Raw genomic sequence first — 57,671 nt, 5'->3', positions numbered from 1 at the left:
TTCGAATTCTATCTGACTGCGGCTGTGCTTTATTACATCGCCAATCTTGTCATGGAGGCGATGCTGCGACGTATTGAAAGAAAAGTGGAGGTGACGCGATGAGCGCATCCTTAGCAATGGTTGAAGTCAAGGCTGCGCGCAAAGCCTATGGCGCGCTTGAAGTCCTCAAAGGGATCGATCTGTCGGTGACGCGTGGCCAGATTATTGCGATCATCGGTCCGAGTGGCTCCGGCAAAAGCACCTTGTTGCGATCGATCAATCACCTTGAGACGCTGAATGGCGGGGAGGTCTGGCTCGACGGTACGCAGGTCAACCAGCCCCTCAAGGGGCAGGCTTTTGAAAAGCACATCAATGCGGTGCGCCAGCAGATGGGAATGGTGTTTCAGCACTTCAACCTGTTTCCGCATCTCACTGTGATGGACAATATTACGCTCGGTCCGATCAGGCTGAAAAACATGCGCAAGGCGGAGGCGCGTGCGCTGGCACTGGAATTGTTGGAGAAAGTCGGCCTCGCAAGCAAGGCGGATGTCTATCCGTCGCGTCTTTCCGGCGGCCAGAAGCAGCGTGTGGCGATTGCCAGAGCGCTTGCGATGCAGCCCAAGGTGATGTTGTTCGATGAAGCGACATCGGCGCTTGATCCGGAACTGGTCGATGAGGTCAATCTGGTGATGAAACAGCTGGCGGCGGAACATATGACCATGTTGATCGTCACCCACGAGATGCGGTTTGCAGGCGAGGTGGCCGATCGGATCCTGTTCATGGATGGTGGAGTGGTGGTTGAAGAAGGGGCTCCCAGTGCATTGTTGCGCAATCCGCAGCAGGAGCGCACACGCAGTTTCCTCAAAAACTATCTGTCGCAATGACGGTGTCGCCGCGGTTACGTTCGGGCGCTGGCGGATTGGTATCCGCCCTCGCTGTGGGAGCCCGCTTGTGAAGCCGCGGCTTCTGCTTTTTTCCTCTTACGCCTGCGCTCGCGGCATTCAGCCAAGTAAATTCTAAGTTTAGCCCTGCGTTCGGCTGGATTTTCCAGAACCTAGGATTCTTTGCTCTGCCGAGCTGGCTGATCAGGCCGGAATCGTATCGCGAGATCGTTGATTGGCTGACGCCGAACACGGCATCGTGAAGTTGTTTGATGAAGGCTTCGAGCGGGCTGCCCTGTTTCCTCCAAGGGAAACTTTCAAGCAGTTTTGGACTAAAGCAGATGGCCCAACAATGGACTGAATGATCAAGGTCAACGCCAAGTCCGCAATCATTTCCTTCAGATTGCGAAGGCTGATGGTCGATGACAAGGAACGCCGTTTAAAGCGTTGGGCAGATGAGCATTGATTGCTTTAGCCCTCATCGCGAGTAGCCTGCTCGCAGCCGCTGATTACACAGTCCAGCATGCCCTTTCAACACAGTTTCGCGTTGGCGTCATGACGGTGAGCATCGGTGGTATCTATTTCATCTCATTACGCGCAAAAGAGCGGGGAAGGTGAACATGAAACGATCGGCGCATGTAAAACGCGAAGGACTTGAGCCTGTTCAGTCCAGGTCTTGTTTTCTAGCCTGGCAATGATTCCAGGCAGTTGCGTTCAGTATGACTGAAAGCGCCGTCATTTGGCACCGCCGGTTAAAGGGTGGATAGAGGGCGATTCAGATTTTATAATCGGGTGGTGTAGGCTGGCCCTTGGCAATCAGTGGCAGGAAGGCGTTTAGTGTGACTGTTGACGCGGAACGGAATGAATTAGCCTCCCGCTACCATCGCTTTGCAGTTCGTGAGGCTTGCGGGCGTTCTCCGCTATACGAGCACCTCGCCATGAGCATATCGGAAGACGCAGAGGTCCTTGGCCTGATCTCGGCCTTGCCTCAACCAAAGCAGCAGCCCAACCTACTTCTTGCCGTTTATCGACACCTCTTCGGTGTTCCGTCGAATTACAGCGAGTTCAAGCGCGTTTTGCTCAAGCGCTTTGATGCGGTTCGCTCGATCATTCTCAGGCGCTCGACGCAGACCAACGAACCGGGACGCTGCGCTTTGCTTCTGCCGGTTTTAGCGAAGCTACCGCAGCCTCTGGCGCTTTTGGAGGTTGGCGCGTCTGCTGGACTTTGCCTCTTTCCGGATCGCTACGGATATGAATATCCCTCACGGAGCCTTCGGCCCTGGGGGGAAGACAATTCGTATCCCGTGTTCCCATGCAAGGCTGCCGCAAATATTCAACTTCCTGAAACGCTGCCGCAGATCGTTTGGCGGGCCGGGCTCGATCTGAATCCGCTTGACGCTGGCGATAAAGACGAGGCTGCTTGGCTCGAAACACTTATTTGGCCCGAACAGGTAGAGCGCCGTCACCGGCTTCGTCTGGCACTCGGTATTGTGGCAGCGGAGCGGCCGACGATCGTAAAGGGTGATCTGCTGGGACCTGAATTCGCAGCCCTTTGCCTTCAAGCTCCGCAGGATGCCACGCTGGTAGTCTTCCATACCGCCGTTCTCGCCTACGTTTCAAACAACGGCGACCGGATGGGATTTGCCGACCAGGTTTCCGCGCTATCAGATATATGGATCTGCAATGAGGCACCGGGCGTTATGCCGCATTTTGGCTTTTCCTCAGCTGACGCCCCCTCGCCAGGTGCCTTCTTGCTGTCGGTGAATAATCAACCGACGGCATGGACCGACCCACACGGTGCTTGGATTGAGACGATTACGACTGCGAAATCGATCTCCGAAGGGGCTGTCCGCCGTGATTGACGAGGGAATGACCCTCTGAGCTGCCTTTTGGGATGGCGTCGCCCCCTGCCACTGGAGCGTAAAACACTGACAGACTGAGCCACTCTGTGCAAATCTGTAATCGTAAGTTGAAGCGAAGGGAGAGTTGTGCCGACGAACCTATCGCTCGCTCCTTCCATGAGGGACGAATTGGGGCTCAGGCCAGAACGGGGCGCTGCTCGGACGCACGTGACCGTGGGCGCGATCTGATCCAAAATGATCAGATGCGTAGCGACAGATTGCAGCGATCCAGCGCTTTGTCGTCTCAATCGATCAGGCCAAATGCGTTCTCGATCGCTCATTCCGGGAACCAATTGATAAACCCTACTACTATTGCACGATCTCCGATGCTAACAACTGTCAAGGTTCATCAGTTGTGAATATGATATGGCTCTGAAATCGGCGACCCTTAAAGATGTGGCGGCACTAGCGAATGTGTCGCGTGCCACTGCTGCCCGTGCACTCAACAGTTACGGCTATGTTGGTGATGAAACCGCGCAGAAAGTTCACGCTGCTGCGGAGAAACTTGGATATCGAGGCAACCGACTTGCTCAGGCTCTGCGCAACGGGCAGTTGCCAATTATTGGCTGCGTTCTTGGCGATATACAAAATCCGTTCTTTGCAAAGATTGCCCATGATGTCGAAGTGCTGGCGCGAGAAGAAGGACATAATCTCATCATTGCGAGCAGTGAAGAACAGCTGGATCAGGAGAAATCACTGCTCGCCAGTTTGCAGTCTTTAAGCATTCGCGGCTTCATCATAGCGCCGACATCAGCCGAAGACAGTTCGCATCTGCAACGTCTGATCGATGAACATGTACCGCTGGTTTTGATTGACCGCGCAGCGCAGGGAATTGAGTGCGACAGTGTTGTTGTCGACAATGAAGGTGGTGCGCGCAAGGCCATCGAATATCTGATCGAAATGGGGCATCGAGACATTGCGCTTTTGCAGGACGATGCGCGCATATTTACCTCACGCGAGCGTTTGAATGGTTACAGGACTGCGTTGCTCGCCCATGATATCGAACCCAATGAAAAATTGATCTGTGTCGCGCAGTCGACGGTTGAGCATGCTGTGGATGCAACCATCCGCCTTTTCAGTCAAAAAAGGCCGCCAACGGCTCTTTTTACTGTCGATAGCTTGATGACGCAGGGGGCGCTGTTAGCATTCCGCTCGATGGGAATATCGATTCCCCACGATGTGTCCCTGATCGGTTTTGATGATTTCAATCTGGCAACTTTTACCGATCCACAGATCACTGTCGTTGCTCAACCAGTGTCGGAAATAGGCCGCGCTGCGGGCCGACTTTTGCTTGAGAAAATAGCAGGAAAGAAACGCCCCCCAGAGAAAATCAGCTTTGAAACCAAGCTGATAGTCCGAGGTTCTGTTCGCGGTCGTTGAAGCGACGAGACGTGCAGTTTTGCCTGCAAAAAAAAATCCTAAAGCCTACTTGCCATCAGAAAATTCCTGTGCGCTAAATAGTTGTGAGATCGATCTCACATTGTCGCAACGAGTTTCAGGCGCAAAACCGGTTCGGGCTTTTCTCGCGGTTTCAACGGCGCAAACGGGAAGGTAGTAATGCTCAACTTCGATAAAGACCGCTTTGTGAAAATTCAGGGCGGCGCGGTCGCGATTGCAGAAGATGTACGCGCTCTGATGCGCAGGCTGCTTGACGACGGCCTGGAGCGCATTTTCTTCATGGGGACGGGCGGCGTACAGTTTCTGACCCAGCCGGCAATCGAGATCGCCCGCAACGCAACTGTCTTTCCGGTTCAGGCGGCATTTTCTGCTCAGGTTGTTTTGGAATCGCCCGCTGGGCTGGACGACAAGGCACTTGTGATCCTTCCGTCCCTCTCCGGGACGACCAAGGAAAGTGTGCAGCTTCTGTCATTCCTGAAGAACAAGGGTGTCAAAACGCTATCGCTTACCGGACACAAAGATACGCCGCTTGGCCTTGATGCCGACTACAACTTCACCAATTTTGCGGAGGACGACACATCCTCGGAATCCTTTTACCTGCAGACCCTGTTGATCGTGCTTGCATTGCTGGCTGAACGCGGCGAGTTTCCAGACTTCGACGAAATTGTCTCCGAGTTGAAGCAACTCCCGGAACTTCTGGTTTCGGTTAAGGAGAACTTTGAAAAAGGCGCAGCAGCACTCGCGCAGCAGATCAAGGACGAGAAATATCACATTTTTACCGGCGCCGGCACCGCTTGGCCCGAGGCTCACTATTACGGCATGTGCATTCTTGAAGAAATGCAATGGATCCGTACCCGCCCGGTTCATGCATCCGATTTCTTCCACGGTACGCTGGAACTGGTTGAGCCAGGGGTCAGCCTGTTCATCTTCAAGGGAGAGGATGCATGCCGTCCATTGACGGAGCGGGTTGAACACTTCGCAAAGCGCTACACAGATAAGGTTCATATTCTGGATGCCGCTTCGGCCAGTCTCCCCGGCATCTCCGAAAGGACACGCAGCCTGATCTCTCCAATCATCTTGGCGACCATGCTGGAGCGTTTGAGTGCGCATCTGGAAGTTTTGCGCGACCACCCCCTGACCACAAGGCGGTACTACAAGCGCGTCGAGTACTAACAGCTTTCCCCGGTCCGGCTCTGCCGGATCGGGCTTCCGCATTCTGACGAAACAAAGAACAAGAGCAAAAAGAGAGGAACTTCGAAATGAAATGCAGAATGTTTTTGAGCACAACAAGCCTTGTTTCACTGATGATGTGTGGGTGGTTGTCTGGCCCTATGAATGCAGCGGCGGCGGGCGACGCCATTGTAGCTGAACCTGATGCTACCGTCGAATATTCTGGTACGTTGAGCATTCTGACGAAGTTCGGCCTCCAGCAGCTTTCGCCCTATTTTGTCAATGCGGCCAAGGAATATGAGAAGCTTCATCCCGGCGTTAAAGTCGAGCTTATTCAGGAAAGCGACGATAGCGTGAAGGGGAAGACCAAGGCCCTGGTTGCCTCTAACTCCCTGCCGGATATCTATTTCACCTGGACTGGGAGCTGGGGCGAAAATTTTGTGCGAGGCAATCGCGCTGTTGATCTGACAAAGATTATTGGTCCCGACACGCCATGGGGCAAACAGCTTGCCCATGCTGCGGTCGATGCATTCCAATATAATGGAAAATTATACGGAATTCCGCTTTATCTGGACGCAAAGTTCATGGGCTATAACAAGGTGCTTTTTGCCAAAGCCGGTCTGGCGGAACCGAAGAGTTTCGATGAGTTGATCAGTGCGTGTGCAGCGCTGCGCAAGTCTGGGGTAACGCCGATTTCGTTCGGCAACAAGGAAGGCTGGCCTGCTGTGCATTTTGCCGGACAGTTGCTTGCCTATAACGTGCCAAAAGTGACACTTGAAAAAGATTTCAACCCCAAGACCGCTGAATATTCGGATGCAGGCTATGTTGAAAGCCTGACACAATTGAAGAAAATTATCGATGATTGTTCGGACGGCGCAGGCACCAATGGTTCATCCTATGCTTCTGCATTGCAGCAATTCAGCAATGCCAAATCCGCAATGTACTATCAAGAAATTATCGAGTTCGATCAAAGCACTGCGGATGGCGCGTTGAAGAAGGAAGATTTTGGCTTCTTCAAACTGCCCGCATCAAAAGACGCAAAGGGTGATGTCAAATCAATCGAAGGTGCCCCGGAAGGCTACATGATCAATTCAGCCTCGAAGAATATTCCGCTGGCTGTGGATTTCATGAAGTTTATCACCTCACCCGAAAACGGGAAGATTTTGTCGGCACCACCTTATGGGCAGCCAAGCGCGACTGTTGGCGGATATTCGTCTGAAAGCATGAACCCGTCTGTCGTTGAAGGTCTCAAAGTTATTGCGGATTCATCCTATCTGATGCCGTGGCTTGATACCGCCAATCCACCGCGCGTTGCATCTGTCTGGCTTTCAGGTCTGCAAGCCCTGATCGGTGGCTCCATGACACCGGAACAGGTCATGGAAAAGGTAAAGCAGGCTGCAGCCTCTTCCCGATAAGGATGGTAATGGCCGATGACTGTCATGAAGCATGAAAATGGAGGGGAGGCTGCCAAAAACGGCTTCCCCCTGCCGGACGGGTCTCAATACGACAAGTCCGGTTTGCTGGCGAAGTTACTTTCTTTCCGCTGGGTTCTGATCGCATTCGTTTTGATCCTGTGGTTTGTCTACTATCCAATCATCGATAATTTTATCGTCAGTACGACAAATCAGGATATCTTCACCGGTGAAACTGCCTTTGTCGGTCTGGATAATTATCGGCGTCTGCAAGACGATCCGGTCATCTGGACGGCAATCTTCAACAATACGCTTTATGCGGTCATTTCGGTGGTGTTTCAGGTGTTGGGTGCATTCGTACTCGCGGCGATCATTGAGGGTCTGCAGCATGAGACATGGCGCAGATTCTGGCGCGCTGTTTATTTCATACCATCAGCAATTTCGATCACTGTAACGGGGCTGCTTTTCTACTTTATCTATCAACCCGATATCGGCCTGTTGGATTCCGCTTTTACCCATCTTGGACTTGCCAGCTGGTCTCGCTCATGGCTGGGGGAAGAGCAGACTGCGATCTACGCAATTATCGCCATGAGCCAGTGGCAAGGTTTTGGCTATTCGACGCTTTTGTTTGCCATAGCGATCCAGAAAATCCCTCGTGAGCTTTATGATGCAGCGACCATGGACGGCGCCGGTATGTGGCGTCGGCTGTGGAACATAACATTTCCGCTGACGCGCGAAATGACCGGTCTTATGGTTATTGTGACGATCACCGGAGCGTTTCAGGTCTTCAACGAGGTCATGGTCATGACAGGTGGCGGCCCTAACAACGCCAGCCAGGTACTGGGTACATGGCTCTATCAACAGGGCTTTATTGAAAATGACTTTGGTTATGGCGCTGCAATCGCATCGGTGATTTTTATCATCACGCTGCTGACCGGCTTTGGACAGCTCTGGTATACCAGAAAACGGAGGGTGGAACTATGAGTGAGGCCTCCTATCAGCCGCGCGAGCTGCAACCCATGAATTTTGTGCAGGGGCTTGTGCGTGTCTGCCTGTTCACTTTTCTGATCAGCCTTGGGGTCGTGGTCATCTATCCGCTGTTGTGGATGGCCCTGAACGGTTTCAAAACCAACTCCGAGATATTTGGTGAACCCTTTGCCCTACCGACGGGCTTTACGCTCGACAATTACATCTCAGCCTGGAACCAGGGCATCAGGAATTATATTGCAACGAGCATCATCGTCACGTTGGTTTCAGCGGTCTGCACGGTTCTGATCAGCGCGTGGACCGCCTTCGGCCTGACGCGATCCAAACTGCCTGGCAAGCCGTTCTTTGTCGGTCTGGTGCTTGGCGGATTGATGTTGAGCCCAACAGTTGCGGTCATTCCACTGGTGCGGATCATGCAAAATCTTGGTCTCTATAACACCTATTGGGCTCTGATCATTCTCTATACCGCGTTCCGCATCCCGTTCACCACCTTCCTTATTCGCGCCTATATGCTTGGTCTTCCGCGCGATCTGGACGAAGCAGCCGTTATGGACGGAGCGAGTGAAGGCCAGATCTTCTGGCGTGTGACCTTGCCTCTGTGCAAACCGATCCTCGTCTCCTGTGTCATCCTGCATGTTCTGTTTGCCTGGAATGAATATCTCTTCGCCATGATCTTCACCAGTGGCGCGGATGTGCAGACATTGCCCGTTGGCCTCACTTCAATCATGGCAAAACATGGAACCAATTATGCCATTGTCTTTGCAGCAATGACCCTTTCGGCACTTCCGATCCTGATCGTCTTCTTCGCGGCCCAGCGCTTCTTCATTCGTGGGCTCGCGGAAGGAATCGGCAAATAGGGTGGTGGAAAATGTTACAACGTGAACAGTTGATTGGTGCCAATTTTTCGTTTCAGCACTATCCGTTTCAATGGGGTGTCAAGCAGCTTCGGCTCATGGGCTTTCAACGCATGGAACTATGGGGAATAGCCCCTCATCTTGATCTGTTTCATTCTGACCGCGCTCGGCTTTCGGAGATCCGGTCGGTTCTGGAGGATAACGGGATCAGCGTGCATTGCTTCACCCCGGAACAGGTTCTTTACCCAGTCAATATCGCCTCAAGCAACGACGCTTATCGTGGAAAGAGTGTTGAATGTTTCCTGCGAGCAGCCGATTTATGCGCCGAACTGGGTGCCAAATACCTCTTCTTGACACCTGGACGGGGTTATGAATGCGAGTGCCGCGAACGCGCATGGAACCACGCCCTGCAATCCTTGGATAAAATTACCGCACATGCGGCCAAACTGGGGCTTCGATGTCTGCTTGAACCCTTGCAGCGTACCGAAAGCAACATCGTCAATGATGTCGCCGATCTTGAACGGCTCTGGAAGGAACTGAATGCGGATCATGTCGATCTGGTACTCGACTTGGTCGCCATGGCAACGGCTGGAGATACGGTTGGTGGGTATTTTTCGCGATTTGGCAAACGTCTTGCCCATGTTCATGTCGTCGATGGGACCCCAGCGGGGCATTTGGCATGGGGAGATGGAAATCTACCACTCGACGCTTACCTTGCCGAAATCACACAGCATTCATTTCAGGGCACCTTGACCTTCGAGCCTTTTGGAAACGGTTCATATGCACTGGACCCGGCGGCGGTCTGGCGGCAATGCCTTGACGCGATTTCCCCTCATTTTGATAGTGCGGAATGATGATGAAGAAGCCAAATATCAATCTTGTCGCTGTCGGTGACAATTGCCTTGACGCCTATCTGGACAAGGGAGTGGTCACGGTCGGTGGAAATGCCCTTAATGTCGCTGTGCAGTGGAAAAGACTTGGGGTCGGTGCTCGTTATATGGGCGCGATGGCCCCCGACATGGAAGCGGAGATCATGCTTAATGTGATCGAAAAAGCCGGACTTCTGCCAAGCGATATTGAAACTATTGAGGGCAATTCTGCTGTCACGCTTTTGACCGATAAGAACGGCGAACGGCAGTTCCTGTTTGAATCTCTGGGTGTTGGCGAAAACTACATTCCAGACCAACAGCGTTATCAATCATTGCTTTCCTGCGATTGGGCCCATCTTGGTACCAATTCCAGTGAAAAGCTGGTCCGTAGGCTCGTTGTGGACGGTGCCAGGTTCAGTGTGGATGTCTCGACCCGGCATTTTGACCTGGCACTGGAAGGCGTCCCTCTGGTCTTTGCATCAGGTCCCGATGATCCCCAGGAACCGGTTGAGCCATTGATTGCAAAATTCAAGCAGGCCGGAGCCCAACAAGTCGTTATTACCTGCGGCAAACGCGGTTCATTCTATGACAATGGACGTCAGTCATTTTCTGCAGGCTCGGTACCCGTGCAGGTGGTCGATACCTGTGGAGCTGGTGATAGCTTTATCGCTTCATTTCTGGTGGCACTTTTCTTCGAGCAGTGTTCTGAAGAACAAGCCCTTCAAAAGGCTGCTGTCAGAGCGTCTGAAACCTGCACGCACCCAGGCGGCTTTCCCCAACCCTTGCAGGCGATCCCGCAATGGTTGCTCGATAAATACCAGGATGTGATTGCCACAGCGCAGAGGGACTGACCATGAACTCGATCACAATGAGAGCACCTGTTGTTGCGGCGACGAGGGATCGCTCTTTCTGGCTGCAAAGTATTGGTGCCGATCCCGTCACAGCGCCTTTATCGGGCCAGCACCAATGCGATATCGCAATCGTTGGCGGGGGATATGCCGGGCTTTGGACAGCGCTGCGGCTACGAGAGCAAGATCCAAAGGCGCGCATCACAATCCTGGAAGCGGATTTTTGCGGTTCTGGCGCATCCGGACGCAATGGCGGGCAAGTCCACAGCTGGTTTGCTGAAATCGATATGTTGCGCGATCTTGTCGGCGACGAAGATGCAAGGATGCTTTGTCACGCAACCTGCGATGCGATTGAGGAGCTGAAGGTGCTGCAAGATAGCGGCATCATCGACATGGATCTGCGCCTTGATGGCTGGCTTTGGACCGCAAGTTCGCTCGCACAGGAACGGGCATGGGACAAGGCCCTGGAGATTTGCCGAAAATCCGCGTTCAACCCGTTTAAAACACTCAATGCGCATGACATTGAAAGGCGCACTGGCTCCAGCGCATCCTATGTCGGCATTGTCGAAGAGCGGGCAGGGACGGTTCAACCCGCAAAGCTTGCCCTTGGCCTTCGCAAGCTTGCGATGGCAAAGGGGATTGTCATTCATGAAAGAAGCCCTGTTTTGGAGATGGTTTTAGGTGAAAGGCCTGAACTTAAAACACCGGACGGAACATTGACGGCCAACAAGGTTGCTTTAACGGTCAATGCTTGGGCTTCCGCGATACCTGAACTTCATCCCTATCTGTATGTGGTCAGCAGCCAACTTATCGTAACAGCGCCTGCTGCAAACATACTGGAGCGCATCGGATGGACCGATGGTGCGTCGATCTGTGATGCGCAGCATCACGTGCTCTATTATCAGCGCACGACCTCCGATCAGGTTGTATTTGGACGGGGAACGGGTGGAATTTCCTTTAATGATCGGATCGACGCGCGGTTTAATCGCGGCGGCGACGGTGGTGCAGACAACATACGTGAACTTCACCGGGTATATCCTCAGCTAAAGGATGTGCCTGTCCTTCATGACTGGAGCGGTCCGATTGACTGCACCGCGCAGCATCTGCCGGTGTTTGATCATCTCAGAAGTCATCCGAATGTTTTCTATGCGTTGGGGTTTAATGGGACCGGTATTGCCCAGACGCCTGTCGCAGGTCGGATTCTGGCAAGCCTGATCCTGGGGCGCGTGGATAAATGGAGCGGTTGTGGTTTGGTAGGCATCAAAAATCGCACCAAGCTTCCTCCCGAACCGGTGCGTTATCTGGGCGCCAAAATTGTCCGTGCAGCTATTCGAAGAAAGAACGATACCGAAATCCTCAACCGTGTCCCAGGCCCGATAACGCGGCTTCTGGCAAGTCTGGCTCCGTGAGCCAACCAACCCACGCGGAACAAAACTACAAGGAACGGGAACAATGGCCGACCTGTCACTGAAGAATATACGTAAATCCTATTCCAATCTGGAAGTACTCCATGGAATTGACCTTGATATCTCATCGGGTGAGTTCGTTGTTTTCGTCGGGCCGTCGGGTTGTGGAAAGTCCACGCTGTTGCGCTCAATTGCTGGTCTTGAGACAATAACGTCAGGTGATCTCGTCATCGCCGGTGAGCGGATGAACAATGTTGCTCCGTCGAAACGGGGTATCTCAATGGTGTTCCAGTCCTATGCGCTTTATCCGCATATGACTGTTTATGAGAATATGGCTTTCGGTCTGCGTATCGCCGGTATGGCAAAGGCTGAGATAGACAAACGGGTCAAGAAAGCCGGCGAGATTCTTCAGCTGAGCGGCTATCTGCAACGCTTGCCGAAGGCGCTTTCAGGTGGGCAGAGGCAACGTGTTGCGATTGGACGGGCGATTGTCAGAAACCCGCGCGTGTTTTTGTTTGATGAGCCTTTGTCCAATCTTGATGCAGCTCTGCGTGTGGCCACACGCATCGAGCTTGCAAAACTCAAGCAAAGCATGCCCGATGTCACAATGATCTATGTGACCCATGATCAGGTGGAAGCCATGACGTTGGCGGATCGGATCGTTGTGTTCAAAGACGGCAATATCGAGCAGATTGGCACGCCAGTGGAGCTTTACAAAAAGCCAGCCAATCTTTTCGTTGCCCAGTTTATTGGTTCCCCGGCCATGAACATACTCGCGGGCACCATATCGGAGGCCTCGGGACGCCATTACAGCTGCCATCTTGACTGCGGGACGAAACTGGCTCTTGAAGCGGGTGAGGGAACGTTCGCAAAAAAGGATCGAGTTAGCGTTGGAATTCGTCCAGAAAATACCAGGATTGCCCGCAACGAAACTGAGGGGCCTGTCTTTTCTGGTACAGTGGATCTTGTAGAGCATCTGGGCGAAGCCCAGATCCTCTATATGGATATTGCCGGATCTCATGGCAAATATCTGATCAAGACAGCGGAAGACACTGATTTTAGGAGATCAGATACGTTATCTTTCTCGGCGTCGACGAAGGATATACATGTTTTCTCGCAAGAAGGGGCAGCCGTTCCAGCCCAAATCGTGTGAATCTTGAAGCATCAAAGTTGCGCGGTCAGCTCGAAGATGCACGCAATTATGCAGTGCTGAAGCTAAGCGAGAGATGTCAGGTGAATAAGATTGTCTGGCATTGTTGATTGCCGCTGAGAACGATGGGATGGGAGTGCGGAGGAAACCAGTAAAAAACTCAACATGGTTGGCTCATGCCACGACAGCAACACCCCCTGACTTCCCCGCCAATCGATGCTCAAATAAAAAGGGTTCTCCCGACGACAGACGGAAACATCATGCAGTTTTGCACGTTAAGGGTTCAGCAGAAACAGGATCCTTAGCGATGAAATATAGCCAGGAGCGTGTCTTACCAGAAAGTGTGAGTTCTGATCGTGGTCGGGATGCCAAATCGCCTGGCGAAATACCGGTTAGGGGCCTTCGCGACGTCTTTTGGCGCGTCATTGAAGCTATCACGGCAGATCGGGTTACACTGATTGCTGCAGGTGTGACCTACTACCTTCTACTATCTCTGTTTCCGGCGCTGGCTGCACTTGTTGCTCTTTACGGCTTCGTCGCCGACCCCTCAACAATTATGGGACACGTTGGCTTCCTGGCAAGTGTCTTTCCACCTGGATCGTTCGACCTCATACTCAATCAGTTGACTGCTCTTACACTGCAAAAGGCTTCCACGCTGAGTTTTGCGTTCTTTGCCGGCCTCGTTGTAGCGATCTGGAGTGCCAACAGTGGCATGAAGGCGATATTCGATGCTATGAACGTTGCATATCGGGAAAAGGAGAAACGGAGCTTTGTACGCCTGAACCTCTTATCTCTGACATTTACATTCGGTGGGCTTATTATCGCCATCGTTCTTATCGCGGCCATCGGAGTGCTTCCAGCCGTTTTGTCATATCTTTGGCTGGATCGATGGCAGGAGCTCCTGGCGCGGTTCGCGCGCTGGCCTCTCGTTCTTGTCCTGGTCGGCTGTGGTATCGCCTTAATCTACCGCTTTGGTCCGAGCCGCGCACAGGCAAAATTCAGGTGGTTAAACTGGGGCGTGGTACTTAGCACACTGCTCTGGATGTCCGCATCAATCCTGTTCTCATTTTATATTGAAAATTTCGCGAATTACAACGCGACCTACGGCACGCTTGGCGCACTCATCGGCATGATGGTGTGGGTCTGGATCTCAGTAATCATATTGATTGTCGGTGCTGAACTTAACGCAGAGCTGGAGCACCAAACCGCTTGTGACTCTACCACGGGGTCGCCGCAGCCTATGGGAAACCGCGGTGCGTTCGTGGCCGACACCTTGGGCAAGACCGTCGATTAAGTTTTCCAGAATTAGGATATCTCCGGCTTTTTCGCTTGGCTTAGAAATGCCACGCCGACTGATAGCACGGAGCACGCGACCGCGTATCCTCACTTTCAGAAATGAACTAAAATGTTCTGCTGTATGGAAGAAACGGACCTCACCGTGAGCCGCCGGATCCCGTGCCGCAACGGCGTTATAAGTTTGTGCCAAAACCTTATAACGCCGTTCCGGAAGGCTGTCATTATAAGCTGTTGGCAGAAATAGCGGATGGGTCGATAGGAATGCTGATAACAGTCGAAGTATGGATGTTCGCCTGGTTCGACGACTGTATCGTTGTGACGCCTTTGCCCCGCTTTGGGCGGGCTGTTCACGCGAAAGTTCAATCTCTTCTGAAGCCTAACAAGGGATGTAACAGCCGTTTCGTCATTGGAGAGCGATAATCTCATGGAATCATCTCTGGCAATGAGCGAAAATTGTGCTGTTATCAATTGGATCGCTGTTACAGCGGAATTTTCGCGTAGCCTTTCGAGAGAATTGGCCCGGTCGGACGTCCGATTGGCGAGCCTCCGGCGGGCTCTAATGTAAGTTCGTAAAGCTGTTCACCGCGCGGTTTTGGCAGGTCTGGTCCCTTTAACTGCGTTGATTGCCCACCTTCAAGTAAGCCCAGCGACACCGGTCCCATCTCCTGAGAAGGAAGGGTCCAGACCTGAATGGCTTTTCCTGCTGGTATTGTGACATGGTTTAATAATCGCACACGCGCATTTTCATTGCCAAAATCTTCGACGATTGCCTGCACGCTTCCGGCATCATCCAGCAAAACAGCGATTACAATTGGATCGACAGTTCTGTTCAACGACCACCCCAGGCCGATTGCAAGAAGGATCGAAGCTGCTGCGGCGGAAAGCGCAGCAACTCGCCACCGATTGACACTGTTCCTGTTATCATTGGCGCTCCTGACGAATGTGGTCGATACGGCGGGATCATCGGAGAGCCGGCTTTGAACCGCGCGCCAGACGCGTTCCTCCACGTGCATCGGGGTGACTGAACTATCGAGTGGCAGAAAGCGTTCCCTGCTGCTCGCAACCGCTCTTTTCAGGGCTTCGTTGTTGGCAATTTCATCTTCCACTTGAGCCGTCTCATCAGCGTCAAGCAGACCCAATACATATTCGTCGGCCAGTTCTTCAATATTATCGAATGATCTTATCATGCCATGCATGCCCGCAATGCGCTCAACCCTCGCCGTATCCAGGATTTAGCGGTCCCCAGAGGTATCTGCAGGCGACCCGCTATTTCACCATGCGAATAACCGCCGACATAGGCCATCAAAATTCCGTCCCGCTTGTCCTTATCGAGCGATTGAAGACAATCGCGCAATTGGCTTTTTTGATCGAGGCGATGCCAGGCGTTCAGAATCTCATTGGAATGCTCGGCTTCGACCAAGGTTTCTACATTTTCGACCGTGTGTTCGCGATTGCCATCGCGCAATGCATTCAATGCTCGATTTCTGACAATCGCATAAATCCATCCCTTGGCAGAGCCTTGATCCGGGGCATATTGATGGGCATGAGTCCAGATCCGAATGAGTGCTTCTTGTAAGACCTCTTCTGCAAGCTCGCGGCGCCGAAGGATGCGGTGGGCAATTGCCAGCAAGCGGCCCGCTTCCTGATCAAATATGGCGCGCAGCCCGGAGCGGTCGCGACGCACGCAGGCAGCAATAGCATTTGCCAGTTCATCCTTTTGCACGCCCATGCGATCTGTCTCCTCATCCGATAGCTAACTTAACCGCAATGCCTATCGACAGGAAACAGGCAAAGACATGCATTGAAAATTTATTTTCTCTCGCTGCATCCAAACCACAAGTCTCGCGTGTCTTAAAATGTGAGACGCTGGAACCCACGCGTAAAACAGCGGCTTCAAACCGGGAAACAAAGGAGATTAATGATGCGTATCACTCAGTTGGCACTGGCCACATCTACAATGCTTGGGGTTTCGATTGTTCACGCTATGGCTGCACCGGCGATTGGCCTTGTCGGCGACAAGACGCTTGTCATGTTTGACACAGAGGATGGCAAGGTCACAAAGACGATGGATGTGGCCGACGTTGAAAAGCTGCTTGGCATTGATTTTCGACCTGCCGACAAGACCGTTATCGGTGTTACCGAGGATCATCGGATTGTCGCCATTAACATCGAGAGTGGTACGGTAAACGAAGTATCGAAGATGAACGAGATGCTGCCACTCACGCAAGGGCAGGCGGTCATTGTCGATTTCAATCCAATGGCTGACCGTCTTCGTTTCATGACTGGGACAACTAATCATCGTGTTCATCCGGATACGGGTGCGGTGACGGTCGATGGCAAGCTTGCTTTCGAAAAGGGCGATGTCGCCGAAGGTTCTGAAGGTAAAATCGCTGCCGCAGCTTACACCAATTCCATCGGCAAGCCTGAAAAGACTGCCATGTTCAATATTGATGCTGGCAACAAGACACTGGTTCAGCAAACAAAGCCCAATGACGGGACTTTGAAGACGATCGGCAAGCTGGACATAAGTGAGAGCCCTGAAACCTATGCCTTTGACATTCAGGGAATGGCGGAAGGCCGCAACACCGCTTACCTTGTTGGTGATAATACGATCTACACAGTTGATCTTGACACAGGTGCCGCCACGAAGGTCGGAACGATCGAGAAGCTCGATGGCCATTTGCGCGATATAGCTATTCTTCCGGCTTCTTAAATGACGAACGGGGCCGGTTTTCGATCGGCCCTTTTCTCAGTCCTTTGTTTGATAATCTGCGATTAAACTGAGATCGACATTTGGAGGGTAAGAACACAGTTTCGTCCCTCCATGACAATGGCAGGATCGCATCCGTTGCGTGTTCATTCCTCTCCTCGAAAGCTTGGCTTCCATCACATCACCGACCGGGTAAGAACCCGGTCGGTAAATCGAGTAAATTCAAAGGCAATTACATTTTAGGCAAAAGCACTTTGTCGATGACATGGATCACACCGTTGGACTGCTTCACGTCTGCGATCGTCACGTGGGCGACGGTTCCATTCTCGTCGGTGAGGGTGAGCTTTCCCATCTTTTCCCTGGCTGTTAAGACACAGCCGCCCACAGTCTTGATGGCGTGTGATCCATTGTCGTCCTTAATCATCTTGGAGATATTTTTCGACATGGCATCAGCGGCAACAACGTGACAGGTCAGGACTTTCGTCAGCTTCTCCTTGTTCTCCGGCTTTAGAAGGCCATCCACTGTGCCTTTTGGTAGGGCAGCGAAGGCTTTGTCCGTGGGTGCGAAAACGGTGAACGGTCCTTTGCCTTTCAGAGTGTCGACAAGACCAGCCGCTTTGACAGCTGCGACGAGTGTGGTGTGGTCCTTCGAGTTCATCGCGTTGTCAACGATTGTCTTATTGTCATACATTGCCGCCCCACCAACTGTTGGATTCTCGGCCAATGCAACTGTGGCGCAGGCGGAGAGAATTGCAGCAGCAGTGAGTGCTTTTCCAGAAAAACGCATCATTTCATTTTCCTCCCATGATCCGGATCGATTCCGGTTTCCCCTGTTCGGGGGCATGTTAGTTAACGAAATTTCCGCTGCGCCAGATCACTTTGGCAGAGTATTTTTTCAAGCCGGACTTGGTTGCGCAAGCATCGACTCGGTTTGACCCGAAAACAAGCTGGTTCGCATGCTGTGCGGCGCGAGAAGGGCCGCTGTGCCAATTCGTCCGCAACGAAGCCGTCAATGTTGGCGATTGCTGTGAGGGCGTGCACCATCAGATCATCATGCCTGTTGGAGCGGTCGAGGGCCGAGCGAAACTTGCGAAGGCCGGCTGGAGTTTGTTTTTCGGCGTTCATCGATCGTGCAACGCCTGGGGCATCGCCGCTAGACCAGAGCGTAGCTCAGCGACGAATATTTTTCTGGGCAGAGATCAGTGATCTCGTAAATGCTTTAGTCTAGATTACGTTCACGTTCTCGGCTTTGGACTTGCCCGTTTTGCGGTCCTGTCCGATATCATAGCTGACTTTTTGTCCGTCGTGGAGTGCGCTGCCATAAGCAACTGCCGAGATGTGAACAAATACATCAGCGCCACCATTTTCAGGTGTAATGAAGCCGAAGCCTTTTTCGTTGTTGAAAAATTTAACTGTACCGGTCGCCATTATTTCCTCATCTGTCGTTGTTGATGGGATCTGTCTAGCTTGCTCTGCTGATGCCCGCAACAGGAAACCGAATTTCAGTTCCTCCACTCATGTTTGTAGGCCGTTCAGGCGTAAAGTTGAACGGATCCCGCATGAAACTGCACATCTATGGATGGTTTCATGGGTTCAGGACGCGCCTGTAAACCCCTTATGCCCTTAAAGTGTGTTGGACAGGCCTATACGCCTCTGCAAAACGATCACGCAGGGTCGATCAAACCAAACGACGCAGAAAACGCATAGCTCGTCTGATCGACTGGCATGCATCGCTCGCAAAGCATCAACTTCCTCCTCTCCTGAGACCGCTTTCTCATCCGCTACTCTAGGCAACGCATGAACCTAAAATTACAGGCTGCGGGATCCCTCGAGCTCAAGCGCGCGTGTCTGCGTTTTCCATACCGCATGAACTGCAGCAAGGGGAACGGTTCTTGTTGCGTGGACGGTCACCTCTCTTTGGCTTCCAATGATAGCACTAAGGCATCTCTGAAGCCGCGAGTGAGGAAACCGTCCATGGAGTCGAATCCTTATGCCGGCAAGTAAATTTCCCGAACGCGGGAGTCTCCTGCCAGTCTTTCGGCAGGACCAGATACGTGGATCTGACCATGCTCGAAGGCATAGACATAATCGGCAATTTCGAGAGAGAGATCCACGTTTTGTTCGACTAGAACAATCGATACCCCTGCCTCAGCCAGCTTGATAATAATCTCAAAGATCTGGTGAATGATGATCGGTGCTAACCCCAGTGATGGTTCATCCAGAAGTAACAATTCTGGGTTGCCCATCATCGATCTTGCAATGGCCACCATCTGCTGTTGCCCACCGGACAATCGACCAGCTTGACTTTTACGGCGCTCCGCGAGCACTGGAAACAACGTATAGACATGGTCAAACAATTCAGCTTCGGTCTTGCCGCGCTCTTCCAAAAAGCCCGCCATCAGGTTCTCTTCGATGGTGAGGTGCTGGAAGACCGCGCGCCCCTCTGGACAATGGCCAAGGCCGCGTTTCGCGATCTGATAAGGCTTCATCCGGTCGATACGCTCGCTTTTGAAGCTGATTTGCCCAGAGGTGATCGGACAAACGCCGCTAATTGAGCGTAGAAGCGTGCTTTTGCCAGCCCCATTCGGACCAATCAGCGAAACGATTTCTCCTGCATAGAGCTCAAGATTGATGCCATGCAAGACTTTCACCCGACCGTAACCGGACTCGATTTGCTCGATTGCGAGCAGCGGTTTCGATGTCACTGATTGCACCTGGCTGGCCAAGATAAGCCTCCTGAACTTGCTGATTGTTACGGATGTCGACGGGCGACCCATGCGCCAGAACACTACCGCGGTTCATCACATAGATTTCATCCGATATGGACATGATGAGTTTCATGTCATGCTCAATGAGCACGACGGCGATGTCGCCCGATTTCAGGTCGACAATGTGATGCTTGAGTTCTTCTGTTTCGCCGTGATTAAGTCCTGCGGCAGGTTCATCCAGGAGGATGGCATGCGGATCATTGACCATCGCACGGGCAAGTTCGACAAGCTTTTGCTGCCCATAGGCGAGCGATCCGGCAAGCCTTTGCGCATGATGCGAAATGCCAAGTTTTTTTAGGATGGCGTGGCACTTTTCCCGTCGATGCGTTTCGGCACTCCTTCCCGGAAGGGCATCTGCGATCAGCGCCGAAATAGTAGGGGGAACAAGGGCTACTTCCAGGTTCTGCATGACGGTCATTCCATCGAAAAGACGGATATTCTGGTATGTCCGACCCAGTCCTGCATGGGCAACTGCGTGTTTTGGAAGCCTTTGTAATTCGACACCGTTAAGAACGATCCGTCCTGACGTCACTTGATAGGACCCTGCTGCCATATTAACCAGCGTTGATTTACCCGCACCATTCGGGCCGATTATCGAGGTGATTTTCCCTGGCTTCATGGAAAGCGAAGCATCATCGACCGCCTTATGTGCCCCGAAGGCTTTGGTGACATGTTCGAAAGTTAGCATCAACGCCCTCCCAGTTTTGCGGCGAGCCATGACGGACCATATTGGCGGCTTATAATGCCCATAGGTCGTAGCAGGATAACACAGACGAGCGCGATGCCGAACACGAGTTGCCGATAGTCCGCATAGTCACGCATGAGTTCGGGAATTAGCACCAGGATGGCTGCGCCGAGGATTGCGCCGAATGGATTGCCGAGGCCGCCGACCACCAACACGAGAACAATGGTGAGAGACTCCCAGAAAGTAAAGCTTTCAGGGCTGACGAAACGTTGCATGGATGCGAAGACAACGCCGCAGATTCCTCCGATCACCGCACTGGTTGCAAAGGCTACAAGCTTGACCTTCGTTGTGTTGATACCGCAGCCACGGGCGGCGTCCTGATCCTCACGGACTGCTGACAAAGCAATACCAAGTGCGCTCTGCTGCAACTTCCAAACAAAAAGGAAGGTGATGATCAACAGGCCGATAAGCAGATAGAGGAAATCGAGTGGGGATGAGATCGTCCAGCCAAGAAGTTTCGGCTCGTCGATACGTGCGATTCCCTGTGGTCCGTTTGTCAACCAGTTCAGATTATTCATGAGAACGCGAATGATTTCACCGAAGCCAAGGGTGACAATCGCCAAATAGTCGCCACGCAGTCGTAGCACGGGGATACCAAGGAGGATGCCAGCGATACCTGCCAGAACTGCACCAATGACCAAAATAATTGGAAAGGGCAGGTGTAGCCCCAACTGATCGGAGGCCAAAAGCGCATAGGTATAGGCGCCAATTGCGTAAAAGGCGACGTAACCGAGATCCAGTAGTCCAGCATAACCCACAACGATGTTCAGACCCATTGCCAGAACGGCGTAGAGAAGGATCGTGTCAAGCACGCGCAACGGATAGGTCGGCAGGAACTCCCCCAGAAGGATGAGTGCGAGGGGGATTATTGCAAGCAATAACAGGGTTCGCCCCCAGGCGTTGCTTGTTGGTACGGGAGCGCTATCTGCGCTTTTGGGAGGGGCTTTAGAAATCACTTTTGTACACCATCGTTTCTTCACTGACCTTGGCGCCCAGTAATCCGGACGGACGGAACAGAAGGATGAGAACAAGAACGGAGAAGGCGAAAATATCACGATATTCCGTGCCGATGACGCCACCGGTCAGACCGGGTAAAAGAGCTGTTGCGAAGGTTTCAATGAAGCCAAGCAAGATGCCGCCTAGCATTGCTCCGGGAATAGAGCCGATGCCGCCGAGAATGGCTGCGGTGAAGGCTTTCATGCCGATCACAAAGCCCATTGTGAAGGTCGCAACACCGTAATATGACGCATAAAGAAGACCTGCGACGGCACCGAGGCCCGGTCCGATAAAGAAGATCACCGAGATCGGAATATTCGGATTGATACCGATGAGCGAAGCGGTGTTGGCATTTTCCGCAACCGCTCGAATGCGGATACCCATACGGCTGCGATTGACAAACAATTCCAGTGCAACCATCAGGATAAGTGCGATTGCAAGGATCGTAATCTGTTTCCATGTAATGATGATGCCGCCGATTTCGACCACACCGCTTGGTAGCATTGACGGATAGATTATCGGACGACGCCCTGCGATAAGCATGACGACATTTTGAATAATAATAGCCATGCCAAGCGCTGAAAGCATTGGGGCGAGGCGCGATTTATTGCGCAACGGTCTATATGCTGCGACTTCAATTGACATGCCCAGAATGCCGATGACGACGAAGGCGAGAATGCCCACAATGACGGCTGCACCTGGGAAACCGGAAATCCCTAGCGAACCACTGAGAAAGACAGCGACGAATGCGCCTGACATGAACATTTCGCTATGCGCGAAATTGATCAAGCGTAAGACCCCGTAAACCATCGTGTAGCCCAGCGCGATGAGGGCATAGATTGATCCGACTGTCAGCGCATTGACAGTCTGCTGAAGAAGGAAAGAAGACATCTGTGAAGCCTCGATTGCCGAGGAGCGCTTAGGAAGAAGCACAGCACAGCTATGCTCCAGGGGATCCAAGCGCACCGTTTCCAAGTTGGGACAGCAAGCCTCCAGCTGCCGCGAGAGGCTTGTTTGCGCCAGATCAGCGTTACTTCACGAGGGCGAATTTGCCGCCATCAACCTTGTACAGGAAGATGAAAGGGTTGGTGAGTTCACCATCTGGTTTGAAGGATACGGTTCCAACCATGGTTTTAAGATCGGTTTTCGCGATTTCTTCTGCAATTGCCTTGCGTGTTAGCGGCGCGGGCAGCTTCTTCATGGCTTCCAGGATCACTGACGCTTCAACAAAGCCATAGGCTGAGTATGGTCCTGCGTCTTCACCGAAAGCATCCCGATAGGATTTCGCGAAGGCTTCGAGTTCGGGTGATGAGTCGTAAGGAGGAGCCTGGAACGAAACGATCGCACCTTCGGCATTCTCAGCGCCAGCGCCATTGATGAAATCAGAAGAGAACGCGGAATCTGCACCAAAAATAGTCGACTTGATGCCAAATTCGCGTGCTTGTTTGACGAACAGGCCAACGGCAGGCATCACGCCACCAAAATAGATGACATCTGGATTTTCTGAGCGAATGCTGGTGAGTAGAGCAGAGAAATCAACGTCGGTCTGTGTAACACCTGAGAAGGAGGTTACATTGCCGCCGTCTTTTGTGAATGTGTCGCGGAATACTTCGGCAACCCCCTGACCAAATGCCTGTTTGTCATGGATGATGGCGGCTGATTTGGCTTTCAGTGTGTTGATTGCATAGTCAGCAGGGGCCGAGCCTTGAGAAAGGTCGTTGGCGATCGGGCGGAAGAGATTCTTGTAACCCGATTGCGTGACTTTCGGGTTCGAAGCATTGGTCACCTGTGGAAGGTCGCAGCGATGGTAGACATCGGACGACGGAATGGTCACACCGCTATTGAAATTTGCAACCACACCAAGCATTGCGGCATTGTCGCAATGTTTTTGTGCAATCAGTGTGCCTTGCTTTGGGTCGCCATTATCGTCGTCGCGCTGCAGGACGACCTTTTCACCATTGATCCCACCCGCGTCATTCACCTGACGCACGGCGATTTCCATGCCGTTCATCCAAGTCACGCCGAAGATTGACTCGGCATTGGTTAACGGACCGGCTGCGCCGATGATGATATCCGCATGGGCAGCACTCGTCAGACCCGCAACGGCGATCGACGCTGCGAGAAACTTTCTATAAGCTTTCATCGTAACCCTCTTTTGTTTTTTTCTAGCCTTCATGGGCCGGTATTATTTTTATTTTTGCGGATTGACCGTCATCCGCCGACGCCTTTTTGCTTTCGGGCAATTGCCTTAAGCGGTTTGCTGTTCCCGTTGATCTGATCTGCTTTCGATCAAGGATTTCATAAGATTGTTGGCAACGCGCTGGATATGCTTGCGCAATGTTTCGACCGCTCGTTCGGCGTCTTTCAGCTTCGCATAAGCCAGAATGGCGCGATGGTCGGAGAGTTCGAGCTCGACGTCCTGGGCGACTGCGATTTGAAGGTTGATATAACGGTTGGCATTATCGTGGACGCTTTTGAGCAGCTTCAGTGCGACCGTGCGACCGCTCGGCGCATAAAGCGTTTCATGAAATTGCCAGTTCAAGTCACCCCAGTTTTCAACGTTGCCTTCCGTGAGCGTTTCGTCAGTCAACTGTTCTGCACGACGTAAATCGGCTTCGGAAAGACGCGGTATCGCCATTTCGAACAGCCATGTTTCGAGATGAATTCGGATGTCAAAAAGTTCCTGAATCTCCGCCAGTGACAGGGCTTTAACGACGGTTCCCTTGTGCAGTTCAGACTGGACAAAGCCTTCTGCCTCCAGCTGTCGGATGGCTTCGCGAATGGGAATACGCGAAACTCCGAGCTCGATCGCCAATGCTTCCTGGCGTAGGGGAGTCCCCTCCGCGAGTTCGCCAGCAATAATTCTGCGGCGCAGCTCCACCACGATTTGGTCAGTGAGGGATTGTCTCCCGATCTTTTTTGTCATCCGGCTCTCCATTTCCAAATTGGATACAATATGCAAAAAATAGAGTCAACTCTGAAATACAATACCAACCAACACGAAATATAGAAAAATAATTTCAATAAAGGCGTTGACGGCGGTGATATTTCCGATCATGTTGGATATTGTATCCAATATTGACGAGCAAAAGCTCGCGCCGGGGAATTGAAATGATCAATAAAGACACACGCGCCGTCGCTGGAGAGGGTCCTTGCGGGGACGTGCTTATCGTTCAGCCGGGTTCAGCGGAAAGCTACTGGCAGCCAGTGCCTGCGAATGGTTCAATCGATGTTATTTTCGCCCCGCATCGCGTTCCGATGGAGCACCCGATTGGTTTTGGAACGCAGACTGTTCCGCCGGGTGGCTATGTCCGTGAACATGCCCACGATCAGAATGAGGAAGTCATCTTCGTCGTGTCCGGCAACGGGCGTGCCGTGATTGATGGTGAGAGTCATGCAATGAACCCGGGCTCCGCATTTTTCATCGGCAAGAACCGTCGTCATATGTTCATCAATGAAGGCGAGACCGATATTGTTTGGACCTGGCTGATAGTGCCAAATGGTTTGGAGGATTTCTTCCGCCTGATCGGACGTGACCGTTTGAAGGGGGAGCCTGCACCAGCGCCGTTCCCGCGGCCTGAGAATGTGTTGCAGATTGAGCGCGATACCGTTTTTGCGGCTCCGCCATCCGATCCTTACAAGGTCTAACTACGAAATTCTCCCCGCCAGCAAATGGTGCTGGCATCCCCAGAAGCTTGAAACAATCCGCAACGCTGTGGGTTGGCCGGCTAGTTATGTTCGAGGAAAAAATGCGTCTGAAAGACAAAATCGCCATCATCACCGGTGCCGGTGCGGGTATTGGCAAGGCTGCCGCTCAAATTTTCGTTCGCGAAGGGGCAAAGGTCATTGTCGCTGATCGTGACGGGCAAAAGGCTTCGGCGGTTGCCGCTGAACTCGGTGATGCAGCACTTGCCTTTACCGTTGATGTTTCCCGCTCCGACGAGGTGAAGGCGATGATCGATACTGCGGTCCGCAAATTTGGGCGGCTCGATATTCTGGCCAACAATGCCGGATATGGTATCCCCGGGACCGTCGTGAATACAGATGAAGACGATTGGGACGCATTGATGGCTGTCAATCTCAAGGGCGTTTATCTTTGCTGTAAACACGCCATCCCGGTAATGGCAGCACAAGGCGGTGGCACAATCGTCAACACCGCCTCCAATGTTGCAACTGTCGGCATCTTTGATCGCGCAGCCTATGTGGCCTCGAAGGGCGGTGTCGCAGCTCTTACCAAGGCTATGGCGCTGGATCATGCCAAGGAAAAAATTCGCGTAAACTGTGTGGCACCGGGTGTCACTTGGTCGAGCTATTTCGAGAAAATGGTCGAAACAACGCCTGATCCCGATGGCTTCAAAAATGCATTGAAAGCCCGTTCTCCGATCAATCGTTGGGCAGAACCACAAGAAATCGCAAACTGCATTTTGTGGCTAGCATCGGATGAAGCGTCCTTTGCAACGGGGGCTATGTTCACCGTTGATGGCGGCATGTCGGCCTGGTAAGCGCTATGACGATATTCACCGTTCCCGTTCCAAACATAGCACTACTTGGTTTCGGCGCCATCGGAAGGGCTCTTTGTAGCAAGCTTCTAACCTACCGTTGCCAGATCGGTGTGCTGTTGCGCGACGGCCCATCAGCACCGGAACAGTCAGGCGTCCGGTTTTTCAACGACGTGAATGCGCTTTTGGCGTCAGAACCTTCTGTTGTTATCGAGGCCGCCGGACAGGATGCGTTAAAAGCATTCTGCCCGGTTTTCTTAGAAGCGGGAATTGATGTGATTGCGGCCTCTGTTGGTGTCATTGGCGACGCCGATTTCGAACAAAGAGCGGCGGAAGCAGGTCAGAAAAGCGGTGCTCGGTTAATCTTCCCGACAGGTGCTGTCGGTGGTCTTGATTACCTTCATGTTGTCGCTCAGGCTGAAGATCTCAGCGTTGTTTATACGTCGCGAAAGCCGGTCTCTGCTTGGGTGGCTGAACTAGAGAGCCTTGGGTTTGACCCGCAGAAACTAAGCGAAGCCGTCCTACTTTATGAAGGCGATGCATTGCGCGCAGCAGAGCTCTATCCGCGTAATCTGAATGCCGGCTTGACGATTGCACTGGCTGCAGGTGTGGCGCGCACGGCAGTCAGGGTTGTGGCAGACCCGGCGGTTTTGTTCAATACGCATGAAATTGAAGCACGAAGTTCATTTGGCGAAGCCTTCATGCGGTTCGCCAACCTGCCTTCGCCGGACAATCCAAAGACCTCGGCAATCACTGCCGCCAGCCTCTTGATCGAAGCCACACGTTATTTTGCCGAGCGATTAGCTCCGGCGTGATGAATGGATGGAATGCTGAATGAGCAATGTTGTCATTGCAGGTGCAGGAATAATAGGACTGAGCGCAGCGCGTGCTTTGATCGCTGACGGGCACAGTGTCACGATCGTTGACCGCGATCCAGCGGGTGACAAAGCATCTTTTGGCAATGCGGGCGGTCTGGGCGTTACCGAAATCGTACCCGCGAGCGTGCCGGGCCTTGTCTGGAAACTGCCAGGCTGGTTGTGTGATCCGCTCGGTCCTCTTTCGGTGCATCCTGCACATTTCCCAAAACTTGTGCCTTGGCTTGCGCGTTTCATGCGCAGTGGCTCACAATCGAAAATGTTACGGATTACCGAGGCTCTCGCAGCACTCACAGCACCCGTTTACGATGATTACCTGCCGTTGCTGGAGGAGCTGAAACTCACCCATGAACTGCATCAGGTTGGTGCTTTGTGGGTCTATGAGACTGAAGCAGCCTTTAAAGCAGATGCAGCAGATCGTGATCTCAGACGCCGCTACGGTATTGTTTTTGATGAGATGGACGGCGATGAAGCGCGCAGGTTGGAACCAGCTCTTGGAAAGGCGGTTCTTCGTGCAGCAATGACACCGCAATGGTCGCATTTTGATGATCCCAAACGTCTCGTCGATCGCTTGCGGACGCTTGTTGTCCGGCGGGGTGCAAAGCTTGTAACCGGCGAAGCGCTTGCAGTGGACGGCAAGCGATTGCGTTTGGCTGATGGCAAAGCGATTGACTTTGATCATTTGATCATCGCGGCCGGCGCATGGTCAGCACGTCTTGCGAAGACGATTGGTGATCGTGTGCTGCTCGAAAGCGAACGCGGCTATAATGTGACAATTCCCGATTCTGGCGTTTCGCTTACGCGTGAAGTTATTTTCGCTGAACGTAAGTTCGTGGCCACACCGATGGATATGGGATTGCGTATTGGCGGCGCTGCCGAGTTTGCTGGCCTCGACACTCCCCCCAATTATGCGCGTAGCGATGCACTCGCCAAGTTGGCGCGCATTTATCTGCCTGATCTCAATGCGCATGAAGGAACGCGTTGGATGGGGCATCGTCCGACGACACCGGACAGTCTGCCAGTGATCGGACATTCGCCGCAACGCAAGGACGTGATTCATGCCTATGGTCATAGCCATGGGGGGCTGACACTCGGGCCAACCACCGCTCGTCTTATTGCTGATCTCGTCGCCCGAAGGCAACCCGCCATTGATCTTTCACCTTTTACCGTCAGCCGGTTTTCCTGATCTGGAGCACAATATGAATCCTCATACCTTTATCTGTGTCGATGCCCATACCTGCGGTAATCCAGTCCGTGTGGTCTGTGGTGGTGCGCCTATTTTGCCGAATGTCAGCATGGCTGAAAAACGCCAGATCTTCCTGCGTGACCATGATTGGGTGCGCCAAGCGCTGATGTTTGAACCACGCGGACACGATGTTATGTCTGGCTCGGTTCTTTATCCACCATCACGCGACGATTGCGATCTTGGGGTCTTGTTTATCGAAGTGTCCGGCTGTTTGCCGATGTGCGGGCATGGTACAATTGGCACGGTCACTGTGGCGCTCGAACAGGGGTTTGTTGTCCCCAAGACCGAGGGTAAATTGGCCCTGGAAGTTCCTGCGGGACGGGTCGAGGTTGAATACAGGCGCAATGGTCGTTTCGTTGACGAAGTTCGCATTTTCAATGTCTCTGCCTATCTTCATGCCAGCGAAGCGAAGATCGATGTGCCCGGTATTGGCGAGCTGGTGGTCGATGTTGCTTATGGTGGTAACTTCTATGCCATCATCGAACCACAGAAGAACTGGGCTGGTCTCGATACGATGAGCGCTGACGACATTCTCAAGATCAGCCCACTGGTGCGTAAACTGGTGCAGGAAGCCGTAGCTCCGGTTCATCCCGAGGATGATCGCATTGCCGGTGTCAGTCATGTCATGTGGGCGGATAACGGAAAACACCCTGAAGCCGATGCACGCAATGCGGTGTTTTATGGGGACAAAGCAATTGATCGTTCGCCATGCGGAACTGGTACTTCAGCGCGCATGGCGCAGCGTGTCGCTAAAGGCATGCTGAAAGATGGCGAGAATTTTGTTCATGAATCGATTATCGGAACATTGTTTCATGGTCGCGTGGAGAGCGCTGCGGAAGTTGGCGGTCGCCCTGCTATTCGGCCAAGCATTGGTGGTTGGGCGCGGGTAACAGGCTACAACACGATACTGGTCGATGAGCGCGATCCGCTTGCCTTTGGCTTTCAGGTAAAGTGAGCGGACATGATCCTCGAAGAACGCGATTATCACATTGTCCCGGGCCGCATTGCGGAATTCATCGCGACCTATGAACAGCTTGGCCTTAAAATCCAGACAGAAATTCTCGGCGGCTTCATTGGCCATTTCATCTGCGATATTGGTGAGTTGAACCATGTCGTTGCACTCTGGCGTTACGAAACCATCGCCGATCGTGAGGAAAGACGCGCACGCATGCTCGCCCATCCGGGATGGCAAACCTATCTCGAAGCGATCAAAGGGATGATCGAGCGCCAGAATATCCGCATTCTCAAACCTACTGCAATTTCACCAATGGTGTAGCCATGAAAGCTGTTTTGCCTGCTCTTGTTGATCTTGTCCCTGAACGTATGAAGCCGGGCGCTGATCTTATCGCTGAAGGCAAAGCGCTATCCCGCGACTGGCGTGTTGGCGGGAATGTGTTCCTCGAAACAAACAACGTAACAAGCGAGGCTGAATATAAGCGACGCAAGGCCGCTGAAGGCAAGATAATGCAGCATGCGCATATCGGCTTTCGCAGCGTTGAGCGCACTGTTGACGCAATTGGCGAAGTGCATGGCACTTGTGCCAGCCGTGGTGTGACGGTCGATCGTTTCGGGATTACACTTGACTGGTCGATGGGCTATCCGGTTGCCTTGCGCAAGGATCGCCCGAAAGGAACAGGCATCGTTCTGAATGGAGCGGAGGATTTTGCCCGCATCACCAATGCAGCGCCTGCTGCTGCGCACTTTGGTGATTTCATGCTTGGATTGCCAGGCGCCATTGAAAATACAAAGGGTGCGCTGGCAGCAGGTGCCACAGCCATTGGCAATCTGGGGCAGTATTTTACGTTTCGTCTGCCTTATTGGGATGACGATGTTTCGACGACAGAAGCCGCGGTGACAGCGCTTGGTTTAATCGCCGCACAGGATCAGGAGGTGCTCGTTCATTCCAATCTGGATGACGGGTTTGCCGGACTGTTTGCAGATATGAGTTCAGCGCTTGGCATGGTGTTGATCGAGCGTCATATCGTCGAGCATCTGATCGGTGGACGCATGTCGCATTGTTTTGGCCACCATTATACAGCACCTTTGATACGCATGGCTTTCCATAAGGCCCTGGCGACATTTAGCGATGCGCCGGGTACCATGCTTTTCGGCAATACTGTGAGCTATAAATCAAGCCCTGCAGGCAATTTCGCAAGCCTTGCCAGCTATTTGCAGGCAGATATCTGGGCCTTGGCGCGGATTCCTACAGGCCATGCAATCAATCCGGTTCCTGTGACTGAAAATCAGCGCATACCGGATATTGATGAAATCATCGATGCGCAGACTTTTGCGACCCGCATGGCTGAACATGCGATCCCGACCGCCAGACTGATTGATCTGGCACAGGTGGATAAAGCTGCCGATGATCTGATGGAAGCCGGGCAGCGTTTCAGTCAGAATGTTCTGTCCGGTCTTGAAGAAGCTGGCGTCAACATCAACGACGCGGCAGCGCTTATGCTTGCCTTGCGTCGTGTCGGGCCGAAGCGGTTGGAAAGCCTCTATGGTGCAGGTAACGAAGATGCGACAGCCTGGGGTGGTCGTCGTTCTGTCATGCTGGCCGAGTGGGTCGAAGAGCTTGAAGAAAGTGCACATGAATGGATCAAACGCGTCCCTGAGGCCGTACGCACCACCATTGCTGAGAGCGGCTTACGGGGATGCGTTGCCTCATCCGATGTGCATGAACATGGCAAGAATCTGATTGAGCGTCTTCTTGGCATGAGTTCCATCGGCATCATTGACGGAGGCACCTCTGCGGACCCCGAAGCCGTAGTTGCGACAGCCCTTGCCGAGAAAGCGGATTTTATCGCCATTTCGACTTATAACGGCATTGCACTGCGCTATGCGCGTGATGTGCTGGCAGCTCTCAAAGAGGTTGGTTCTGATATGCCAGTTCTGATTGGCGGAAGGCTCAACGAGATACCTGAAGACTCCAATTCGGGGCTCCCGGTGGACGTTAAAGCCGATATCGAGGCTCTGGGTGCTTTGCCTTGCGAGACGCCTGAAACGATGACGAAGTTTATCGAGAATTTCATAAACACCAAAAATGAGGGAACAAGAACATGACGGGTTGGACAGGCGTATTTCCGGCAGTTACTACAAAGCTCAAGCAAGATGGTGCGCTTGATCTTGATGCAACTGCTGCTTCAATAGATCGTGTGATCACCAATGGCGTTTCCGGCGTCATTGTTCTGCCAATGCTGGGTGAGAATGCATCGCTCAGCGCGGAAGAGCGTGATCAGGTTATTCTGGCAGCAAAAGAAGCTGTCGCCGGGCGTGTTCCGCTGCTCTCTGGCCTCGCTCAGATTTCGACGGCTGATGCAGGTGCTGCAGCACGTCATTATGAAAAGCTTGGCGCTCAGGGTCTCATGGCCTTCCCGTCGCTTGCCTATAAGACGGACCCACGGGAAACCGTGGTCTGGTACAAATCGCTTGCTGCAAGCAGCGATTTGCCGATCATGATTTATAATAATCCCATTGCTTATGGTGTGGATGTAACACCGGAAATCCTTAAACAGTTGGAGGAAATTCCTTCGATTGTCTGTATCAAGGAAGAGTGTGGCGACATCCGTCGCGTGACTGATCTATACAATGCATGTGGCGACCGTTTCTCAGTGTTCTGTGGCGTAGATGATCTTATCGTTGAAAGTCTGGCATTGGGTGTCACGGGCTGGGTTTCCGGGATGACCAATGTCTGGCCTGCCGAATGTGTGAAGCTGTTCAACCTTGCTTCGTCTGGCAATTTTGATGAGGCACGCACACTCTATCGCTTGCTGACGCCAGCGTTCCATCTCGATACGCATGTGAAGCTGGTTCAGTACATCAAGCTTGCGGAACAGCTCGTCTATGGTGCGCCGGAATGGGTCCGCGCGCCGAGACTGCCACTGCTGGGTGCGGAACGTGTCCATGTCGAAACTGTCGTGAATGACGCAATTGCCAAGCTCGCATCATTGAAGGGCTAATTCATGCGTTTTTCAAAGATGGTCAATGTTGTCGGCGTTCATGCTGCCGGTGAATTAAACGAGGTAATCACTGGCGGTGTTCTCGACGTGCCAGGCGCTTCAATGTTCGAAAAGATGCAATATCTTGAAGGCAAGGCTGATGATCTGCGCAATTTTCTACTCAACGAACCTCGGGGTAGGGTCACGCAATGCGTCAACCTTGTCCTGCCAGCCACAAAGCCTGAAGCGGATGCTGGCTTTGTTATTATGGAGTCGGATTTTTACGTGCCAATGTCTGGCACCAATACAATTTGCACTGTAACAGCATTGCTTGAAACTGGCATGATCCCCATGAAGGAGCCAGAAACAAAACTGGTTCTGGAAGCTCCGGCGGGTGTTGTACCGGTGACGGCGCAGTGCGAGAACGGGAAATGCATTAGCGTCACATTTGAAAATGTTCCATCCTTCGTCTTTGCGCTGGACGCAAAGGTTGAAGTGCCGGGGCTTGGGACAATTACGGTTGATGTCGCTTATGGCGGGATGATTTATGTGCTGGTCGATGCGGCATCCATCGGCTTCAATATCGATAAGGCCGAAGCATCCCGGCTTGTCGAGGTCGGCGAGCGGATTAAAAAAGCCGCCGCTGAACAGCTTCCGGCGATCCATCCGGAAAATCCGGAAATCCACACGATCAACCAGACGCTATTCGCAGGGCCTCTAGAAGAGCACGATGGTGTCAAGCGCTCCCGCAATGCTGTAATCGTCTCGCCGGGTCGTATTGATCGCTCGCCTTGTGGCACTGGCACAAGTGCACGGCTGGCGGTAATGCATGCGCGTGGTCAAGTCGCCATTGGTGAAACATTCATCCATGAATCGATCATCGGTACTGAGTTTATCGGTCGCGTGCTTGGGGAAACCACATGTGGGGGGAAGGGGGCCATTTGTCCGGCGATCACCGGTCAGGCATGGATCACCGCTTTTCATAATTATGTGCTCGACCCGACAGACCCGTTTCCTACTGGGTTTCGCCTCGGCGATACCTGGCCGGGCAACTGATAGAGAAAGAACGCCAAATGTCGATCGCTCTGGCAGATGATGGCTGCCGTCTGTATTATGAGGTGAAGGGTGAGGGGCAACCGATCGTTCTTATCCCGGGTTTAGGGGGCGATGGCCGCTTCTGGGCTGGTGTCGAGAAGGCCCTCAAAGGGTTTCAGATCATCACAATTGATCATCGCGGGGCGGGGCGAAGCGACCGCCCCGATAACGGCTATTCTATCGAGCGGATTGCAAGCGATGTGCTGACTATTCTTGACACGGAAAAAATCGATGGCGCGCATCTGGTTGGCCATTCCACCGGGGGAACGGTCGTACAAACCATCGCGCTTGATGCCCCTGAGCGTGCCAGATCACTGGTGATAAGCGGAAGTTGGGCACGTCCGGATGCGCGCTTTCGAGCGCTTTTCCTGTCGCGTTGGGAAATGATGCAGAAGGGTGAGGTGACGGCCTATCAGAACCTCACACATGTGTTTGGCTATACGGCGGATTGGATAGCCGCACATGAACTCGAACTTCGTGAGGCAGTGACGAGCGCCGCCCATTATCTTGCGCCATATAAGGTGACTGCGCAGCGCATTGCAATGTTGCTTGATTTTGATCGGTCGCAAGAGCTGGCCGCGATTAACCAGCCCACGCTTCTCCTTGGCGCGCGTGACGATATCATGATCCCATATCATCATATCGAAGAACTGCGTCGTTTGATTGTGCATTCTGAGATGCAAGAAATGCAGGGCGGTCACTTCTTTCCGCGTTTGGCTCCGCAAAGGTTTGCTGATGTCATTACTATTTTCTTCAACTCGACGTGAGCCTAGCCTGGTTTCTGAATTCCCACTCCTTCCTGCCACATCAGCGCCCGTAAGGGTAAAGCAGGGAAAAGGAATGGCTATAATCTGACTTAGCCAAGATTGCCAACCGTGTGCTATGAAAGGCACCCCCGCGGGCTGACAACGATAGTGAGGTATAAAATCAGGTCACAGCTTGCGTATAGCGACGAAGGTGATCAAGCAGGCTTGCTGTGTAACCAGGGAGTTGCAGTTCATTTCTGACGCAAAGGTAGAGCTTTCGATCGGCCCAGTTTTCGTCAATTTCTGCAATGTTAATACCCATATAGCGCCCGTAGCGAAGCGCCGCCGTTTGAGGGACGACTGCGATGCCTGCGCCGCATTCAACCATGTGACAGACGCTTTCAAAGTTCTCTGCGCGGGTTCGATAATCAACCGCGCGGCCGAGTTCATTGGCAAGCCTGTTCATGAACTGCATCAGGGCCGTGTGCTTGGGTAGACCAATCAGTTTGAAATCGAGGATTCTCGAATAATTCACCGGTGATGCCGCGAGCGGATGATCGGGCGGTGTGACGAGAACCAGCCTGTCGGGCACAAAACGCCAACGTTCCAGGCCGCTCATGTCAGCAGAAGATGCGACAATGCCAATGTCGGCTTCCCCGTTCCTGAGCAGACTCACCACTTCCAGACTGGGCTTATCCTCGACGCTTACGGTCACATCGGGGTTTGCTGCAAGAAAGGTCCCGAGTGCATGCGGAATATGTTCCGCTAACATATTCGTGTTCGACAATAACCGTACATGCCCCCCACGCCCGTCGGCCAAGTCATCGAGTGCGGTCTGTGCCCGCCGCGCATCGTCGATAAGCTTGCGCGCATTTCGCGCAAAGATTTCTCCTGCCAGCGTTGGGCGAATCCCGCGACCGGTTCTTTCGAACAGCTTGAGATTAAAGGACTCTTCGAGTTTCTTGAGGCGCGCACTGACTGCAGCCACCACAATATTGTTCTGGCCTGCAGCAGCGGTCAGGCTCCCGCCCTCAATGGCAGATACGAAGATGCGCAGATCCACAAGGTCGAATTTCATATGTTTATCTTTCACGAATGATGAAAGCAGGTTTTAGCAAAGACTGATTTTCTTATCCAGTCACTTAGAGCTATTCCAAAAACCCAGTCGCGGGACACTGCATACACAACTCTCTGAATTATCGAAGAGAATAGGATTATTCAAGAAATCTCGATTCTTGGATTGTTATGCTTTTACCGTTTCGAGCGAGGCCGACAGGTTGTTTTTTGAAAGAAAACGGCTGAACGCTCGCATTGAATTGTTCATGCTTCATGAAAGCTTGTTTAGAATGTCGCAATCAGGCAGGTTCAAGCAACAATCCGTTGCACTCCGTCCTTCATGGAAAGCACGCCTCGGCGCAACAGCCATTTCCATCATGGCACTCGGATCAGTCGCAATGGCCGATGAGCCTTCTGCGGAACTCATTGCCAAGGGGCGGTATATTGCCACCGCATCAGATTGTGCAGCCTGCCACACGGCCCCTCACGGCGGTCTCCCATTCGCTGGCGGTTATGGGATCGCATCGCCGCTTGGCACGATTTTCTCGACAAATATCACGCCGTCAGAGGCTGATGGCATCGGCAATTACACCGAAGAAGAATTTGCACATGCAGTTCGTGATGGTGTGGCGAAAGACGGTTCACATCTTTATCCGGCCATGCCTTACACGGCCTATGCGAAGATGACCGACGAAGACGTGAAAGCGCTTTATGCCTATTTCATGCATGCGGTGAAACCGGTCGATCATCAGCCTCAGAAGACTGAACTGCCGTTCCCGTTTAGCGTACGGACATCGATGGCGGCATGGAACCTTCTTTTCCTCGATAAGACCCGTTTCACGCCGGATTCCAATAAATCAGTAGAGTGGAACCGCGGTGCCTATCTCTCCGAAGCGCTGGCCCATTGCAGCACCTGTCATACACCCCGCAATGATCTGATGGCCGAGGAGGCGAGCCAAGCACTTTCCGGTGGTTCGCTCGGTTCCTGGTATGCGCCCAACATCACCGCTGATCCTGTCAGTGGCATTGGTGACTGGTCGCAGGACGAACTGGTGCAATATTTGCGCACAGGTCACGTTGCGGGCAAGGCGCAGGCCGCAGGCCCTATGGCAGAAGCCATCGAACACAGCCTCCAGCATCTGAGCGATGACGATCTCAACGCCATTGCGGTTTACGTCAAGGATGTGGCGCCGGTGTCTTCCGGAGATAAAACTCCGCGCGACAAGTTCGGCAAGCCATCAGTGACTGAATATGCGCTGCGCGGTCTTCCAGGGGAAGAACCCAATGAAAGTGGCTTTCGAATTTTCAGTGGCGTTTGTGCGAACTGCCATCAGATGAATGGGGAAGGCAACAAGCATTATCCGTCGCTGTTCCACAATACGGTTACCGGTGCTGATCGTTCTGATAATCTGCTTTCTGCAATCATATTTGGTGTCAATCGTACCGTCGACGGGGAAACGGCATTCATGCCGGGCTTCGGAGCAGATGCCTTCTACACGGATCAGCTTTCCGATCAGGATATTGCCGACGTCAGCAATTATGTGCTGGGGCAATACGGCAATCCGGATGTCAAAGTGACGCCCGCAGACGTCAAACTGATCCGCGAAGGGGGACCGAAGCCGCTCCTCGCCAAGCTCGCGCCATTTGCCGCACCGGCAATCGTGGCCGGCATTTTGATCCTGATCGCGCTGATCGTCTGGCTGCTTCGTCGCCGCAATCGTGCCGTGCGCGCCTGATCAGCTTGTTTTCTTATTTGCCCATAGCATTGAGCACTCCCGCAGGAGACCAATAATGCCAGTCGATAATTTTCTGGACACCGCTTTCCCCCGTCAAATCTCTCGCCGGTCCGTGTTGCGCGGAACGGTTGCCCTTGCAGCGCTCGGTGCCATAGCCGCTATCGCTGGTCCACTGCCTGCGGCTGCCGCTGATGCGACGCAGCAGGACTTCATGCAGCTTTCGACGTTTCTGACCGGTCACCATCTCGGTCCGGTGCTGGGCAGCCGCTATTTCGCGGCCTTGCAGAAAAGGAATCCCGATCTCGTCGCGCAAATGAATGCGCTCGGTTCGGTCATCAAGAAGAGCAATGTTGCCAATATGGATGCATTTCTTGAACTGCCTTCCATTGATCCGAGGCTGATGGAAACCGCAACCAAGATTGTGTCGGCCTGGTATCTCGGCGTGGTCGGTGAGCCAGAAGATGCAGAGCTTATCGCATATGGAGAAGCGCTGATGTACCGCCCGACGCGCGGCATTCTGGCGATCCCGACCTATGGACCTGGCCCAGACGCCTGGGGTCCGAAACCTGACACCAAGATATGACAGGAAGAGAATAATGGCAAACGACGCATATGATGCGGATCTGATCGTCATCGGTTCAGGCGTAATGGGTGGGATCATTGCCAGCAGCCTTGCAAAAGCTGGCAAGAAAGTGATCGTGCTGGAAGCGGGCCCGCGCGTCGATCGTCGCGATATTGTCGAGACTTTTCGCAATGCTCCAGTAAAGCTTTCGCTGGCCAATGCGAAGTTGCAGGGCGCAGGCTCGCCGTTTCCGAGCCTGCCACACGCACCATCCACCTATGGTGATTATCTCCAGCAGGTTGGCCCGGTTAAGTATAACACCTCATATTTGCGCGTCGTGGGCGGTACGACATGGCATTTCGGCTCGTCGCTCTGGCGCATGATCCCGAACGACTTCCACCTGAAGTCGCTTTATGGCCATGGTCGCGATTGGCCGGTGAGCTATGATGAACTCGAGCCATTTTACGCCCGCGCTGAAACAGAGCTGGGTGTCAGTGGTGTCGATGGCCAGGATGAAAGCGGGCAGGGTGGCAGCGCCTATCCACCGCGTTCGATTCCGTATCCGATGCGTGGCCTCAGGCCGAGTTACATGTTCAATCAGCTTTCCGAAAAGCTTTCAAAAGGCGGCTTTAACCCGATCCTTGAGCCGAATGGCCGCGCAACACGCCCTTATGGCCAGCGTCCGGCCTGTGGCGGTAACAACAATTGCAACCCGGTCTGCCCGATTGCCGCGAAATATGACGGCTCAATGCATATCGACGAAGCGGAACGTCATGGGGCGATCATTCAGGACAATTCAGTTGTCTGTAAGATTGATGCAGATGATAGCGGCAAGCTTACCGCGATCTGGTATAAACGCCCGGATGGTTCGGAGCATAAGCTCACCGCACGTTATTTCGTCATGGCTGCTTACGGCATTGAATCGCCAAAGATCATGCTTCTTTCAAAGTCTGATCGTTTTCCGAACGGTATTGCCAATTCTTCCGATCAGGTTGGTCGTAACCTGATGGATCATACCGGCATCAGCATGAATGTGATGGCGAAAGAAGATTTCTGGCCGGGCGAAGGCCCAACCCAGCTTCTTGTTTATCTCAATCAGCGTGATGGCGCATTCCGCAAGGATTACCCAAGCTACAAGATCAAGGTTCGTAATACTGTTCCGACGGGTCAGACGACCGCGAGCCTTTTGAAAAAGGGGGTTCTCGGCTCGAAGCTTGATGCCGAAATTCGGCGCCAGTCGGCACGATCACTTAATTGGGCCGTAGATTTTGAAACGCTGCCTCTGGCTGAAAACCGTGTCCTCCCAAGCACGAACAAGGTCGATGCGCTCGGTATTCCGGTTCCGTCGATCTATTACAGCGTGACTGACTACTGGAATGCAGGCCGCGACCGCGCGTTGCAGGATTTCGATCAGATTGCCAGACTGCTTGATGGTGAAATCCTGAGCACCGATGTCAAATGGCAGAACCGCCAGCACATCATGGGAACGACGATCATGGGCGATGATCCGAAGAATTCGGTCGTTGATCGCAATTGCCGCACCCATGACCATCGCAATATGTTCATTGCGGGTACCAGTGTCATGCCTTCATCGTCTTGCGTAAACCCAACGCTGACAGGTGCGGCGCTCAGCGTGCGCATTGCGGATACGCTGATCAAGGAAATCTAGACTTTCATGAAAGCCAGTCCACAATGCTCCAACATTGTGGGCTAACCATATAACGCTATTTTGTCGGAACGTGGCTCATAAACTCGCTGAGCTTCTCTGCGTAAAGCTCCGCCACATTGCTGGTTGTCGCATGACCCCGTGTCTTACTGCTCGCAGGAATTATAAGGTAGCTGCCATGTGGCATCCGATCAACGGCGGCTTGCAGAAGGCCGAGCTCTTCCGGATTGCGCTCATCATCAGCTGCGTTGATCGCAAACAGATATGCGGTGATTTTCTCAAGATCCTTTGATGGATCGAAATCCCCTGAAGCGCTCCACTGATAGAGTGTGTCATTTGCGTCCACGATTTTTGCCTCGGACAGCTTTGCGTCCACAAGGGTGTTGGCCTCCGCATTTGTGGGGGCTGCTTGCCAGAGACGTGTATTTCCGCCATTCGTTGCAAGATCATACCAAACAGAAGCGATGCGGAGATTTTCCGGCTGCCTTTGGTCATTGCCGCTTTGCCAGGCTGGATCTTTGGTGATCGCATCAATCAGCATCCTGCGCATCATCCAGTTACGTCCGGCCATCGGCGCAGGTAGCGACGCCATGGGAACCAGTGCATCCGCAAAATCCGGATAGCGGATACCCCAGTTCCAGACATGCATCCCGCCCATTGAATGGCCCAGAATGAGACGCAGGTGATCAATCCCAAGCCCTTCCTTGACCAGTCGATATTGCGCTTCAACCATGTCGTCATAATTGTAATGCGGAAATTTCATGCGCAACCCATCGGAAGGCTTTTGCGAGCCTCCCGCACCGATAGAGTCTGGCAATATCAGAAAGTATTTTTGGGCATCAAGTGGTTGTCCAGGACCAAAAAGCGCCTCTGCAAATCCCTTGTTCAGCATTTTCCTGGCTGATCCATTGGTCCCATGCAAAATCAATACAGGTTTGCCATCAGGGTTGCCAATGGTCAGATAGTGCGTTTTCAGATCCATGGTGCTGCCATCATGGAACCGAAAATTTGTGATCGTGTAAGCGTGTTCTTCCGGCTTTGGATAGTTGTCAGCCATGACGTGATTTGACGCTTGAAAAATTATCAAAAGAATTGCTGTGAGCAGCACGGCCTTCCGTTTTACATAACGCATCATGTGCAGTCCCTCCTCCATTAAACTGTAAAATTGTGTTCTCCAACTCTCCCTGTATGAAACAGGCTCCCATGAGTGTTCGAGAACGCCAAACGAAAAATGGCGGGGTGAAACCCCGCCATGCAACCTTATTCCGCAAGTTCTCGCATGACCTTGATCAGGTCTGATTTTCCTTCAAAGCCGATGCCTGGAAGGTCAGGCATGACGATGTGGCCGTCTTCGACTTTCACCCCATCCGGGAAACCGCCATAAGGCTGGAAGAGGTCTGGATAGCTCTCATTGCCGCCCAGCCCGAGTCCAGCTGCAATGTTCAGCGACATCTGATGGCCACCATGAGGGATGCAGCGCGAAGGAGACCAGCCCAGCTGGTCGAGCACGTCAAGCGTCCGAAGATATTCGACAAGGCCATAAGAGAGTGCGCAATCAAATTGTAGCCAGTCGCGATCCGGGCGCATACCACCGTACCGGATCAGGTTCCGCGCATCCTGATGGGAGAACAGGTTTTCGCCAGTTGCCATCGCACCGGGATAGAATTCGGAGAGTGCGGCCTGAAGCTGGTAATCGAGTGGATCGCCAACTTCTTCGTACCAGAACAGCGGATAATCACGCAGCATCTTTGCATAGGCTATGCCGGTTTCAAGATCGAAACGACCATTGGCATCAACAGCCAGCCGGGCTTCTGATCCGATTTCTTCGAGAACAGCTTCGATACGGCGCTTGTCTTCGTCAATGGACGCGCCGCCAATTTTCATTTTGACGACATTATAGCCACGGTCGAGATAGCTGCGCATTTCCTTGCGCAGAGCGGAATCGTCTTTGCCCGGATAGTAATATCCGCCAGCCGCATAAACGAACACGCGCGGGTTAGCCTCAACACCCTTGGTTTCTGCGAGCAGGCGAAAAAGGGGCTTTCCAGCAATTTTTGCAACCGCATCCCAAACAGCCATGTCGATTGTACCGACTGCAACCGAGCGTTCGCCATGGCCGCCTGGCTTTTCATTGGCCATCATAGCCCCCCAGATCTTGTGTGGGTCGAGATTATCACCGGCTTCGTTGACCAGGCTTTCAGGGTCTGCCTGCAGAATACGATCCCGGAACCGTTCACGAATGAGCCCGCCCTGTCCGTAGCGACCATTTGAGTTAAAACCATAACCCACGACCCGGCGGCCATCACGGACGACATCAGTAACGACTGCCACGAGGCTCGCCGTCATTTTGCTGAAGTCGATATACGCGTTACGGATCGGCGAAGAGATCGGTTTGGTCACTTCACGGACTTCGATGATGCGCATGATATCTATCTCCTATTCTGCTGAATTCTTTATGCTAAGCGTGCTGATGAGTGGCTTCCGGCAGTGCCTGAGCGGTTATTTTCCGTGGCGTCTGGCCTTTCTGTTCGGCGATGACCTGGCGTACGGTATCCATGTCGAGTTCACCTTCCCATTTGGCGACTGCAATCGTTGCAACGCCATTTCCGATCAGGTTCACGACAGCGCGTGCTTCGTTCATGAAACGATCAACACCAAGAAGCAGGACCAGCCCGGCTACAGGTACGGTGTGGAAGGTGGAAAGGGTTGCGGCGAGCGTGACAAAGCCTGCACCGGCCACGCCTGCTGATCCTTTGGAAGTGAGCAACAGGACGCCGAGAATACCTAACTGCCCCCAGAGGCTAAGATCGGTATTGGTGGCCTGCGCGATAAAGATTGCAGCCATTGTCAGATAGATACAGGTGCCATCAGCATTGAAAGCGTAGCCAGTTGGCAGCACCAGTCCGACGACTGGCTTGCTGACGCCAAGACGTTCAAGCTTGGTCATCATGCGTGGCAGGACCGCCTCTGTTGAGCAGGTCGCCAATGTGATGAAAATCTCATCCTTGAAATATCGGAAGAACTGAAGAAGTGGAAAGCCCGTCCAGCGCGCGACGGTGCCTAGGACGAGAACCACGAAAAGAATCGATGTCAGATAGACCGCGAGCATCAGGTGGCCGAGAGACCAGATTGTTCCGATACCGTGCTTGCCAATCGTGTAGGCAACGCCAGCGCCAGCGCCCAATGGCGCCAGCTTCATAACCATTCCAACGATACGGAAAAGTGCCTGCAGCGACACGTCGATCACATCGACAAAAGGCTTCGCGCGCTCGCCGATCTGTACCAGGGCAATACCGAACAGAAGTGCGATCAGAATGACTTGCAACATTGCGCCGGAAGCGAAAGCGCCGACAATGGTTTGCGGAATGATATCCAAAAAGAAATCAATGACGCCGCCATGTTCGGCTGCACTCTTCTGATAGCCTGCAATCGATGATGCATCGATCTGACTGGCATCAATATTCATACCCGCTCCCGGCTGCATCAGATTGACGACAATCAGGCCAAGCACCAGAGCAATGGTCGATGCGATCTCGAAATAGATGAGCGCAACAGTTCCAATGCGCCCCACTTCGTGAACATTGCCCATTTTTGCGATACCAAGGACCACCGTTCCGAAAATAATCGGGGCGAGCAGCATCTTGATGAGTTTGATGAAACCAGTCGCAAATGGTTGCAAAGAGGTGGCTGTGTCAGGCCAGAAGAAGCCTATGAGGCAGCCGATAACAATGCCGATCAAAACCTGAATGTAGAGTTGACTGAACAGTCCTCTCATTATTTCCTCCCAAGAATGGAGAGCTACTGCCTTCATCCTCCCGGCAGCACACCTCTCATGTGAGGAAATTCATAACCTTGGATAACTGAGAATGACCAATGCCAACTATCGTATGATCAATGCACATTCTGCATACATGAAGTGGCAAGATCTGACTTTTTGGATAAGCCAGATCAAGAGTTCTCCGAATTATTGGCGATTTCTCCCGACCGACTTTGTGTCATCGATGCTGAATGGCGGAAGCGATACTGGCATAAATTCCGATAATGCGGGAAATCCAGGATGGGGCGCCGACGAATGTGGGAGCGCAGTGTTTCTGTCGTTGCATAGACCGCTGCGACCCTCATTTGATATCATTCTTCATTACTGGTCCGTGACTCCTACGAAATGTGGCCATTCTGAAACCTTAAATAGTTAAAATCTTTAGGTCAGCACAACTCGTGCGTCAGAACTTATAGGCTATAAAGGGATAGGAGATTTAAAACTATGAATTCAAAGAAGCGAAATCTAAACGTGCTCGCTCGGCGGGCGCTCGACCAGCAATTGAAGCCTCTGCGAACAATGGAGTCGTTGATCCGCCCGGAAGGGGAGATGAGGGCTATTCATGAATCTATCGGTTGACGACAGGGCAGTTCTGGAAGCCACTGAACGTTGCACAGCCACGCATTACAGCTCTGGAGTGGAGCCCACGGAGGCACTAAGTCGTAACGCTCATGAGCCCTGCGGCAATCAGCCGAGTTATTGGATAGCGTTCTCATCTATGCTGTCGTAGCCGAGGCTAATCTGGGTGATGTGTTGAAATCCCACACTCGTCTGGTGCCGCGTGGGCCGCGCTTTGTTCGCATCTCGGCCAGGTTTTCATACAGCTTCAGCGCGTATTCTTCCTTGTTACCGTAAACGTCGGCTCGATTGTACCTGCGTTCAAATACTTTGTGATCGTGTTGCGCGACAGCCCGGTGCGTCGGCTGATCTCACGGATCGACTGCTTCTCTCGCAGCGCCGTCCGACGGATGATGTTTAACAGTCCCATGTGGATCACTCCCTTGCCCCCGTTGCTCACCGCGTTTGGGGGAAGGTTCACATGGCTCAGTTCTTAATGGAAATTATCTGCCTAACCGGCTCAGTTCTGCGTGGAAACCAACACCTCTATATTAGCGCCAGCGATTTAGCTTTGAGTGTCCGATTTGCCCTGATTTTGTGGCCACAACGAGATGCTTCGGATTCTTGCCACGATGCGCGCCAGGACGCTGTCTGTCAGTTGATCTGGCAGCTTATGAGCAAGTCCGCTTATTGTTGATTGGGCAGTTTTCTCCCCGAGCGCCAGAAGCTGTTCTAGTTCAGCAATCAGCTTCGACTGATCGAATTTACAGCGATCCGCAGTCTGTATGAAATGGCGCGGGGTGATGTCACTGATCTTGTAGTGGTTGTTGTCACCCACCGACATTGCCAGCTTGAATTTCTTGGTGCTGACCTGATTTGAATCAATGCTCGGCTGCGCGGTGAGGATGTCATAGAGCGGTGTCAGCGTGTATCGCATTCCCGGCGTTAGAAAGACGCTGAAATTTTTCGCGTGGCCATCGGTGGCACCGAGTAACCAGAAGATGAGCTGCGCCTTCAAATAGGCAAGCTGATCATCTTGTGGTTTGTCGCTTCCCTTGAGCAGTTGCATGATGGCCTGATTATCAGGACCGCCATCAGCTTGGTATTTGAGGTTAGGCGGTACTGATAGCGCCTGGCACATATCTTCTTGTGGACGGCGTAGTAGACGGCCATCGCGCGTCCAGATGCGGTCGAAGCGTTCCACAGCAAGAGCCTTAGTGCCCGCAAAATCGACTATTTCAACATTGGCGACATCAAGCCCAAATGCCTTGCAAAGCTTCATGCAGAGATATTCGTTCTCGACGCTGTTGCTGAGATCGATACCGTTCGGAATCTGCCCAATCTGCGGTTTGATGATATGCGTCGTTGGCGTTGTTCCGAGCGGAACTTGCCACTTGCCCTCATGATAGAGCAGTGCGGTCTTTTCCTGGGCTCCGGCTATGGAAATGCGGAAATCGTCATTCTCATCCATGCCGAGGGGGGATGATTTGAGGTCGGCAATCTTTTCGGCGATTTCTTTATCGCTGATGGGGCGACCTTCGATCGTGCCAGTCTTTCCTACGTCGGCATTGTCTGGCAGGAACTGGAGGGCACCGACACAGTCAGCGCCAATCTTGCTCAGCAGGCTGTAAGCATCTGTGCCGCTCGCCTGCACCTTTGCCGCCACTCTGTCCCGTATTGCCTTGTTGTCTGGCAGAAGGTTCTCGAGCACGGCGAGTACCGGCGCACCAATATAGCGGTCTTCTCGCAAAGGGAGCGATAGCGACACCGGTATAGCATTGTCCCATTCAAGCCACTCCTGCGCATACTGAAAATCAATCGCGCCGCTGGAAGCGCGTGCAAGCATGCCGACGTCTCTTCCGTTGAGCAGTACCCGCAGAGGTGGATTTCTCTTGGTACGTGCCATCTAGAAGAGATCCTCAATGTCATGCGCAGACGTTGACCGTTCCTGTATGACCAGCTCCAGATTCAGGGCAGCGAGAACGTCGGTCAGCGTGTTGAGTTGGACGCCACCTTCGCCGTTCTCCAGCTGCGAAATCGTAGCCTGCCGGAGTTTGGTTTTTTCTCCGAGCTGGGTTTGCGTGAGCCCCTTCAATTTGCGCTGCCTTCTTATCGCAGCCCCGATGTGGGGTGGTGTTCGGACAATGTTATTCATGCGACCTCTCTGAGCATGAATATACGCGAAAGCGTATTTATTGTCAATATACGCTACGCCGTATATAGCGGCCTTATACGCTATTGCGCATAAAACGATTTTATGCGTTTAAGCGTATAAACGAATTGGTGTGTATATTTTAATCGTATTTTTAGCTTGGCTTGGGCGCTGACGTCTGGCGGAGACGCATAACCGGGTTCTTATGCACGAAATTTTCAGTTGGCACGTAGAAAGGCTTAAGCTTCAAGCGCTGCCGGAAGGTGCGTTTCGATACACAGAACTGTTGTTTGATAGAGAGTGCTTTTGCAGCCGAAATGATGCCTTGTTGTTTGTGGATCATGTGAATGAGTTCGACAAGATTTCTTGTCGAACTCTTGTTGCAAAAGGGTAGGGCGGTTTAGCCTTCAGGCTTCGGAAAACTCGAGAATTGTCCCGCTTGCGTCGACAGGTGCGATGATTATTCCGTTGCTTGTTGTCGTATAGGTAATGTTGTTCCCATCGAGCGCTGCACGCGTTTTGGAAAGTGCTGTGACCTGAACGCGTAGTGATGCAAATGCTCCTTGTGGCGTTGAATTCACAACAGCTTTTCCGTAAATGCTCTCGGCCGCTTCGCGGTCATAAACAATGATCGCAGCAGAGCGCGGGCCGGTATAAACCTGCCAGTGCCCATCCTCCTGGTTTGCAGTGCCAGCGGAAAATAGGCGAGCGAAGCCCTCAGCTGTTGCTTCAGGCTGGTCCGAGATTGCAATGATTGCTGCAAGCCCATTCGCGCCATTCGCATGTTTTATCAATTCCGGCAGCCAGACCGTTTCGTGCGTTTTGTGCTGGCACATGAAGACCATGCCCTGGGGCACTTCGCTATCAGCGAAAGAAACCGTTTCGAACGCGGCGACACCCTCACCGCCGCCTGGCAGTTCGACAGGGCGTGAAAACGCTCCTACGTCTCCTGTCTTCAGGCCCAGTTCAGTCAGTTCCTTCTTTGCGTCACTCGCACTGGCTATACGACAGGCAATCGCGTGCAGACCTTCGCCTTGTGCTGCAAGTTTTTCGCGCTGATGTAGATTTCCGTCGGTTTCAGAAACGATGCCAAGAAGCTCAAAATAATCATCCGGGAACATGATCGTATAATTCCCGGTACCCTTTTCTTTGCTGTGCAGGCCGCGTGGACTAAGAGTAAAGCCAAAACGGCGATATTGCTCGGCACTTTTCTCCAGATCGTTGACAAGAAGAAAGACGTGGTCAACTCCGTTGACGGGATGCGACATGCGATATTCCTTTGTTATGCTTGGATGAAGACCTTATCGGGAAACCCAAGGCTGGTCTTGCTCGGACTAGAGTGTGCTGGTGACAGGCGAGGATGGTGGCGTAAGGGACGTGGCCTTGTCACAGTTGCGGGGAAACGGATAACAGACAAGCTCGATTGCAGAAAATCGACACTTATTAACGCAGAAATTGCGGTATATTTTACCAAATTGAAGATGAATAATAGTTTATATTGACAAAGATAATAGAGATTCTAGCATAAGAATGCTTGCAGGCAATATTATAGCAAGAAAAGAGCTTTGCTGAACAATTTCAGGGGCTTGAACAATAATGGGACGTGGGGGAAAAGAGGCTGGAAAAGCCCTCCTCAAAGTTCTTCAGGGGAACACAGAATGCATATCAGAAAAGCCGGCCTTGGCCTGTTTCTCGTTGCCTTTTCGCTTGCAACGGCATCCTCCCATGCCGAAGATGTGAAGCGTGGCGGCACGGTCATTGTCCATATGAACACTGAACAGGGTGTTCTCAATCCAGCGCTTCGTGCCTCTACGGGGGTTTATCAGATCACGGGTCGTATTATGGAGCCGTTGATTGACCGGACCTATGAGGGTTACGTGCCCGTATTGGCCACGAGCTGGTCGTCTTCAGAAGATGGTAAGGCCATCACGTTCAAGCTGCGCGAGAATGTGCGTTGGCATGATGGTCAGCCGTTCACCTGCGAGGACGTTTCCTTCAGCGCGATGAATCTTTGGAAAAAACTGCTCAACTATTCAACGACGCTTCAGGCCAATCTGGAATCCGTCGATTGCACCGATCCTCACACGGCAGTTTTCAACTATTCAAAGCCGATGCCGCTGGAACTGCTGGTTGCAGCAATGCCAGATCTCGGCCATCCGGTGCCCAAGCATCTTTATGAAGGCACGGATATTCTCAAGAATAAATATAATTCTGCACCTGTCGGAACGGGCCCATTCAAGTTCGTAGAATATGAGCGCGGCCAGCATATCATTGCACAACGCAATGATGATTACTGGCGCGGCAAGGAATACCCTTATCTCGATCGTGTTGTATGGCGTTTCATGCCCGATAAGGCAGCCGCTGCGGCAGCGCTTGAAGCAGGCGAGATGATGGAAACTGGCTTTAACGGCATTTCCATGTCGGATACTGAGCGTCTTCAGAAAGATGGCCGTTTCGACACTGGAACGAAGGGCTTTGAAAACAACGTTGCCCATTCGACCGTTGAATTCAATCTGCGCAATCCGATCCTCGCCAATCTGAAAGTGCGTCAGGCCATTTATCACGCCCTCGATATTGATTTTGCGATCAGGACCATCATGCGCGGCTATGCCAAGCCAGGTCGAGGCCCAATTCCAAGCTCAGGTGGCGCAAATTACACTGACGATGTTCAGACCTATGCGTACGACGTCGAAAAGGCAAAACAGCTGCTTGATGAAGCTGGCTTTCCGGCAGGTCCTGATGGCATCCGCTTCAAGCTCCGTCACCGTCCTGCGCCATGGGGCGAATATACGCAGCTCTGGGCCGAATATTATGCGCAAGCCATGAAGGAAGTTGGCATCGACGTGGAAATCCTGACGAATGATGCGCCGGGCTTCCTCAATGGTGTTTATCGTGACCATGATTTCGATACAGCAAGTGGCTGGCACCAGTTCCGTTCGGATCCGGCCGTCTCCACCACCGTCTGGCTGCGCTCAGGCGCGCCTGTCGGTACGGCATGGTCGAACCAGTTCGATTACAAATCGGATGAAATGGATCAGCTGATCGATCAGGCCGCTTCCGAGCTGGATCCGGCAAAGCGTGCTGACCTTTATCATCAGATTCAGAAGCTGGAGATGAAGGACCTTCCCGTTATCTTCGCAATCGAACATCCGTTTGTTGGTGTGACCAGCAAGGTGTTGAAGAACCATCACAATACACCGCGCTGGGATTCTTCAAGCTGGTACGATCTCTGGATCGATCAATAGTCTTAATCAGGCTGTTGCCGGTTTCCGGCAACAGCTTTTTTCTTCCCGACAGCAGAAACTGCGTCTGAATATCTGCAGGATAATTCTCAATGCCCCTGCCTCCAATCCTGACTTTTGCGCTGCGCCGTATCTTGCAGGCGATACCGGTCATTCTCCTCATCATGATTGGCTCGTTTCTCCTTATCAAACTTGCCCCCGGTGACACGGTTGACGCATTGGTGGGTGATATGGGAGGGGCTGACCCGCAATTTGTTGCAAGTCTGCGTGCCGACTATGGTCTTGACCAGTCTGTATGGGTTCAACTTTGGATTTACATGACAAAGCTGGCCCAGTTCGACTTCGGCTGGTCCTATGTTTATGAACTGCCGGTACGAGATGTTTTAATATCCCGTCTGGTGCCGACGCTGCTGCTGATGGTTTCGTCGCTTTCGATAGCCTTTATTTTTGGCATAGCACTCGGCGCCTTCGCGGCAAGACGTGCGTACTCGTTTACAGATAATGCCATCTCGACGCTCGGCCTGATCTGTTACGCAATGCCGAGCTTTTTCCTCAGCCTTATTCTGATGTTTGTATTCTCGGTGAAGCTTGGCTGGCTTCCAGTTGGTGGTTACAAAACCATCGCTGGTTTTTACACGGGCTGGAAGAATGTCTGGGATATAACCGTGCATCTCGTCATGCCGACAACGGCACTGTCGCTGATTTACGTTGCTTTCTATATGCGGCTGATGCGCACCAGTGTCCTCGAAGTCGAAAGCCTCGATTATGTTCGTACCGCTCGCGCCAAAGGTGCGAGCAACGCACGAGTGATGTTTCATCACATCATGCGCAACGCCTTTCTGCCGGTCGTAACGCTGCTCGGACTTCAATTCTCGACTGTGCTTGGTGGTTCAGTGGTGATCGAAACGATTTTCTCGCTGCCCGGCCTTGGCCAGTTGGCTTACACTTCTGTGATAAAGCGCGATCTCAACACGTTGATGGGGATCATCTTCCTATGCTCAGTGCTCGTGGTGATCGTGAATTTCATCACCGATCTTATCTATGCGCGGCTTGATTCCAGGATCGAACTGTCATGACGTCTCAAGACCTTACTCTTCCTCGCCCCCAAGCCTCGCGTGCCCGCATTTTGTGGCAGCGTTTTAGTCGTAACCGTGCTGCTGTGTTGGGGCTTGTTCTGTTTATTGCAGTGGTGATGATCGCAATTTTAGCCGGGGTCATCACGCCCGGCGATCCTCTGCGTCGCGTGGGCGATCCGCTTACATGGCCATTCGTTAATGCCGCAACGCCGCTGGGAACCGATCAGCTTGGGCGCGATATTATGGCGGGCATATTTCACGGCGCACGCATTTCGTTGCTGATTGGCGTTGTTGCTACCATGATTTCGATTGTCATCGGCGTCATTATTGGCGCAGTTGCCGGTTATTATGGCGGCTGGGTTGATGACGCACTCATGCGGGTGACTGAAGCGTTCCAGACCGTGCCTAGCTTTGTGCTTCTGCTGACACTGGTGGCAATTTTCGGATCATCGATCGAAAATATCATCATTTGCATCGGCATTGTTTCGTGGACCGCGCCTGCGCGAATGGTTCGTGCGGAATTCATGGCTCTGCGCAATCGTGAGTTTGTCGATGCAGCTCGTAATCTCGGTGTCGGTAATCTGTCGATCATCTTCCGCGAAATCCTTCCCAATGCCTTGCCGCCGGTCGTCGTCTTTGCGTCGGTGGTCATGGCAACTTCCATTCTCATGGAAAGTGCACTGGCATTTCTCAGCCTCGGCGATCCCAATTACGCGAGCTGGGGCAATATGATCGGTCAGGGTCGCGCAGTGCTGCGAACCGACTGGTTCTGCTCGGTTGTTCCTGGCATTGCCATCCTGCTCACCGTGCTTTCTTTCAGCCTGCTTGGCGAAGGGCTTAATGACGCGCTCAACCCAAGGCAGAAGAAGAAATGACTGCGGCTCCTGTTCTAGAAATTCAGAACCTGCAAATCGCTTTGCCTGAGGGCGCGGATCGTCCCTTCGCATTGCAGGATCTGACGTTGACCATCAGTCCGGGCGAAATCCTCTGCCTTGTTGGGGAAAGCGGCTCGGGTAAATCCCTGTCGGCAGGCGCGATCATGCGGCTTTTGCCAGAGCCACATGTGCGGGTCACCCATGGCTCAATCAGGCTCGAAGGCACGGAGCTTTATTCGCTGACCGAAGGCGCCATGAAAAAGCTGCGCGGCGACCGCATCGGCATGATTTTTCAAGAGCCAATGACTGCACTCAACCCACAAAAGACCGTGGGATGGCAGATTGATGAGGTGCTACGTCTACATACGAAGCTCAGCCGCAAGGAGCGTCGTGTGGCTGTGCTCGACATGTTGGGTGAAGTCAAAATTCCTGATCCGATGTCAGCATATAGTGCCTATCCGCATCAGATTTCCGGTGGTCAGCGCCAGCGTGTCATGATCGCCATGGCGCTTATCCTGAAACCGCGCCTCATCATTGCCGATGAACCGACAACTGCCCTCGATGTCACCACACAAGCGCAAATTCTGAAGCTGATCCGGGATCTTCAACGCGAACACAATACCGGCATTTTATTCATCACCCACGACTTTGGCGTGGTGGCGGAAATAGCGGATCGTGTTGCAGTGCTTCGTCTTGGTCAGCTGGTCGAAGAGGGACCTGCCCAGGAAGTCCTCAACAACCCGCAGCATCCCTACACTCAGGCGCTAATCGCATCGGTTCCAGCGCTGACGCCACCAGAGGTGAAGCAATCAGTCAATAGCCAGCCTGTCATTCTGAAAGCCAGCGACCTGCGCAAGACTTTCAAGGCGCAAGGTGGTTTGTTCAGCGGCAAGCGCAGCGCTGTGCCTGCCGTCAAAGACTTGTCGTTTGAACTGAGGCAGGGTGAGACGCTGGGCGTGGTTGGCGAAAGCGGATCGGGGAAAACCACAGTTTCGCGGATCGTGACACGACTTCTTGCAGCTGACAGCGGCAAAGTCGATGTGAATGGCCGTGATTTTCTGAGCGTAAGCGCACGTGAAGTTCGCGCCATGCGCAAAGATATTCAAATGGTCTTTCAGGATCCGATGGCGTCACTCAACCCCCGCCGCCGCGTCGTTGACCTGATTGCACAGGGACCAATTGTCCATGGTATGCCAAAAAAGCAGGCGCATGCGAAGGCGCGTGAACTGCTCGAACTGGTCGAGCTTTCGCCTGCCGCCGCTGATCGCTTTCCGCATGAGTTTTCGGGCGGTCAGCGTCAGCGCATCGGCATTGCGCGTGCACTGGCACTTGAGCCGCGCATTATCGTGGCAGATGAACCGGTTTCCGCACTTGATGTCTCGGTTCAAGCACAGGTTCTGCGCTTGCTGGCTGATCTGCGTGAAAGGCTGAACCTTTCATTGTTGTTTGTAACGCATGATCTGCGTGTTGCCGCCCAGCTCTGCGACCGCATCATAGTTATGTCGAAGGGCGAAATCGCTGAAGCCGGGCCAACTGCTGAAGTCTTCGCCAATCCGCAGCATGAATATACGCAGCGCCTGCTTGCCTCTATTCCTGGCAAGAATTGGACGCCTCCTCGCTCCAACAGCGCAGAATGAAAGCGCCAGACATTATGGAAAATATCCAGTTCCCGCCATCTATCTGGGCTGCAACAGCCCCGGCCCGTAAGCCCGCATTTCCCCTAAGCAGCGATACTGAGGCAGATGTCGTTATCGTGGGCGGTGGTTTCACCGGCCTTTCGGCAGCACTAGACCTTGCCAGGCGTGGCAAGCGTGTGCTTTTGCTTGAAGGCAAAGCAGTGGGCTGGGGAGCGTCCGGGCGCAACAATGGTCAGGTTATTCCGACCATGACCGCTGCTGAACCTGATGCAATCGCCAAACGTTACGGAACGTCGGGTGAACGTTTTGCAAAGCTGATCGGTAACAGTGCGGATATTCTGTTTTGCATCGTGCGTGAGGAAAACATTGAGGCAGAAGCAGAGCAAACCGGCTGGTTCCAGTCTGCGCACTCACCAGGACGGGTCCAGCTTTCAAAAGCGCGTGTTGAAGCGTGGAAACGTTTTGGTTTTCCGGCTGAATATCTCGATAGCGCGGCGACCGCCAAGCTTCTAGGCAGCGATTTCTGGTATGGCGGCATGTTCAATCCGACTGGTGGCCATATCAATCCGCTGGCCCTTGCCCGTGGATTGGCAGCCGCCGCTGAACGCCATGGCGCAGTTATTCATGAACAAAGCCCTGTTACTTCCTATGAGCGCAAGGGCGATCATTGGGAAGTGCGTACCGATAATGCAACGGTCCGTGCAAAAGGTTTTCTGCTTGCGACCAACACCTATACGGGCGAGTTGCGCGAAAAGCTTGCGCCACGTCTGGCGCGCACTATCGTACCTGTTCTCTCATGGCAGATGGCGACAACGCCGGTCAGCGACAACCTCCGCGCGACGATCCTTCCCGGTCGCCAGGCGGTCTCCGACACGCGTGGGGATCTGCGCTTTTTCCGTTATGACGCACGCAATCGTCTGATTACCGGCGGTGTGGTGATGGGCGATTACAATGTTGCAGAACGTGTGAAGCATAAGGCTGCACGCAATCTTGCAGAGGCTTTCCCGGCGCTTGGCGAGCCAGAAATGACCCACGTCTGGAGCGGCTATATCGGTATGACGTGGGACCGCTTTCCGCGTGTTCACCAACTCGGCACGGATGGCTGGGCATGGATCGGCTGCAATGGCCGGGGTGTGGCACTCGGCACAGCACTTGGACGCGAGATAGCACGCGCACTGGATGGCGAGCCGGTTCAGGAACTTGCATTGCCAGTTTCGGAGCCGGAACCGCTACCTTTCCATAAAATTGCAAGGAAGATCGCACCGTTCTATCTCGCATGGTTGCGCCGCAAAGATCTCAAAGAGCCCAATCTCTGAGCTGACTATTCAACATTCATGTGAAAGGTAGATCCATGAATCAAATGCCAATTCTTGAACGTCGCCGTATCGAGGCACTCGTTCTGAAAAATGTCTATGAGGTTCTTCGCGAGCGTTCGGGCGAGGAAGAAGCTCAGGCAGCAATCGGCGAAGCTGTGACCCGTTCAGCAATCGAACAAGGGAAAAACTTCGCCGAAGAACTTGGCCGGACGCCTGATCTTCAGGACTTTGCCGATATTCTCCCACTCTGGACCAAAGATAATGCGCTGGAAATTGAAGTGTTGTCTCAGGGGAAGGATCATTTCGATTTCAATGTGAAACGTTGCCGCTATTCGGAAATGTATCGCGCTATGGGATTAGGTGAGATTGGCCACCTGCTGTCCTGCAATCGTGATGGCGATTTCTGCATCGGCTATAATCCAGAAATGAAGCTGGAGCGCACACAGACCATCATGAAGGGCGCAAGCCATTGCGATTTCCGTTATAGCCTTGATACCAACCAACAGGGAGCCTGATATGCCGGTTGAAAACTGGACCTCGAACGAGCTTGACGATCTGATTGCCTTCCGCCGTGATCTGCATGAAAATCCGGAACTGCTTTATGATGTAAATCGGACTGCGGAAAAAGTGGCAGACGCATTGCGTGCGGCTGGCCTTGACGAAGTGGTAACCGGTATTGGCCGCACAGGTGTCGTCGGTGTCATTCGTGGACAGACCAACAAATCTGGTCGCGCTGTCGCTCTGCGTGCTGATATGGATGCGCTGCCGATTTTTGAAGAGACCGGTGCGGAATGGTCATCGAAGGTTCCGGGGAAAATGCACGCCTGCGGCCATGATGGTCACACCACCATGCTTCTGGGCGCAGCACGCGAACTGGCTCAAAGCCGCGCCTTTGATGGCACCGTCATTGTCATTTTCCAGCCTGCCGAAGAAGGTGGCGCGGGTGCAAAAGCCATGATCGATGACGGTCTTTTCAAACGCTGGCCCGTTAATGAAGTTTACGGCATGCACAACCGTCCCAATCTTGAAGTTGGCAACTTCACGATTAACTCAGGCCCAATCATGGGATCGGTGGATGTGATCGACATCGTAATCGACGGTGTGGGCGGTCACGCCGCATCGCCGCATCATACGATTGATCCAATTCCAGTGACGGCTGCGCTTATTCAGGCCATTCAAACGCTGACTGCCCGAACAATCGATCCGTTGGATTCTGCTGTTATCTCGATCACCACCATACATGGCGGTGATGCTTTCAACGTTATTCCGCAGTCGATCAAGCTAACCGGAACTGTGCGCACCTTGCGTGAAGAAGTACGGGATCATGTCGAAGAGCGTCTAACTCGTGCTGTGCAGGGTATAGCGGATGCTTTTGGGGCAAAGGCCACACTCGATTATCAGCGTAATTATCCTGTGACGGTCAACCACGAGCATGAAACTGAGCTGGCAGCTCTTGCAGCTGAAGCCGTAGCAGGTGCAGAACGCGTGACGCGTGACATGCCGGCAACTCTTGGTGGTGAAGACTTTGCATTCATGCTCAATGAAGTGCCGGGCGCGATGATCAACATTGGTAATGGCCCCAGTGCCAATCTGCATCATCCCAAGTATGACTTTAATGATGACGTTATAGCTTGGGGCTCTTCTTACTGGACGACACTGGTACGCCAGCGTTTACCAGCCTGATGGTTTCTATTTCGCGGTTCTCCACTTTCAGAGTGCTTTGGCGATTGGACTTCCCCTTCAAAAGTGGAGGGCTTCTGTCAGACAAGTCTGACAGAAGCCTTAGAATTGAAGCAGCGAGAATTTACAGGAGAATTCAAACGCGAAGCCGTTCGGATTTTAACGACGAGTGGTCGAGGCATTTCATCGGTTGCCGAGGACCTTGGCATTGGCAAATTAACACTTGACCGCTGGCGTCGTAATTTTGCTGAGTAAGATTTACTCTCCGCTCCGCATGAAGGCATGAGCCAGGAGCTTGCCCGGCTTCGTAAAGAAAACGAGCTTCTACGACAGGAACGAGATTTATTAGAAAAGCGACAGCTCATTTCGAAAGACGACGGGCGGTAGCATGTCTTAAATCAGCGGCGCTCAAGTCGTGAAGCTCACCTGGTCCGCGTTTGCGTTGTCAGATCGAGACGCCATCTTCACTTTCATTGAGGCGGAGAATCCCTCATCTGCAATCATGGTCGACGATCGGATAGTCGCGGCTGCTCGTAGCGCAATTGATTTTCCGGCGAGTGGTTGGGTTAGCAGAATTGCCGGGACGCGGGAACTGGTTATAAACGGTACCCCATAAGTCGTGGCTTACGCTATAACACAATCGGCCGTTCGTATCCTCCGCCGACTTCATGGCGCACGGGAATGGCCTGACATGATCCCAACCAGCTGCGCTTCCAACTTTATTTCTGGGGTCAACGGCGCGCCAATTCGCTTCTCTCCAAGATCAATGGGCGATACTGCCGTTGAGGAGGGGCAATCGTCAAAAATCTGGACGGGCAATCAAAGCACTGATGATATTTGGGTGCCAAATTCCTTATTCGCACGAGTAATACTTCCAAGCAATTAATACCGGGCCATCTCGGCCTGGAAGTTTGTTACGCGATGAATCCGCTGGGCATTTGACGATGAACAGCCCTGTTCACGGGCCATGCGCCGCAGAAGGTTGTGATGGGATGGACGCCCCTCCGACGGCCTTAATGTGGCAGAATGGAAGCGTTGAGCACCATTGTGGAGGATGCGTCCATGAAAGAGATTACTAGGGTTGGTTTAAACAGCATGTCCACACATTATCTTGACATGATTTCGAACAGAGGGGCTGTTTTATCGGACAGCCTATTCGGACTAAGTGAGCCTATACCGTGCACCTCTGGCTATGTCCGCGTCTCAACAACCGGCCAAATCACGGAAAAACAGATCCAGGAAATCGAAGCCGCCGGCTTTCAAGTCGAGCCGCGCCGGGTCGTCACTGAAAGATTTCCGGCAGCACCGCCATCGCGCAACGTCGCGGCTCTTCCCGGTTGTTGGATACGCTGGAGTCCGGAGACATCCTCATCGTCACCAAGCTCGACCGCCCTGGTTGTGATGCTATCGATGTAAGCAGTACCGTCAAAGCCCTCGCGGAAATGGACGTGAAGGTCTAATGCCTCGCACTCGGCGGGGCCGACCACCATTTTGCGGGTTCACGGTCCGTTCGACCTTAGCGTACTGTTTTGCGATGCTCTTGTTCCGACCGTTCAAGACAGTTTCAGCGTCCGGTACTGTGGAAAATTTCGTTTTCCGTTAAGAAATCCACTATCTACGCGTAAGTCAATTTCAGCGTGGATAAGTCACTGAAATCACGGGTTTACCCACACAGGGTCTGGCGGCTCCGACCAGGCGAAGCGCCGGCATTATACAGAAGTCGCCCAGGGATCGATGACCTCCAGTCCCGCGGCTCGAAACGGGCTGGTATCGCGGGTCGCCACAATAAAGCCATGGGCCGCAGCAGTAGCCGCGATGTAGCCGTCAGCGTTGGCGATAGCCTTACCAGACGTCCGCGCTTGTGCCATCAGATCGGCGTAGTGCTTGGTCGTGGCCAGGTCGAAGGCCAGGACGCGGCCAGCGAAGGCCGGCAAAACCTCGTGCTCCAGTCGTTGCTGATAAATCGTGCGGCGCTTCCCCTCTGGCATCGCCGCAAGGCCATAGCGCAACTCGGCGACAGTGATGGCAGATAGGTAAAGCGTTTCAATGGCCTGTGCATCGAACCACGTCAGCGCGTCGGGGTGTGGCTCGACTTTCCACATCTCGGAAATCACGTTGGTGTCGATGACAATCATTCAAACCTCATCGGTTCGGCCGGCGTCTTGTCGCGCACACTGTCAAATACGGCGTGCTCTTCATCCGTCAGGCCGCCGGCCTCGCGGGCGATGGACGCCAGCAAGGAACCCAGCTTGACGCGCTGAGGCGGTCGAGCGGCGGTTTCGAGAATTTCGCGGATTTCCGCCTCGGTGCTACGGCCGTGGTGGGCGGCGCGTACACGAAGCGCCCGATGCACAGCATCGGGTAGATTTCTAACGGTCACATTCGCCATTTGATGGCACTCCTGCATTATGATATCGCGGAGATCAGAATATACAAAGTGATATCAAAGCGCAAGCTTGAAACGCTTAAGTTGACCTGTGAGGTCAGGCTGAAGCGCGACTTTTGCCGTTTGAGTTTACGCAAAACGAT

General features: G+C 52.9%; 54 protein-coding genes and 4 pseudogenes (1 of these 58 running past the window's edge). 37 read left to right on the top strand and 21 right to left on the bottom strand.

The genetic code is table 11. The annotated features are described in order from the left end of the window. The 13 genes from CEV34_RS16435 to CEV34_RS16375 all read left to right on the top strand — a co-directional run. Positions 1-102, top strand: partial view of an amino acid ABC transporter permease gene (locus CEV34_RS16435; RefSeq protein ID WP_007881071.1) — the 3' end only. 558 nt of this gene lie to the left of the window's left edge; 102 of the gene's 660 nt are visible here — the last part of the coding sequence; its start codon lies beyond the left edge, outside the window; the stop codon is at positions 100-102. Then, positions 99-863 (top strand): amino acid ABC transporter ATP-binding protein, encoded by a 765-nt coding sequence (locus CEV34_RS16430; RefSeq protein WP_039861149.1) that lies wholly within the window; start codon positions 99-101, stop codon positions 861-863. The genes CEV34_RS16435 and CEV34_RS16430 overlap by 4 nt, the downstream gene beginning before the upstream one ends. An 836-nt stretch (positions 864-1,699) precedes the next feature. Beyond that, a complete protein-coding gene (locus CEV34_RS16425; RefSeq protein WP_094544045.1) occupies positions 1,700-2,722 on the top strand; it encodes a DUF2332 domain-containing protein in 1,023 nt (340 codons plus the stop codon). A gap of 405 nt (positions 2,723-3,127) precedes the next feature. Beyond that, complete coding sequence (locus CEV34_RS16420) at positions 3,128-4,141, top strand: LacI family DNA-binding transcriptional regulator (protein WP_094544044.1); 1,014 nt, start codon at positions 3,128-3,130, stop codon at positions 4,139-4,141. 177 nt (positions 4,142-4,318) lie between these two features. Then, positions 4,319-5,332 carry an SIS domain-containing protein gene (locus tag CEV34_RS16415; RefSeq protein WP_094544043.1) on the top strand — a complete coding sequence of 338 codons (1,014 nt, stop codon included), beginning with the start codon at positions 4,319-4,321 and terminating at the stop codon, positions 5,330-5,332. A 98-nt stretch (positions 5,333-5,430) separates the two neighbouring features. Continuing rightward, the gene (locus CEV34_RS16410) at positions 5,431-6,744 is read left to right on the top strand and encodes an ABC transporter substrate-binding protein (RefSeq protein WP_235819095.1); all 1,314 of its coding nucleotides are present in this window, start codon (positions 5,431-5,433) and stop codon (positions 6,742-6,744) included. A 15-nt stretch (positions 6,745-6,759) separates the two neighbouring features. Beyond that, a complete protein-coding gene (locus tag CEV34_RS16405) occupies positions 6,760-7,725 on the top strand; it encodes a carbohydrate ABC transporter permease (RefSeq protein WP_094544041.1) in 966 nt (321 codons plus the stop codon). Next, complete coding sequence (locus CEV34_RS16400; RefSeq protein WP_094544040.1) at positions 7,722-8,585, top strand: carbohydrate ABC transporter permease; 864 nt, start codon at positions 7,722-7,724, stop codon at positions 8,583-8,585. Before CEV34_RS16405 ends, CEV34_RS16400 begins: the two co-directional genes overlap by 4 nt. A gap of 11 nt (positions 8,586-8,596) precedes the next feature. Beyond that, on the top strand, positions 8,597-9,436 hold the full coding sequence (locus CEV34_RS16395) for a sugar phosphate isomerase/epimerase family protein (RefSeq protein ID WP_094544039.1): 840 nt from the start codon (positions 8,597-8,599) through the stop codon (positions 9,434-9,436). A 2-nt stretch (positions 9,437-9,438) separates the two neighbouring features. After that, positions 9,439-10,302 (top strand): PfkB family carbohydrate kinase, encoded by an 864-nt coding sequence (locus tag CEV34_RS16390; protein WP_235819094.1) that lies wholly within the window; start codon positions 9,439-9,441, stop codon positions 10,300-10,302. 2 nt (positions 10,303-10,304) lie between these two features. Then, a complete protein-coding gene (locus CEV34_RS16385; protein ID WP_094544037.1) occupies positions 10,305-11,708 on the top strand; it encodes an NAD(P)/FAD-dependent oxidoreductase in 1,404 nt (467 codons plus the stop codon). 43 nt (positions 11,709-11,751) lie between these two features. Beyond that, entirely contained in the window at positions 11,752-12,858 is a 1,107-nt protein-coding gene (locus CEV34_RS16380; RefSeq protein WP_094544036.1) for an ABC transporter ATP-binding protein, read from the top strand. A 304-nt stretch (positions 12,859-13,162) separates the two neighbouring features. Further along, positions 13,163-14,149, top strand: a complete 987-nt coding sequence (locus tag CEV34_RS16375; protein ID WP_094544035.1) for a YihY/virulence factor BrkB family protein — start codon at positions 13,163-13,165, stop codon at positions 14,147-14,149. 481 nt (positions 14,150-14,630) lie between these two features. Here the strand turns inward: CEV34_RS16375 and CEV34_RS16370 are convergent, their stop codons facing one another. Together CEV34_RS16370 and CEV34_RS16365 are read right to left on the bottom strand one after the other, a co-directional pair. After that, entirely contained in the window at positions 14,631-15,347 is a 717-nt protein-coding gene (locus CEV34_RS16370; protein WP_094544034.1) for an anti-sigma factor, read from the bottom strand. Beyond that, positions 15,335-15,880, bottom strand: a complete 546-nt coding sequence (locus CEV34_RS16365; RefSeq protein ID WP_094544033.1) for a sigma-70 family RNA polymerase sigma factor — start codon at positions 15,878-15,880, stop codon at positions 15,335-15,337. Before CEV34_RS16365 ends, CEV34_RS16370 begins: the two co-directional genes overlap by 13 nt. Positions 15,881-16,072: 192 nt before the next feature. On the opposite strand from CEV34_RS16365, the gene CEV34_RS16360 reads away from it, so the two are divergent. Next, positions 16,073-16,864, top strand: a complete 792-nt coding sequence (locus tag CEV34_RS16360) for a DUF4394 domain-containing protein (protein ID WP_094544032.1) — start codon at positions 16,073-16,075, stop codon at positions 16,862-16,864. Between the two features lie 229 nt (positions 16,865-17,093). Here the strand turns inward: CEV34_RS16360 and CEV34_RS16355 are convergent, their stop codons facing one another. The 9 genes from CEV34_RS16355 to CEV34_RS16315 all read right to left on the bottom strand — a co-directional run bounded on the left by CEV34_RS16355 (position 17,094) and on the right by CEV34_RS16315 (position 24,296). After that, positions 17,094-17,651, bottom strand: coding sequence for a fasciclin domain-containing protein (locus CEV34_RS16355; RefSeq protein WP_094544031.1), 558 nt, complete (start codon positions 17,649-17,651; stop codon positions 17,094-17,096). A 59-nt stretch (positions 17,652-17,710) separates the two neighbouring features. Next, the gene (locus CEV34_RS16350) at positions 17,711-17,986 is read right to left on the bottom strand and encodes a hypothetical protein (RefSeq protein WP_094544030.1); all 276 of its coding nucleotides are present in this window, start codon (positions 17,984-17,986) and stop codon (positions 17,711-17,713) included. Between the two features lie 99 nt (positions 17,987-18,085). Continuing rightward, positions 18,086-18,289, bottom strand: a complete 204-nt coding sequence (locus CEV34_RS16345) for a cold-shock protein (protein WP_007881014.1) — start codon at positions 18,287-18,289, stop codon at positions 18,086-18,088. A gap of 560 nt (positions 18,290-18,849) precedes the next feature. Then, positions 18,850-19,512: an ABC transporter ATP-binding protein gene (locus CEV34_RS16340; RefSeq protein ID WP_094544029.1), complete on the bottom strand. Its 663-nt coding sequence runs from the start codon at positions 19,510-19,512 to the stop codon at positions 18,850-18,852. Further along, positions 19,484-20,317: an ABC transporter ATP-binding protein gene (locus CEV34_RS16335; protein ID WP_094544028.1), complete on the bottom strand. Its 834-nt coding sequence runs from the start codon at positions 20,315-20,317 to the stop codon at positions 19,484-19,486. The genes CEV34_RS16340 and CEV34_RS16335 overlap by 29 nt, the downstream gene beginning before the upstream one ends. Beyond that, entirely contained in the window at positions 20,317-21,252 is a 936-nt protein-coding gene (locus CEV34_RS16330) for a branched-chain amino acid ABC transporter permease (RefSeq protein ID WP_235819092.1), read from the bottom strand. Before CEV34_RS16330 ends, CEV34_RS16335 begins: the two co-directional genes overlap by 1 nt. A 67-nt stretch (positions 21,253-21,319) precedes the next feature. Beyond that, entirely contained in the window at positions 21,320-22,261 is a 942-nt protein-coding gene (locus tag CEV34_RS16325; protein ID WP_094544179.1) for a branched-chain amino acid ABC transporter permease, read from the bottom strand. A gap of 139 nt (positions 22,262-22,400) precedes the next feature. Beyond that, the gene (locus CEV34_RS16320; protein ID WP_094544027.1) at positions 22,401-23,513 is read right to left on the bottom strand and encodes a branched-chain amino acid ABC transporter substrate-binding protein; all 1,113 of its coding nucleotides are present in this window, start codon (positions 23,511-23,513) and stop codon (positions 22,401-22,403) included. Between the two features lie 105 nt (positions 23,514-23,618). Further along, complete coding sequence (locus CEV34_RS16315) at positions 23,619-24,296, bottom strand: GntR family transcriptional regulator (RefSeq protein ID WP_094544026.1); 678 nt, start codon at positions 24,294-24,296, stop codon at positions 23,619-23,621. Between the two features lie 185 nt (positions 24,297-24,481). On the opposite strand from CEV34_RS16315, the gene CEV34_RS16310 reads away from it, so the two are divergent. The 10 genes from CEV34_RS16310 to CEV34_RS16265 all read left to right on the top strand — a co-directional run bounded on the left by CEV34_RS16310 (position 24,482) and on the right by CEV34_RS16265 (position 33,790). Next, complete coding sequence (locus tag CEV34_RS16310) at positions 24,482-25,018, top strand: cupin domain-containing protein (protein WP_094544025.1); 537 nt, start codon at positions 24,482-24,484, stop codon at positions 25,016-25,018. Positions 25,019-25,119: 101 nt separating this feature from the next. Further along, a complete protein-coding gene (locus tag CEV34_RS16305) occupies positions 25,120-25,872 on the top strand; it encodes an SDR family oxidoreductase (RefSeq protein ID WP_094544178.1) in 753 nt (250 codons plus the stop codon). Positions 25,873-25,877: 5 nt separating this feature from the next. Further along, a complete protein-coding gene (locus CEV34_RS16300; protein WP_094544024.1) occupies positions 25,878-26,684 on the top strand; it encodes an aspartate dehydrogenase domain-containing protein in 807 nt (268 codons plus the stop codon). A gap of 19 nt (positions 26,685-26,703) precedes the next feature. Beyond that, positions 26,704-27,930, top strand: coding sequence for an NAD(P)/FAD-dependent oxidoreductase (locus CEV34_RS16295; protein WP_094544023.1), 1,227 nt, complete (start codon positions 26,704-26,706; stop codon positions 27,928-27,930). 13 nt (positions 27,931-27,943) lie between these two features. Then, the gene (locus CEV34_RS16290) at positions 27,944-28,945 is read left to right on the top strand and encodes a 4-hydroxyproline epimerase (RefSeq protein WP_094544022.1); all 1,002 of its coding nucleotides are present in this window, start codon (positions 27,944-27,946) and stop codon (positions 28,943-28,945) included. A gap of 6 nt (positions 28,946-28,951) precedes the next feature. Beyond that, positions 28,952-29,266 carry an NIPSNAP family protein gene (locus tag CEV34_RS16285; RefSeq protein ID WP_094544021.1) on the top strand — a complete coding sequence of 105 codons (315 nt, stop codon included), beginning with the start codon at positions 28,952-28,954 and terminating at the stop codon, positions 29,264-29,266. A 2-nt stretch (positions 29,267-29,268) separates the two neighbouring features. Next, positions 29,269-31,053 (top strand): cobalamin-dependent protein, encoded by a 1,785-nt coding sequence (locus tag CEV34_RS16280; protein WP_094544020.1) that lies wholly within the window; start codon positions 29,269-29,271, stop codon positions 31,051-31,053. Then, on the top strand, positions 31,050-31,949 hold the full coding sequence (locus CEV34_RS16275) for a dihydrodipicolinate synthase family protein (protein ID WP_094544019.1): 900 nt from the start codon (positions 31,050-31,052) through the stop codon (positions 31,947-31,949). The genes CEV34_RS16280 and CEV34_RS16275 overlap by 4 nt, the downstream gene beginning before the upstream one ends. A 3-nt stretch (positions 31,950-31,952) precedes the next feature. Beyond that, on the top strand, positions 31,953-32,984 hold the full coding sequence (locus CEV34_RS16270) for a proline racemase family protein (RefSeq protein ID WP_094544018.1): 1,032 nt from the start codon (positions 31,953-31,955) through the stop codon (positions 32,982-32,984). 17 nt (positions 32,985-33,001) lie between these two features. Continuing rightward, a complete protein-coding gene (locus CEV34_RS16265) occupies positions 33,002-33,790 on the top strand; it encodes an alpha/beta fold hydrolase (RefSeq protein ID WP_094544017.1) in 789 nt (262 codons plus the stop codon). A 160-nt stretch (positions 33,791-33,950) separates the two neighbouring features. Here CEV34_RS16265 and CEV34_RS16260 read toward each other — a convergent pair whose 3' ends face one another. Beyond that, positions 33,951-34,847, bottom strand: coding sequence for a LysR family transcriptional regulator (locus CEV34_RS16260; RefSeq protein ID WP_094544016.1), 897 nt, complete (start codon positions 34,845-34,847; stop codon positions 33,951-33,953). Between the two features lie 268 nt (positions 34,848-35,115). Here CEV34_RS16260 and CEV34_RS16255 point away from each other — a divergent pair, with 268 nt between their 5' ends. Genes CEV34_RS16255 through CEV34_RS16245 form a run of 3 tightly spaced genes read left to right on the top strand, consistent with a single transcriptional unit; the run spans position 35,116 to position 38,792 of the window. Further along, positions 35,116-36,561 carry a c-type cytochrome gene (locus CEV34_RS16255; protein WP_094544015.1) on the top strand — a complete coding sequence of 482 codons (1,446 nt, stop codon included), beginning with the start codon at positions 35,116-35,118 and terminating at the stop codon, positions 36,559-36,561. A gap of 55 nt (positions 36,562-36,616) precedes the next feature. Continuing rightward, complete coding sequence (locus CEV34_RS16250) at positions 36,617-37,144, top strand: sugar dehydrogenase complex small subunit (RefSeq protein ID WP_094544014.1); 528 nt, start codon at positions 36,617-36,619, stop codon at positions 37,142-37,144. A 13-nt stretch (positions 37,145-37,157) separates the two neighbouring features. After that, the gene (locus CEV34_RS16245) at positions 37,158-38,792 is read left to right on the top strand and encodes a GMC family oxidoreductase (protein ID WP_094544013.1); all 1,635 of its coding nucleotides are present in this window, start codon (positions 37,158-37,160) and stop codon (positions 38,790-38,792) included. 55 nt (positions 38,793-38,847) lie between these two features. On the opposite strand, the gene CEV34_RS16240 is transcribed toward CEV34_RS16245, so the two are convergent. The 7 genes and pseudogenes from CEV34_RS16240 to CEV34_RS16205 all read right to left on the bottom strand — a co-directional run bounded on the left by CEV34_RS16240 (position 38,848) and on the right by CEV34_RS16205 (position 46,584). Next, positions 38,848-39,924 (bottom strand): alpha/beta fold hydrolase, encoded by a 1,077-nt coding sequence (locus CEV34_RS16240; protein ID WP_235819091.1) that lies wholly within the window; start codon positions 39,922-39,924, stop codon positions 38,848-38,850. 125 nt (positions 39,925-40,049) lie between these two features. Then, positions 40,050-41,213: a mandelate racemase/muconate lactonizing enzyme family protein gene (locus CEV34_RS16235; RefSeq protein WP_007881009.1), complete on the bottom strand. Its 1,164-nt coding sequence runs from the start codon at positions 41,211-41,213 to the stop codon at positions 40,050-40,052. A 34-nt stretch (positions 41,214-41,247) separates the two neighbouring features. Next, a complete protein-coding gene (dctA, locus tag CEV34_RS16230) occupies positions 41,248-42,564 on the bottom strand; it encodes a C4-dicarboxylate transporter DctA (RefSeq protein WP_007881008.1) in 1,317 nt (438 codons plus the stop codon). 895 nt (positions 42,565-43,459) lie between these two features. Further along, positions 43,460-43,603, bottom strand: a pseudogene (locus CEV34_RS16225) (winged helix-turn-helix transcriptional regulator); the annotation flags it as partial. A gap of 126 nt (positions 43,604-43,729) precedes the next feature. Beyond that, positions 43,730-45,070 carry a type II toxin-antitoxin system HipA family toxin gene (locus tag CEV34_RS16220; protein ID WP_094544010.1) on the bottom strand — a complete coding sequence of 447 codons (1,341 nt, stop codon included), beginning with the start codon at positions 45,068-45,070 and terminating at the stop codon, positions 43,730-43,732. Then, entirely contained in the window at positions 45,071-45,319 is a 249-nt protein-coding gene (locus CEV34_RS16215; protein WP_007881004.1) for a helix-turn-helix domain-containing protein, read from the bottom strand. Between the two features lie 404 nt (positions 45,320-45,723). Continuing rightward, on the bottom strand, positions 45,724-46,584 hold the full coding sequence (locus CEV34_RS16205; protein WP_064323169.1) for a VOC family protein: 861 nt from the start codon (positions 46,582-46,584) through the stop codon (positions 45,724-45,726). A gap of 390 nt (positions 46,585-46,974) precedes the next feature. On the opposite strand from CEV34_RS16205, the gene CEV34_RS16200 reads away from it, so the two are divergent. The 10 genes and pseudogenes from CEV34_RS16200 to CEV34_RS16155 form a co-directional block, all read left to right on the top strand. After that, positions 46,975-48,561: an ABC transporter substrate-binding protein gene (locus CEV34_RS16200; protein ID WP_007881001.1), complete on the top strand. Its 1,587-nt coding sequence runs from the start codon at positions 46,975-46,977 to the stop codon at positions 48,559-48,561. Positions 48,562-48,650: 89 nt separating this feature from the next. Continuing rightward, positions 48,651-49,634, top strand: a complete 984-nt coding sequence (locus CEV34_RS16195; protein ID WP_007881000.1) for an ABC transporter permease — start codon at positions 48,651-48,653, stop codon at positions 49,632-49,634. Next, on the top strand, positions 49,631-50,509 hold the full coding sequence (locus CEV34_RS16190; protein ID WP_007880996.1) for an ABC transporter permease: 879 nt from the start codon (positions 49,631-49,633) through the stop codon (positions 50,507-50,509). The genes CEV34_RS16195 and CEV34_RS16190 overlap by 4 nt, the downstream gene beginning before the upstream one ends. Continuing rightward, a complete protein-coding gene (locus CEV34_RS16185) occupies positions 50,506-52,146 on the top strand; it encodes an ABC transporter ATP-binding protein (RefSeq protein WP_064323170.1) in 1,641 nt (546 codons plus the stop codon). The genes CEV34_RS16190 and CEV34_RS16185 overlap by 4 nt, the downstream gene beginning before the upstream one ends. A gap of 14 nt (positions 52,147-52,160) precedes the next feature. Continuing rightward, positions 52,161-53,462 carry an NAD(P)/FAD-dependent oxidoreductase gene (locus tag CEV34_RS16180; RefSeq protein WP_094544177.1) on the top strand — a complete coding sequence of 434 codons (1,302 nt, stop codon included), beginning with the start codon at positions 52,161-52,163 and terminating at the stop codon, positions 53,460-53,462. Positions 53,463-53,497: 35 nt separating this feature from the next. Then, positions 53,498-53,977, top strand: coding sequence for an L-2-amino-thiazoline-4-carboxylic acid hydrolase (locus CEV34_RS16175; protein WP_064323171.1), 480 nt, complete (start codon positions 53,498-53,500; stop codon positions 53,975-53,977). A 1-nt stretch (position 53,978) separates the two neighbouring features. Continuing rightward, positions 53,979-55,145 carry a M20 aminoacylase family protein gene (locus CEV34_RS16170; RefSeq protein ID WP_064323172.1) on the top strand — a complete coding sequence of 389 codons (1,167 nt, stop codon included), beginning with the start codon at positions 53,979-53,981 and terminating at the stop codon, positions 55,143-55,145. Positions 55,146-55,232: 87 nt separating this feature from the next. Beyond that, positions 55,233-55,496, top strand: a pseudogene (locus CEV34_RS16165) (transposase); the annotation flags it as partial. A 61-nt stretch (positions 55,497-55,557) separates the two neighbouring features. Then, positions 55,558-55,845, top strand: a pseudogene (locus tag CEV34_RS27370) (type II toxin-antitoxin system RelE/ParE family toxin); the annotation flags it as partial. Positions 55,846-56,315: 470 nt separating this feature from the next. Next, positions 56,316-56,599: pseudogene (locus CEV34_RS16155) on the top strand (recombinase family protein); the annotation flags it as partial. A 252-nt stretch (positions 56,600-56,851) separates the two neighbouring features. Here the strand turns inward: CEV34_RS16155 and CEV34_RS16150 are convergent. Both CEV34_RS16150 and CEV34_RS16145 read right to left on the bottom strand, forming a co-directional pair. Next, on the bottom strand, positions 56,852-57,277 hold the full coding sequence (locus CEV34_RS16150) for a type II toxin-antitoxin system VapC family toxin (RefSeq protein WP_064323174.1): 426 nt from the start codon (positions 57,275-57,277) through the stop codon (positions 56,852-56,854). Beyond that, a complete protein-coding gene (locus CEV34_RS16145; RefSeq protein WP_007880986.1) occupies positions 57,274-57,531 on the bottom strand; it encodes a FitA-like ribbon-helix-helix domain-containing protein in 258 nt (85 codons plus the stop codon). The genes CEV34_RS16150 and CEV34_RS16145 overlap by 4 nt, the downstream gene beginning before the upstream one ends. Between the last annotated feature and the right edge of the window lie 140 nt (positions 57,532-57,671).

Source organism: Brucella pseudogrignonensis, assembly GCF_002252525.1.
In the GTDB taxonomy this organism is placed as follows: Bacteria; Pseudomonadota; Alphaproteobacteria; order Rhizobiales; family Rhizobiaceae; genus Brucella; species Brucella pseudogrignonensis.
Note: the sequence above shows the minus strand (reverse complement) of the source record. Positions and strands in the feature narration are given on the sequence as shown.

Coding starts and splice junctions, on each gene's coding strand:
- CEV34_RS16260 (WP_094544016.1), bottom strand. CDS start 34,847: ATGAAATTCGACCTTGTGGATCTGCGCATCTTCGTATCTGCCATTGAG.
- CEV34_RS16385 (WP_094544037.1), top strand. CDS start 10,305: ATGAACTCGATCACAATGAGAGCACCTGTTGTTGCGGCGACGAGGGAT.
- CEV34_RS16205 (WP_064323169.1), bottom strand. CDS start 46,584: ATGTCGCATCCCGTCAACGGAGTTGACCACGTCTTTCTTCTTGTCAAC.
- CEV34_RS16310 (WP_094544025.1), top strand. CDS start 24,482: ATGATCAATAAAGACACACGCGCCGTCGCTGGAGAGGGTCCTTGCGGG.
- CEV34_RS16185 (WP_064323170.1), top strand. CDS start 50,506: ATGACTGCGGCTCCTGTTCTAGAAATTCAGAACCTGCAAATCGCTTTG.
- CEV34_RS16270 (WP_094544018.1), top strand. CDS start 31,953: ATGCGTTTTTCAAAGATGGTCAATGTTGTCGGCGTTCATGCTGCCGGT.
- CEV34_RS16290 (WP_094544022.1), top strand. CDS start 27,944: ATGAATCCTCATACCTTTATCTGTGTCGATGCCCATACCTGCGGTAAT.
- CEV34_RS16175 (WP_064323171.1), top strand. CDS start 53,498: ATGAATCAAATGCCAATTCTTGAACGTCGCCGTATCGAGGCACTCGTT.
- CEV34_RS16360 (WP_094544032.1), top strand. CDS start 16,073: ATGCGTATCACTCAGTTGGCACTGGCCACATCTACAATGCTTGGGGTT.
- CEV34_RS16240 (WP_235819091.1), bottom strand. CDS start 39,924: ATGATGCGTTATGTAAAACGGAAGGCCGTGCTGCTCACAGCAATTCTT.
- CEV34_RS16410 (WP_235819095.1), top strand. CDS start 5,431: ATGTTTTTGAGCACAACAAGCCTTGTTTCACTGATGATGTGTGGGTGG.
- CEV34_RS16295 (WP_094544023.1), top strand. CDS start 26,704: ATGAGCAATGTTGTCATTGCAGGTGCAGGAATAATAGGACTGAGCGCA.
- CEV34_RS16370 (WP_094544034.1), bottom strand. CDS start 15,347: ATGCATGGCATGATAAGATCATTCGATAATATTGAAGAACTGGCCGAC.
- CEV34_RS16220 (WP_094544010.1), bottom strand. CDS start 45,070: ATGGCACGTACCAAGAGAAATCCACCTCTGCGGGTACTGCTCAACGGA.
- CEV34_RS16395 (WP_094544039.1), top strand. CDS start 8,597: ATGTTACAACGTGAACAGTTGATTGGTGCCAATTTTTCGTTTCAGCAC.
- CEV34_RS16350 (WP_094544030.1), bottom strand. CDS start 17,986: ATGAACGCCGAAAAACAAACTCCAGCCGGCCTTCGCAAGTTTCGCTCG.
- CEV34_RS16195 (WP_007881000.1), top strand. CDS start 48,651: ATGCCCCTGCCTCCAATCCTGACTTTTGCGCTGCGCCGTATCTTGCAG.
- CEV34_RS16405 (WP_094544041.1), top strand. CDS start 6,760: ATGACTGTCATGAAGCATGAAAATGGAGGGGAGGCTGCCAAAAACGGC.
- CEV34_RS16420 (WP_094544044.1), top strand. CDS start 3,128: ATGGCTCTGAAATCGGCGACCCTTAAAGATGTGGCGGCACTAGCGAAT.
- CEV34_RS16180 (WP_094544177.1), top strand. CDS start 52,161: ATGGAAAATATCCAGTTCCCGCCATCTATCTGGGCTGCAACAGCCCCG.
- CEV34_RS16255 (WP_094544015.1), top strand. CDS start 35,116: ATGTCGCAATCAGGCAGGTTCAAGCAACAATCCGTTGCACTCCGTCCT.
- CEV34_RS16250 (WP_094544014.1), top strand. CDS start 36,617: ATGCCAGTCGATAATTTTCTGGACACCGCTTTCCCCCGTCAAATCTCT.
- CEV34_RS16150 (WP_064323174.1), bottom strand. CDS start 57,277: ATGATTGTCATCGACACCAACGTGATTTCCGAGATGTGGAAAGTCGAG.
- CEV34_RS16265 (WP_094544017.1), top strand. CDS start 33,002: ATGTCGATCGCTCTGGCAGATGATGGCTGCCGTCTGTATTATGAGGTG.
- CEV34_RS16275 (WP_094544019.1), top strand. CDS start 31,050: ATGACGGGTTGGACAGGCGTATTTCCGGCAGTTACTACAAAGCTCAAG.
- CEV34_RS16315 (WP_094544026.1), bottom strand. CDS start 24,296: ATGACAAAAAAGATCGGGAGACAATCCCTCACTGACCAAATCGTGGTG.
- CEV34_RS16235 (WP_007881009.1), bottom strand. CDS start 41,213: ATGCGCATCATCGAAGTCCGTGAAGTGACCAAACCGATCTCTTCGCCG.
- CEV34_RS16400 (WP_094544040.1), top strand. CDS start 7,722: ATGAGTGAGGCCTCCTATCAGCCGCGCGAGCTGCAACCCATGAATTTT.
- CEV34_RS16280 (WP_094544020.1), top strand. CDS start 29,269: ATGAAAGCTGTTTTGCCTGCTCTTGTTGATCTTGTCCCTGAACGTATG.
- CEV34_RS16415 (WP_094544043.1), top strand. CDS start 4,319: ATGCTCAACTTCGATAAAGACCGCTTTGTGAAAATTCAGGGCGGCGCG.
- CEV34_RS16430 (WP_039861149.1), top strand. CDS start 99: ATGAGCGCATCCTTAGCAATGGTTGAAGTCAAGGCTGCGCGCAAAGCC.
- CEV34_RS16375 (WP_094544035.1), top strand. CDS start 13,163: ATGAAATATAGCCAGGAGCGTGTCTTACCAGAAAGTGTGAGTTCTGAT.
- CEV34_RS16320 (WP_094544027.1), bottom strand. CDS start 23,513: ATGAAAGCTTATAGAAAGTTTCTCGCAGCGTCGATCGCCGTTGCGGGT.
- CEV34_RS16355 (WP_094544031.1), bottom strand. CDS start 17,651: ATGATGCGTTTTTCTGGAAAAGCACTCACTGCTGCTGCAATTCTCTCC.
- CEV34_RS16305 (WP_094544178.1), top strand. CDS start 25,120: ATGCGTCTGAAAGACAAAATCGCCATCATCACCGGTGCCGGTGCGGGT.
- CEV34_RS16170 (WP_064323172.1), top strand. CDS start 53,979: ATGCCGGTTGAAAACTGGACCTCGAACGAGCTTGACGATCTGATTGCC.
- CEV34_RS16345 (WP_007881014.1), bottom strand. CDS start 18,289: ATGGCGACCGGTACAGTTAAATTTTTCAACAACGAAAAAGGCTTCGGC.
- CEV34_RS16380 (WP_094544036.1), top strand. CDS start 11,752: ATGGCCGACCTGTCACTGAAGAATATACGTAAATCCTATTCCAATCTG.
- CEV34_RS16215 (WP_007881004.1), bottom strand. CDS start 45,319: ATGAATAACATTGTCCGAACACCACCCCACATCGGGGCTGCGATAAGA.
- CEV34_RS16390 (WP_235819094.1), top strand. CDS start 9,439: ATGAAGAAGCCAAATATCAATCTTGTCGCTGTCGGTGACAATTGCCTT.
- CEV34_RS16285 (WP_094544021.1), top strand. CDS start 28,952: ATGATCCTCGAAGAACGCGATTATCACATTGTCCCGGGCCGCATTGCG.
- CEV34_RS16335 (WP_094544028.1), bottom strand. CDS start 20,317: ATGCTAACTTTCGAACATGTCACCAAAGCCTTCGGGGCACATAAGGCG.
- CEV34_RS16245 (WP_094544013.1), top strand. CDS start 37,158: ATGGCAAACGACGCATATGATGCGGATCTGATCGTCATCGGTTCAGGC.
- CEV34_RS16190 (WP_007880996.1), top strand. CDS start 49,631: ATGACGTCTCAAGACCTTACTCTTCCTCGCCCCCAAGCCTCGCGTGCC.
- dctA (WP_007881008.1), bottom strand. CDS start 42,564: ATGAGAGGACTGTTCAGTCAACTCTACATTCAGGTTTTGATCGGCATT.
- CEV34_RS16325 (WP_094544179.1), bottom strand. CDS start 22,261: ATGTCTTCTTTCCTTCTTCAGCAGACTGTCAATGCGCTGACAGTCGGA.
- CEV34_RS16365 (WP_094544033.1), bottom strand. CDS start 15,880: ATGGGCGTGCAAAAGGATGAACTGGCAAATGCTATTGCTGCCTGCGTG.
- CEV34_RS16145 (WP_007880986.1), bottom strand. CDS start 57,531: ATGGCGAATGTGACCGTTAGAAATCTACCCGATGCTGTGCATCGGGCG.
- CEV34_RS16200 (WP_007881001.1), top strand. CDS start 46,975: ATGCATATCAGAAAAGCCGGCCTTGGCCTGTTTCTCGTTGCCTTTTCG.
- CEV34_RS16300 (WP_094544024.1), top strand. CDS start 25,878: ATGACGATATTCACCGTTCCCGTTCCAAACATAGCACTACTTGGTTTC.